This is a genomic window from Lentzea chajnantorensis (assembly GCF_054300775.1).
Window position 1 is genome coordinate 3,623,920 of the sequence record NZ_JBSDZT010000002.1, and the last position, 41,081, is coordinate 3,665,000.

Below are 41,081 nucleotides of genomic sequence, written 5' to 3' on the forward strand. Positions count from 1 at the left end.
CAGCCAGAACGTGAACGGCTCACCCGGCTCGTCACGCAGGCACCACGCGAAGTGCGTCGTCGTCTCCCGCGAGTGCGCGATCACCCACGTCGCCTGCTGCGGTGTGAGCCCGTCGATGTGCGCGCGCAGCTCCTTGCGCAGCTCCGGCCGTGCCGCCCACTCGCGGAACCACCCGCCGACCTCGGCCCAGTGCTCGACCACGGGAGGGTCGGCGCGCTTGACCCGAGCGGTGAGCTCGTCGAGCGCGGACACCCCGGTGAACTCGGCTAGCAAGATCGATCAGCTCCTCAACTGAGCGGAAGCGGAGAATTCGCGGCGAAATGCGTGGAACTTCTCTTCGAGCTCGGTGAACCCGTCGTCGCCGAGGGGTGTTCCGGTGATCTTCTCGAACAACGCCAGGAAGTCGGCGCGGGAGGTGCCCGGCGTGATGACGAAGTGGTATCCGGCCCTGGAGTTGCTGATCCGCAGGAACTCCGCGCGTTCCATTGCGTACAGGAACGAACTCTCCGTGAACCGCAGCGTCCGCGGATATGGCCTGAGCACTCCGGCCGTGTTGCTGTACAACGTGAGCCAGGCGCTGTCGTCGAACAGTTCGAGCCGGTCGAGCGGTGGATCGGAAACGATGGTGACGTCGATTCTGCTGCACCTGCTCCTGGCCGCGTACAGCCCGACGAGACCGATTCTGATCTGTTCCTTGAGCCGGCGCTGGATCTCCTCGTAGTCGCCGTCGGCGCCCTCGTTGCGCAACAGGTACCGCGCCCGCCCGCTGAGGGCGTTGTCGTCGCGCGGGTCCGCCAGCACCGCCCTGAGCTCGCACTCCGACTGCGACAGCAGCACCCGGCCCGCCGCGTACCGCCCCGCGAACCCGCGGAAGCAGTACAGCCGCGTCCGCTCCAGGTCCTGCATCATGAGCTGGTTGAACACCGGGTCCGGCGTGGCCGTCGGCTCGAACACGTGGCTGGGGAAGAACTCCCGGTCGAGCGCCCGGTACTCCTCGCTGAGCTCCTTCAGCGCTTTGCGGCTTTCCTCGACCACGGGTGTGAGCAGCGCCGTGTGCGCCGCCCTGGACGTGATCAGCGTCTGCGTGAAGCTCACGACCGCGGAAATGAGCGTTCCGGTGCCGACCGACGTCAAGAAGTTCCGCGCCGTCCCCACGTCCATTTGACTGGAAATGGCGAGCGACACCCCGGACGTGACGACGAGTACGAGGAGTAGCAACCCGGTCCGGGTCCAGAACAACTCCTGGATCAGGTTGCTGCGGATGCCTCCGGCCTCCGCGGACACAAGTCCCACCTCCTGGATCACCTCAATGGTCGCTACCCGATCGGACGAATGCTCTCAGTGTCCGATCAAGTGCGCGGAGTTACTGTACGCGTCGGTCAAAAGATAAGGAAGCTGCTGATCGTGCGATATTCCCGGCCGGAATAGTCATCTTCCGGCGCACCCGCTCGTTCGCACCCGTGCGCTCCGGTGACGCGGCGTCGCGAAGTTCCGCCCTCGTGTCGGATGAGGGTGACCCACCCACCCGAACGCACCCGTGGCCTGTGTTCGCCCGGATTGGACCCGCTCCAAGTGGCGGACTCCTTTCACCCGCTCGGCATGTAATTCCGAGTCAGGTGGAATCGGGGTGGCGGCGTCCCGCGACCGGCCTGCTACACCCCGCTCACACCGCCGCCCATAAGCTGCCCGGTCATGCGCACCGTCCTGCTCATCGCTTCTCTCGCCCTGGCCACCACCGCACTCGCGGCGTGCGGCACCGAGGAGAAGCCCGCCGCCGACGCCTCCGCCCCCTGCAAGGCGGAGGACTTCAAGGTCACCGGGGACTTCGGCAAGGCGCCGAAGGTCGAGATCCCGGCCTGCAAGCCCACCGGCGAGCTGATCGTCAAGGACCTCGTGACCGGCACCGGTGCCGAGGTGAAGCCGGGTACGACGGCGTCGGTGAACTACCAGCTCACGACGTTCAGCGACAAGAAGGTGCTGGACAGCTCGTTCGAGCGCGGCGAGCCGTTCGACGTGGAGAACGTCGGGCAGGCGCAGGTCATCGACGGCTGGAACGAGGGCATCGTCGGCCTGAAGGAGAAGGGGCGCCGGCTGCTGGTCGTGCCGCCCGCCAAGGGCTACGGGCAGGGTGGCGGCGGCATCAAGCCGAACGAGACGCTCGTCTTCGTGATCGACGGCGTGAAGGTCACCGCCGCGCAGTAGCCGTTGACCGCACGCGGGGACCTTCCGTGCACCACAAGTGCACGGAAGGTCCCCGCGTGCGCCACAAGTGCACGGAAGCTCCCCGCGTGCGCCGCAAGTGCACGTAAGGTCCCCGCGTGCACCTCGGTCAGGGTCAGGGCAGGAGCAGCAGCTTGCCGGTCGTGCGGCGCGACTGCAGGTCCGTGTGCGCCTGCGCGGCCTCGGCCAGCCGGTAGCGGCCACCGACGCGCACCGACAGCGTGCCCGAGGAGATCGCCGAGAACAGGTCCGCCGCGCGCCACTCGAACTCGGCGCGGTCCAGCAGGTACGCGCCGGTCGACGGCCGGGTCAGGAACACCGAGCCGGCGGCGTTGAGCCGCTGCGGGTCCACCGGCGGCACCGGGCCGGACGACGCGCCGAACAGGGCCAGCAGGCCCCGCGGCTTGAGCGAGGCCAGTGACTGGTCGAACGTGTCCGCGCCGACGCCGTCGTAGACCACGTCGACCTTGTCGATCTGCGCGGCGAAGTCCCCGTAGCGCAGCACCTCGTCCGCGCCGGCCTCGCGGGCCAGCGCCTCCTTCTCGTCGGTCGACACGGTGCCGATCACGTGCGCGCCGTACGACTTGGCCCACTGGGTCAGCAGCAGGCCGACACCCCCGGCCGCCGCGTGCACGAGCACCCGGTCACCGGCCTTCACCCGGTACGTCGAGTGCACGAGGTAGTGCGCGGTGATGCCCTGCAGCAGCGCGGCGGCCGCGAGCTCCACGTCCATCCCGTCGGGCACCTTCACGGCGGCCGCGGCCGGCACCACGACCTCGGTCGCGTAGCTGCCCAGCACCGACATCCACGCCACCCGGTCGCCCACCGCGAAGTCCGACGAGCGGGACTCGACGACCTCGCCCGCGCCCTCCAGGCCCAGTGCGGTCGGCAGCGGCACGGGGTAGAGCCCGCTGCGCTGGTAGGTGTCGATGTAGTTCACGCCCGCGGCGCTCACCCGCACCAGCAGCTCGCCGTCACCGGGTGTGCGCGCGTCCACGTCCGCGTGCTCCAGCACCTCCGGACCACCGGCCGCGCGCACCACCACTGCCTTGGGCATCTGTCCTCCTAGATCGGCTCACCCCGGACAACTGCGGCCCGCCACCCGATGTTCCCGGTCCCACCACGCGGGAGCACGGGGCGGTCCACCCCGTGGCCGCTACTCCTCGCCGAGCGCCACGCGCCGCGCGAGCCCCAGCGGCAGGGCACCCGACCCGGCGATGCGGTCGTGGAAGTCGCGCAGCGACCCCAGCCCCGCGGCCAGGTAGTCCTCGCGGATCAGGTCGATCTCCAGCGCACCGGTCAGGTAGGACGGTGCCTGCGTCGGCCACGAGCAGTACCGGCGCACCTCACCCGCCGCCGTGCCGGGCGTCAGCGCCGTGCGCTCCACCATGAACGACTCGGCCTCGTCCGGGGTCATGTCGCCGCAGTGCAACGCCGTGTCGACGACCATCCGCGCCGCGCGGAACAGCCGCGCCTCGACGTGGCCCATCACCGCGCCCGGTGTCGTGTAGTGGCCGACCGAGCGCAGCAGCTTCTCCGCGTACAGCGCCCAGCCCTCGGAGAAGTACGGCGTCCGGAACACCCAGCGCAGCGGGTGCGCGTCCCCCTGCGCCGCGACCCACGACGCGTGCCAGTGGTGGCCGGGGTAGGCCTCGTGCACGGAGATCGTCGGGAGCTGCGAACGGGCGTTGGTGCGCAGCCGCTGGGTGACGTCGACGTCGGAGGCGCCGTCCGGGGTGAACGGCACGAAGAAGTGCCCGAGCCGGCCCGCGGTCATCGGCGGCGGGCCGACGTAGCTCGCCACGGCCATCACCGCGCGGTGGAACGGCGGCGACGGCACGACCCGGCACTCCTCGCCCTCCGGCAGCGTCACCAGCCGGTGCTCGACCAGCGCCGCCCGCGCCCGCGCCGTCTCGGCCTCGTACTCCGCGCGCATCGCCGCCAGCGTCGGCGGGTGGTCGTCCTGCAGCGAGCTCATCACCGCGCGCCAGTCCGGTGTGCCCGCGAGCTCGACCAGCTCGGCCTCCAGCCCCGCGTACGCGTCCTGCCCGCGGCGGTGCAGCTCCGGCGCCCCGTACCCGAGCATCTCCTTGTCCTGCAAGAGGGTCGAGTACAGCTTCTCGCCCATCCGCCAGTCGCCGGTGGCGCGCAGGGCCAGGTCCTCCAGGAACACCGCGAACCGGTCGAACGCCTCCGCGGCGGGCAGCGCGGCCTCCACGAGCTCTGCGCGCAGCTCCGGTGCGGACACCTCCAGCGGCAGCGTGTCGAGGACGAACGACCGCCCGGTCCGCACCTGGCCGAGGGCGCGCCGCACGACCAGCGGCGCCGCGAGCGCCGGGTCGAGGTTGTGCTGGGCCGCCGCCAGCACCGACGGCACCTCCCGCAGCTTCGCGGCGATGGCGGTGACGAGCTCCGCCTCGGGCAGCAGGCGGTGCAGGAACGGTGCGAGCAGCCCGAAGAACAACATGCCCGTGTACGCGTGCGGGTCGCGCCGCCACGCGGGCCACGTCTCCGCGGCCAGCTCACCGCGCAGCACCGACAGCACGAGGTCGCGGTCCACCGACGCCGGCTCCGCCTCCAGCTTCGCGAGCCACGCCGCGTTCTCCCTCGCCCGGTTCTCGAAGGCAGAGGAGGAGAAGTCGCCGAACGTCGCGTAGTGCGGGAGGGAACCGACCTGCGCCGCGTGCGCGGGGTGCTGGTCGAAGTACCAGGCGAGGTAGGACGTGAGCGTGTCGGTGGTCACCCGTCCGAAGTTACCTGCTGGTTTTAGAGTGTGGGACGTGTCTGATCAAACCGCGCAGAAGCGCATCGCCGAGTTCGTGAAGGCCCACGGCAAGCCGGACCAGGCCGTTCGCGCGGTCGTCGAGCCGATCGGCCGGGCCGGTGCCCGGATCGTGCTCGTCGGTGCGGACGGTGCCATGGGCGACGTGATGACCGAGGACGTGGAGTCCGCGACCGCCGCCGTCGAGGCCGCCCCCGGCGTCGAGCCCGCCGAGTGGGACCGCGAGACCACCGCCGCGACCAAGATCGGTGCCGAGCACCGCCGCAAGATGGCCAAGATGCAGTCGTGAGGGTCGTCCTGGTCTCCTGCGCGGAGCTGCCCAAGGGCGACGGTGACGACGACGCGCTGTTCGACGCGCTGGCCCGCGACGGCGTGGACGTCACGTGGCAGGTGTGGGGCGGTCCGGTCGACGCCGACCTCGCGGTGCTGCGGGCGCCGTGGGACTACCCCGAGCGGTTCGACGAGTTCCTGGCGTGGTGCGACACGGTGCCGGTGCTCGCGAACCCGGCCGCGGTGGTCCGCTGGAACACCGACAAGTCCTACCTGGTCGAGCTGGCCGGCCGCGGGGTGCCGGTGGTGCCGACGTTCGTCGTGCGGCCCGATGAGACGCCCGAGTGGCCGTCCGGCGAGTTCGTGGTGAAGCCGGCGGTCGGCGCGGGCTCGCGCGGCGCGGGCCGGTTCACCGACCACGACCTGGCGCTGGCACACCTGCGCTCGCTGGGGAAGACGGCGCTCGTGCAGCCCTACCAGTCCAGTGTGGACGCCAACGGGGAGACGGCGCTGGTGTACTTCGCCGGCGAGTACTCGCACTCGTTCCACAAGGGACCGATGCTCGCCAGGGGCGGTGCCGGGTCCGACAACGGCCTGTACCTGGAGGAGAAGCTGGCGGGCGTCGAACCGTCGGCGACGCAGCGCGCACTCGGTGACGCGGTGCTGGACGCGACCGCGGACCTGCTCGCGGTGCCGCGCGAGGAGCTGCTGTACGCCCGCGTCGACGTCGTCGAGGACGCGGACGGGGCACCGCTGCTGCTGGAGCTGGAGCTGACCGAGCCGACGCTCGGGTTCCGGTACACCGGTGAGGAGGCGGCTGCCCGGATGAGCGCGGCGATCAGGGCGGCGGCCACCCGGTAGTCGTTCCACACCACCTCGGGGGGATTCGGTGAAGGCGGACGTCAACGGCATCACGATCGGCTACGACGACGAGGGCGTGAGCGACCACGTGCTCGTCCTGGTGCACGGCCACCCGTTCGACCGCACGATGTGGCGCCCGCAGGTCGAGCACTTCGGCCGGCGGGGCTGGCGGGTGGTCGCGGCCGACCTGCGCGGCTACGGCGAGACGACCGTCGTGCCCGGTGTCACGCCGCTGTCGGCGTTCGCCCAGGACGTCGCGGGCCTGCTCGACCACCTCGGCGTCGACCGGTTCGTGCTCGGCGGCCTGTCCATGGGCGGCCAGGTCGTCCTGGAGTGCCAGCGGCTGTTCGGCGAGCGCATCCGCGGTCTCGTGCTCGCGGACACCTTCGCCCAGGCCGAGACGCCGGAGGGCAAGGTCCACCGCAACGCCATGGCCGACCGGCTGCTGCGCGAGGGCATGTCCGGCTACGCCGGCGAGGTGCTCACGAAGATGGTGGCGCCGCACAACGCCGAGGCGCTGCCCGAGGTCGCCGCCCACGTCAGCCGGATGATGCACGACGCGCCGCCGGAGGGTGCCGCGGCGGCGTTGCGCGGCAGGGCCGAACGCCCCGACTACACCGACCTGCTGGGCACCATCGAGGTGCCGACCCTGGTGGTGGTCGGCAGCGACGACGAGTACACGCCGGTGCGCGACGCGGAGTACATGCACGAACGCGTCCCCGGCTCGACCCTCGTCGTCGTGCACGGGGCCGCGCACATGCCCAACCTCGAACGCCCCGAGGTCTTCAACGAGGCGCTCGGCTCCCTGCTAGCGGAGGTCTGACCCGATCCCGGTCAGCCCGCGGACCTCCATCTCCGCCTGCTTCTCCCGGTCGGCCGGCTCGCCGCCGAACACCGTGCCCAGGTACCCGGCCAGGAACGACAGCGGGATCGACACGATGCCGGGGTTGCTGAGCGGGAAGAAGGCGAAGTCGACGTCGGGGAACACCGACGACGGCGAACCGGAGATGGCGGGGGAGAACACGATGAGCAGCACGCACGACGTGAGGCCGCCGTACATGCTCCACAGCGTGCCGCGGGTGTTGAACCGCTTCCAGAACATGGAGTAGAGCAGCGTCGGCAGGTTCGCCGAGGCCGCCAGCGCGAACGCGAGCGCGACCAGGAAGGCGACGTTCTGGCCGTTCGCCGCGATGCCACCGGCGATCGCGAGCACGCCGACGCCGACCGCGGTGTAGCGGGCGACCCTGACCTCGTCGCGCGGGTCGGCCTCACCGCGCTTGATCACGTTGGCGTACACGTCGTGCGCGAAGGAGGCCGACGCGGTCAGCGTCAGACCGGCGACCACCGCGAGGATCGTCGCGAACGCCACCGCGCACACGACGCCGAGCAGCACCGCCCCGCCGATCTGGAACGCCAGCAGCGGGGCCGCCGAGTTCTCGCCGCCGGGAGCGCTGGTGATCTTGTCCGAGCCCACCAGCGCCATCGCGCCGAAGCCGATGACCAGGGTGCACGAGTAGAAGATCGCCATCATCCACGTCGCCCACACGACCGAACGACGCGCCTCGCGCGCGTTGGGCACCGTGTAGAAGCGCATCAGCACGTGGGGGAGTGCCGCCGTGCCGAGCACGAGGGCCAGCGCCAGCGACAGGAAGTCGATCTTGGACAGGTCGGTGGCGCCGTACTTCACGCCCGGCGACAGCACGGCCTCACCGCGCGGCGACCGCTGGGTGGCGCGGTCGAGCATCGAGGACAGGTCGAAGCCGAACTTGCCGATCAGGAAGATGGTCAGCAGCGACACGGTCAGCAGGAGCAGGACGGCCTTGATGATCTGCACCCACGTGGTGCCCTTCATGCCGCCGACCAGCACGTACAGCACCATGACGATGCCCACGACGGCGATGATGACGGCCTGGCCGACCTTGCTGTGCACGTCGAGCAGCAGCGCCATGAGACCGCCGGCGCCCGCCATCTGGGCGATCATGTAGAAGATCGAGATGACCAGCGTCGAGTTGGCGGCCGCGGCGCGCACCGGGCGCTGGCGCATCCGGAACGCCATGACGTCGCCCATGGTGTAGCGGCCGGTGTTGCGCAGGCGCTCGGCGATCAGCATCAGGCCGATCAGCCAGGCGACGACCCACCCGATCGAGTACAGGAACCCGTCGTAGCCGTTGACGGCGATGGCACCGGAGATGCCCAGGAACGACGCGGCGGACAGGAAGTCACCCGACAGTGCGATGCCGTTCTGCGTCCCGGTGAAGCTGCTGCCCGCGGCGTAGTAGTCCGACGCGCTCACGTTCCTGGTCGACGCCCGGTAGACGACGTAGAGCGTGAGCAGGACGAAGATGCCGAAGACGGACAGGTTGATCGCGGTGTTCGCCCCGGTCACGCGAGCTCCTCATCAGCGCCGGCGAGCGCACGGACCCGGTCGACCTGGGGGTCGAGCCGCTTCTTGGAGTAGCGCGCGTACGCCATTGTGATGACGACGGTCGTGACGATCTGGAGGAATCCGAGCGTCAGGCCGACGTTCACCGTTCCGAACAGCGGAGTGCGCATGAAATCGGCGGCGTAAGCCGAAAGCAACACGAACGTGACGTACCACGTGAGGAACAAACCGGTTGCGGGAAGAATGAAACGTGTCACCCGGCGCTTCAGGACGAGGAAATCCTCACTCGTTTGGATGGCACTGAAATCCGGCTCACCGTCACCGTCTATGAGCAATGAGTGACGGGAGTCGTCAAAGGTCGCGAAACCGGGCGTCGCCGGGCGTGACACGGAGGGCAGCGCCTTCGTCATCAACCGCTCGTTTCGTTACGGGGAGTACCCGGCGGGCGCGTGCGCGGACGCCGCTGCCGTGCCGGAGGTGGAGGGCGCCAGCGTAACCACGCGTGGCGGCGAGTCAATCCCTTGCGCGTGCAACACCACCCCAAGAGGTTGCTCGTGACAGCCGGTGATCAATCGTGCACGCCTGAGGTCGTTGTAGCCGCACGCTCTCTGGCCTACTATCCGCACACACCCGATGCGGCGGATCTCGATATCGAACCCCCGGGTGACTCAACTCGTGGGGATTCACCGGCCAGGAGGTAGCCGATAGTGGGGCACTTCGAGCGCGCCGTGGGGATCATTTCGTGAATGTCGAGTGGAGAAAGATCAGCGACTGGCGCAACTGGAGGCTGCCGGTCAAGCTCGGCGTCGTGCTGCTGGTCCCCGTGGCCGTGGCCGTCGGTGCGGGCGCACTGCAGATCAACGGGTACGTCGACCGGTCGAACTCGTACGTGCGGATGCAGGGACTGGTCAAGCTGAGGGCCGACCTCGCGCCGCTGATCTCCAGCGTCCAGCAGGAACGCACGCTCGCCGCGCAGAGCGCCACGAGCGGCTCCGGCGTGGGCGCCTACCAGAACCAGATCAGCGCCACGGACAACGCCGCCGCGACCGTGCGCCGCCGCGTCGAGCGCACCGCCGGCCTGAGCGACGTCGCCCGCAGCCGCTTCACGGAGATGGGCGACCAGATCGGTCAGCTCAAGACCTTCCGCGAGAAGGTGACCACCGGCAACGGCGACTCGGCGGAGGCCACGGCCGGCTACACCGGTGTCGTGAAGTCGTTGCTGGACTTCGAGCAGGCGCTGATCAGCCAGTTCGGCGACCAGGCCATCTCCGGCACCGCCATCGGCCTGCACAACATGGTCATCGCGCAGGAACAGGTCTCGCAGCAGCACGCGATCGTGCTCGCGGGCATCGGCCGCGGCAAGCTGCTCGGCACCGAGGTCCGCTCGCTGGAGCAGTCCGACATCCGCCTGCAGGACCGCCTCGGCGACTTCCAGGCCGTCGCCACCGGCGGCCAGCGCCGCGACTACGACCAGACCGTCACCGGCGCCGAGGTCGCCGCCCGCGGCAAGCTCGTCGAGCGCGCGCTCACCCAGCCCGACGGCACCCCGATCCCGGTCAGGCCCGGTCAGCCCCGGCCCGACCCCGCCTCGACGCTCGGCATCGCCGTCGACGAGTGGAACAAGGCCTCCGGCACCACCGCGCGGCTCATGGAGCAGGTCACCCGCGGCCTGCAGGACGAGCTGCGCGAGCTCGTCGGCCGCGCTGCAGGACGACACGTCCGACAAGGCCGGTGCCGCCGCGGTGGTCCTGCTGGCGATGCTGCTCGTCGCCGTGACGCTCGGCTTCGTCATCGGCCGCTACCTGCTGCGCTCGCTGTCGGAGCTGCGGCACTCCGCGCTCGACGTGGCGCACCACCACCTGCCCCAGGTCGTCGCCGCGATCCGCGCCGACCGCCAGCCGGACACCACGATCGAACCGGTGCCCGTGCACACCAGCGAGGAGTTCGGCCAGCTCGCCCGCGCGTTCGACGCGGTGCACGAGCAGGCCATCCGCTCCGCCGTCGAGCAGTCGTCGATGCGGTCGGGCATGAAGAACATCTTCGTCAACCTGTCGCGCCGCTCGCAGGGCCTCGTCGAACGCCAGCTCAAGCTCATGGAGGAGCTGGAGCGCCACGAGGAGAACCCCGAGCAGCTCGCGAACCTGTTCAAGCTCGACCACCTCGCGACGCGCATGCGCCGCAACAACGAGAACCTGATGGTCCTCTCCGGCACCGACGTCGCACGCCGCTTCCACCAGCCCGTCGCGCTGGCCGACGTGCTGCGCGCCGCCGCGTCGGAGATCGAGCACTACCAGCGCGTCGTCGTGAAGTCGACGCCGTCGGTCGAGATCGTCGGCTACGCGGCGAGCGACCTCGTCCGGCTCGTGGCCGAGCTGCTGGACAACGCCACCGCGTTCTCCGCGCCCAGCACCCAGGTCGTCATCGGCTCCCGGCTCGACCAGCAGGGAGCGGTCCTCATCGAGGTCGCCGACCAGGGCATCGGCATGGGCCCCGCCGAGCTGGCCGAGGCCAACGACCGGTTGTCCTCCGGCACCGAGGAGGACGTGCCGGTCTCCCGCCAGATGGGTCTCTTCGTCGTCGGCCGCCTCGCCGGACGGCACGGCATCACCGTGCGCCTGCGTTCGGCGGGAGAGGGCGGGGAGGGGCTGCGGGCGTTCGTGCTCGTGCCCGCCGAGCTCGTGCGCTCCCACCAGGAGGCCGAGGTCCCCGCCGCACCGCGCCACGCCGCGCTGCCCCAGCCCAAGCAGGTCCCCAAGCAGGCCCAGAAGCCACCGCACGTGGTCGTGAAGACGCCGAACCTGGCCCCGGCCCCGGTCGCCCCCGCGATCGAGGAGCAGCGCCAGTCACCGGAGTGGACCTCGTTCCGCGGCGCGGCGATCGACGAGACGCCGCTGCCGAGCCGGCCGACCGCCAACGGCACCTCCAACGGCGCCCACAACGGCAACGGCGGCTCGAACGGGCACGGCACCGGCGCCCGCCCGGCGGTCCCGCCGGCCGAGACGACGTCCTCGTGGTTCGCCGGGAGCGGCGGCCCGGCCGGCGACGACAGCTCCCCGCAGGTACCCGGCCCGGCTTCGTCACCGTCCGTGACGGGTTCGTGGTTCGGCAAGAAGGCCCCCGGCACGGTGTGGGAGCAGCCGGGCGACCCCGCGGCCGACGCGGGGGAGACGAATGCCGGGTTGCCGAAACGCGCGCCGCGTAAGAACCTGCTCCCCGACCTCGTGGAACGTCCCGAGAACGGGGTGCGGCCGGCCGGTGGGCCCAAGCGCGATCCGGAACGCGCGCGGGGCTTCCTGGCCAGCTACCAGACAGGCCTTCGCCAGGCCCCGCTGGGGGACAAGGGCAACGGGAACGGCCAGTGGAACGGGCAGGAGAAGGCATGAGCACGCCTCAGTCGCGGCAGGTGGACCAGTTCGGTTGGCTGATCACGAACTTCACCGACCGCGTGCCCGGTGTCGCGCACGCGATCGTCATCTCGGTGGACGGGCTGCTCCTGACGAAGTCGTCAGGTCTGCCGCCGGACCGCGGGGAGCAGCTGGCCGCGATCGCGTCGGGCGTGACGGCGCTGACGATGAGCGCCTCCCGCTGTTTCGAGGGCGGCGGAGTGTTGCGCACCGTGATCGAGATGGACTACGGGATCATGCTCCTCATGTCCATTCGAGACGGGTCCTGTCTGGCGGTGCTCGCCGCGCCCGACAGCGACGTCGGCCAGGTCGCCTACGAGATGACCGTGGTCGTCGACCAGGTGGGCCAGATCCTCACCCCCGAACTGCGAGCTCAGCTGCACAGCGTGAGGTGATCATGAGTTCGGCCGCTGACGCGCCCCGGCGGCGCAGGCGGGCGGAGACGCCCGCGGAGCAGACCTTCGCCGACCTGATGAACGGGTTCACGCTGAACTCGTCGCGGCGGCGGTCGCGCTCGGCCTCCGACGGGCCCGAGCGGGAGGCCCCCGCGTCCGGCGCCGCTGTTCCCCTTGCGCCACAGGAGGAACAGCCCGCCTTCGAGGTGCCCGCGGTGGAGCCGCAGGACGCCTCGATCGTGCGCGCGTACGCCTGGACGGGCGGGCGCACCCGGTCCGCCGTGCACCTCGAGATCGAGACACTCGTCTCCGCGAATGATCAGAGCCGGCAGTCTGCGGGTATCTTGCAGGCTGAGCACCAACACGTCGTCGAGCTGTGCCGCTCACCGCGATCCGTCGCGGAGGTGGCCGCACTGATGCGGCTCCCGCTGGGAGTCGCGAAGGTGTTGCTCGGCGACCTGGCGGAACGAGGTCTGGTGGACGTGCACCAGACTGTTTCCGCGGGCGGTGACACGCCGGACCTCGGGTTGATGGAGAGAGTGCTGAGTGGACTACGTCGGCTCTAGATTTCCCGACCTCGGGCCCCCTGGGCCTCCCGGTCGGGAGCTGACTTCGGCCAAGGTTGTGGTCGCCGGTGGCTTCGGCGTCGGCAAGAGCACCTTCATCCGGTCGATCCTCGAACACGACCTGCTGACGATGACCGCGCTGCCGCCGGAGCGGGGCCTGGTCACGGAGCTGGTGCGCATCCAGTTCGGCAAGGTGTGGCTCGACCCCGGGCTGGCGCTGCACCTGTTCGTGGCCCCGCAGTGGCAGAACCCGCGCGCGGGCTGGTCCGACGTGGTGCGCGGTGCCGTCGGCGCGGTCGTGCTCTTCGACGTGATGCGCCCGGCCGACTCGGTCGACGCCATGCGCTACTTCGAGGACCACAAGATCCCGTACGTGATCGCGTTGAACAACGTGCACGTGTCCGTCCGCTCGGACGTGCAGGCCGTCATCCGCGGCATGGGCATCGCGCCCCAGGTGCCGGTGGTGGACTGCGACCCGCGCCTGCGCGTCTCGGTGCGCGAGACGCTGATCTCGCTGGCCGAGCACGCGAAGCTGGACCGGTGGCGCCGCCGTCCCGGCCCGGACGAGACGACGCCGCTCGCGCCCGTCTGCTGACGAACCACGCGGGGGCCTTCGCACGACACGTGCGAAGGCCCCCGCGTGGCGTTTCACCGGCCGGAAGGCGGGCTCAGGCGGCGCCGGCGGCCACCACGTACGGCGAGCCCCACACGGCCTTGCCGGAGCGGCACTGCGCCTTGTCGACCGTGGCGACGGACGACCTCAGGGTCAGCGCGAACACGTTCGGCGGCAGGTCGGCCTTGAGCGGCTTCGCCTCACCGGGGTTGACCACGACCTCGGCGACCGGCTTGACCAGGTCGCTGTTGACGAACACCTGGAACTTCACCACCAGCTGCGGGTCGGACGTCGCGTCGGTGCCGACCGCCGCGACCTCCAGCCGCGTGAAGTTCTTCAGCCTGACCTGCTGGTCGCTGCTGGTCGTGTAGCACGAGTCGAGGCTCGTGAACGCGGAGTTCTGGTGCTGCGTCAGCTGCACGTCGTGGTCGCCGCGGGTGAAGGACCAGCTGTTGCCCGGCACCGGCAGCTCGACGAGCCACACCGGCGCGTCCGCGGACAGCGAGCTGCCGTCACCGGGCACCGCCGAGGCCGGCAGCGACCCGGTCGGCAGCGCGTTCGACGAGGACGGCCTGGCCGTGGTGGTGCTCGTCGTCGCGGTCGTGGTGGTCACCGCTGGGGTCGTCGTGGCCGGCAGTGCCGTCGGCGGGGCGGGCTGACCGGACGAGAACGCCTTCGCGGCGATGAACCCGAGCAGCAGCAGCACGACCGCCGCCGCCGCACCCGCCGCGATCTTCCACCGCCCGCGCTTCGGTGCCGTCACGACCCTGCCTCCCAGGTCTGCGTAGAGCCGGCGGCCGAAGCCGGGGTCCTGGCGCAGCTCGCGCGCCAGGTGCAGGCGCAGCGTCTCCACCTCGACCGGGTCGGCCGGGTTCGCGAGGAAGCGCGCCAGGATCTCCTGCGGGTACGGGCCGGACAGCTTCGCCTCCAGGTGCCCGAGCAGGCCCTCCAGCCGCGCGTCGTACGCGGCCGGGCCCACCTCGTTCTTGCGGATGACGTACTGCGACAAGGCGTGTACGGCGGAGCTGGCGAGAACGTCGTCATCCATCCTGCTGGTCCCCCTTCTCCCGCTGCTGTGCTGTGTAGAGGTCGCGCAGCACCCCCATCACCTGCGGCGGCAGGAGCGGTTTGCCGTCCGGACCCCGCGGGGCGCGGCCGGACCCCGGGTCGACGAACGACACCGCGAAGTCCTCCGCGAGCTTCGTGAGGCCGGTGAGGATGCGGCCGAGCGGTTCCGGCGGTGGCGCGACGGGCGTTCCGCTGTGCGACCGAATCTGGTCGGTGAACCCGTTCCACGCCTTGAGCAGCGCCTCCATCGCGGCGCCGCGCAACGGGTCGTGCGCGGTGCCGCCGGTGGACACGTTCTGCAGCAACGACATGACGTCCTGCATCGACCAGTCGAGCTTGCCCATCTCGTTCGCGATGGCGCGGGCGAACGGCTCCGGCTCGTCGAGCCGGGTGAGCGCGACGCTCACCAGCGGTTCGAGCCGGCGCGGTGCGGCGTGGAACAGCGCCGTGACCGCGTCCAGCAGCCCGGGGTGCCGCGGCAGCGCCCGGCCGAGGACGGTGAGCGCCGTGGTCAGCCACTCGTCCGGGAACGCCACGGCCACGGTCGTGACCAGTGCCGGGTGCTCGGCCAGGGTCGCGGCGACGAGGTGCTCGCCGAGCGCGTCCGGGCGCAGCGCGGTGAGCGGGTAGGGGCCGGGGTGCAGGCGCGACCACGCCGCCACCTGCGTGCGCACGGCGTCCGGGGCCTGGCCGAGGAAGTCGGGCAGGCGGACGACCAGCGCCTCGGCCTCCTCCGCCGACGCCGGGGCGCACAGCGTCGCCAGGGTCCCGATGATCGCGAGCGAGGGGGAACCGGCGCGCAGCGCGACGTCGTGGCGATGCAGCGCCGCGAGGGGGTCGGGGCCGGTCTCGCCGAGCACGGCGGTGAGCGCGCGGGCCTGGAGGTCCAGGACCGTTCCCGGCGGGGCGGCGACGGCGACCGGCTCCACGCCGAGGACACCGGCGAACGCGGTCACGGCGGTGGTGATCGACAGACCGGGCGGGCAGGGCTGCAACGTCACCGTGCCGGACCGGCCCGCGGTGCGGAACAACGCGGCCACCCGGTCGTCGCGGTGCTCCCGCAGCGCGGTCAGCCAGCTGCCGTCGGACCGGCCGAGCAGCAGCAGGCGGGTCGGGGCGTCGTGCACCGCCGACCGCGCCGCGACCGCCTCCGCCAGCGCCACCAGCTGCTCGGAGCGCTGCTCGGCGTCGTCCACGACGGCGAGCAGCGGCCGGTCGACCGCGCTGGTGCGCCGGATCTGAGCGGCGGGCGCCTGCCCGGCGAGCAGACCGGCGAGCCACCCGTCGGCCGTCATCCGCCGGCACAGCTCGACCGCGAGCCGGGTCCGGCCGCAGCCGGCCGGGCCGACGACCAGCCTGGCCGCGTTGGGAGCGGAGGCGTGCGCCCACGCGACCAGGTCGGCCAGCTCGCGGTCCCGGCCGTGGAACGGCACCACGGCGCGCTCGGGCAGCAACAGGGTGCTGGGAGCGGCCCCGGGCTCGAACGGCTGCGGCGGCTGGGCGAACAGGCTCGGCACCACGAGCGACGGGACCAGGCCGACCAGCCTCGCCACGAGCTCGGCCATGTCCTGGTGGAACCGCCGGTGGCTGAGCGCCTGCGCCTGGATGCTCGCGAACCCGCGGATGCCCGCCGGGAGGTCCCCGTGCTTCGGTCGCGGCGCGTCCTCCAGCAGGACGGGCACGATCGGGATGCCGTTCGCCAGCGCGTGGGCGATCTCGTCGTGCACCCAGTCGCCCGGTGACTCGAGGCGCGGGCGACCGGTGCCGGGGTCGGGCACGAGCCAGTGCGGCCCGACGACGGCGACCAGGACGTCGGCCTCGTGCAACGCCCTGCGGATCTCGCTGGGGTAGTGGGTGCCCGGCTCCATCGACACGGCGTCGCGGAAGACCAGGTCGGCGCCGAAGTGGTCGCGCAGCACCTGCGTGATCGACGCCGCGCCGTAGGGGTTGTCCTTCACGCGGTAGTTGACGAACACACCGGCCATGCGACGAGAAAAGCACGCGGCACCGCCGAACGGAGCACCCCGCCGCGCATTGACCTTGAAGTGTCCAGCGGATGTCCAGTTCGCGGGGCCCACCTGTGTCCACAATGGTCCATGGGTGTCGTCTTCATCAACTTCCGCGGTGGTGACGGCCAGGTCAGCGCCGTCCTGATCGACCGGAAGCTCAGCCGGGTGCTCGGCCGCGACCGGGTGTTCCGCTCCAGCGCGAGCATCGAGCCGGGTGTCCCGTTCGACCCGGAGCTCGTCCGCGCGGCCTCCTCGTGCGCGGTGCTGCTGGCGGTGATCGGCCCGCGCTGGCTCACCGTCGCCGACGGGGGCGTGCCGCGGATCGCCGCGCCGGGCGACTGGGTGCGCTTCGAGATCGAGCTGGCGCTGCGGGCGGGCGCGCGGGTCGTACCGGTCCTGGTGGGGGACACGGCGATGCCGTCGGCCGCGGACCTGCCGCCGACGATCGCGGCGATCGCAGGGCACCAGTACCTGCGCCTGCACCACCGGTCCGCCGACTACGACCTGATGCAGATCCTCGACGCCGTGCGGCCGTTCGCGGGCTCCGACGGCAGCGTTCCGCCCCCTCCGCCGGCCGACACCACCCGCCTCACGTCGTTGCCGGTGGCCAGCCGTTCGCCGGACGTGGTGCTGGGCGGCGCGAACCTCAACGGCCGGCACTACGGCGAGAGCGTCGTCTACCGCTGCTCGGGCTTCTGCCACGAGCCGAAGGGGCAGGTCGAGTTCAACCTGGGCCGCCGGTTCCGCCGCTTCGAGGCCACGGTCGGCGTCCTCGACGACGCCGTGGACGCGGGCCAGACCGGTGTGTTCGAGGTGGTCGTCGACGGGGTGCCGCGCGAGCAGCGCTCGGCGGGACAGGGCGGGCCGCGCCTGCTGAGCCTCGACGTCACCGACGCGCTGCGGCTGCGGCTGGTCGCCTACCGGCCGGGCACGACGGTGCACCCGCTGCTGGCCGGCGCGAACATCGCCGGCGGGCGGTCGAACCACCTGCCCGAGCTCGCCTGGGGCAACCCCACCCTGTACGCCTGAACCGCACCACCACCCCCAGGTCGTTGACAAGATCGCTACGATGATTTCAGTGTCGACCGAAGGGGAACATCGATGAGCGTCGGCAGGGAAACCCGCCTGTCCGCCTGGATCGAGCGGTTCGCGGCCCACTTCGCCGAGGAGGGCATCCCGCTGATCGGCGGGCGCATCCTCGGCTACCTGCTGGTCTGCCAGCCCGTGGAGCGCACCGCCGCCGAGCTGTCGCAGGAGCTGGAGGCGAGCAGCGGCTCGATCAGCACGAACCTCAAGTTCCTGGTCAACTCGGGGCTCGTGACCAAGCGGACCCGGCGGGGCCGGCAGGCCGCGGAGTACCGGATCAACGAGAAGGCCTGGTCGGACTTCGTGCAGCGCAAGCTCCACGCCATCGCGAGCGTGCAGACGCTGACCGACGACGGCATGCGGCTGCTCAGCGGCGATCCGGAGCGGGCGATGCGGCTGAAGACCGTCGACCACCTCTACGGTTGGCTCTCAGCGGAAATCCCGGCCCTGTGGGAGCGCAGGCCCGCGTCGCCCAAGTAGCTTGGGTGCATGTGGCACCCGTTCCGCGACGACATCGAGTACTACGAGGAACGGGCGCGCGGACTGCTCGCCTCCGCGTGGGACGGCGTGCCGGGTGCGCTGGAGGTCTTCGACGGTGTGCCGCTGACGGACGAGGGCGCGCACATCGTGCTCGCGCAGGCACACGGGTGCGAGGACTGGAAGACGCTCAAGGCGCACATCCGCAACCCGCGCCCGTTCGCCCGCGCCTACCAGGCGGTCGAGCTGCAGCACCCGGCCGAGCTGGCGGCGCTGCTCGCGCGTGACCCGTGGCTGGTGAAGGCCAGCGGCACCAACGGGAACGACCTGCTCGGCATGGCCACCGCCAAACACGACGAACGCCTCGTGCGGGTGCTGCTCGACGACGGCGCCGACGTGAACCACCGCAACGTCCACGGCTGGACCGCGTTGCACCAGGCGGCGTACGCGAACCAGCCGCACCTGGCCGAGGTGCTGCTCGCCGCGGGCGCCCGCACCGACCTCGAAGCGCGCGGGGCGGGCGGCACCCCGTTGACGGTCGCGTTGTTCTGGGGCCACCGGGAGACCGCGGAACTGCTGGCACGGCACGGGGTCCACCCGCCGAACCTGCGCACCGCCGCCGGACTGGGCGACCTGGACCTGGCGGTGGAACCCGAGGCGGGCCGCGGCTACTACCGGCCGCACAGCGGTTTCCCGCGCTGGTGGCCGACGGCCGACCCGCAGGAGGTGCTGGACGAGGCGCTCGCGTGGGCGGCGCGCAACGACCGCACCGAGGTGTTCGGCGAGCTGCTCCAGCGCGGTGCCCGCGTCGACGCGGACGTCTACCGCGGCACGGCGCTGGCGTGGGCGGCGTGGTGCGGTCTGGAGAACGCCACCCGCACGTTGCTCGACCTGGGCGCGAACCCGGACCAGCGCACCGGTTTCGGCGGTCCGATGCACGGCGAGGGCGTCACCGCGCTGCACCTGGCGGCCGAACGCGGGCACCTCGGCGTCATCCGGGTCCTGCTCGGCGCGGGCGCCGACCGGACCGCCACCGACGCGAACTTCGAGGCGACCCCCGCCCACTGGGCGAGGCACAACGGGCAGACCGAGGCTCAGGCCTTGCTGAGCGCCTGACCGGTGGCCGCGGGCACCTCGACCTCGACGGTGCGTTCACGTGAGGACGTCCACAGCATCGCCGTGGCGACGACGACGGCACCGGCGCCCAGGACGTGGATCGACACGAGCACCTCGGGCACCCCGGTCCAGTACTGGACCATGCCCAGCGCACCCTGGGCGAGCACGACGCCCACCAGGACCCAGTAGGAGCGGTTGCGGACGAAGAAGCCCATCGCGATCAGCATGCCCAGGAACAGGAACAGCAGGTCGGCGTGGATCTGCGCGAGCGTCGGCACCGGCACGTCCAGGCGCGGCGTCTTCGAGTCGCCCGCGTGCGGGCCGGCGGCGGTGACGAAGGTGCCCGCGATCAGCAGCAGGTACATCACGACGGCCATCACGACCTGCAGCCCGCGCGCGCCGGCGGGGACCAGCCAGCGGGCGGGTCCGTCGCCCTCGCTCAGCGACCGCAGGAGCAGCACGGCGAACCACACCAGCACCATCGAGACCATGAAGTGGACGGAGACGCTCCACCACACCAGTCCGAGCCGGACGGTCAGGCCGCCGATCACGGCCTGGGCGAGCACGCCACCGACCTGGACCGCGGCGAGCACGATCACGCGGCGGCGGCGCGGCTTGTTCAGCACCGCGGCGACCAGGCACAGGCCCGTGATGATGCCGATGACGCCGAACAGGGTGCGGTTGCCGAACTCGACCCACTGGTGCAGGGCGGCGACGTCGGGGTGCTCGACCGGGACGATGCTGCCGGGCACGCACTCCGGCCACGTCGGGCAGCCGAGCCCGGAGCCGGTGACGCGCACGATCGACCCGGTGACCGCGATGCCGCCCTGCGCGATGATGGCGGCGATCGCGAGGGCGCGTTGCAACGGAACGATGAAAGCGGTCAATCGAGACACGGACCGATGGTATGCCGGGTCAGGTGAGCCGCGTCGTCCGGGTCGCCAGTGCCCCGGCGGCAACGCCCCAGGCCACGAGCACCGCGACGGGGCCCGCACCCGGTGCCGTGCCGTGCACCACAGCGGCTTCGAGCGCCTCGGCGAGCGCGGCGGACGGCAGCAGGTGCACGAACCCGACCGGCACCGACAGCGCGACGCCGCCGGCCATCAGCAGCACGAACCAGATGATGTTCGCGAGCGCCAGCACGACCTCCGCGCGCAGCGACCCGCCGAGCAGGACGCCCAGCGCGCCGAACGTCAGCGTGCCCAGGACGACCATCAGCACCAGCCACGGCAGCCCGGCGGGCTGCACGTCCCAGCCGAGGAACAGCGCCGTCACGGCGAGCAGCGCGATCTGCAGCGCCACCACGACGAGCGCGCCGCAGACCCGTCCGGCGACGAGCAGCCAGCGGGGCAGTGCGGAGGCCGACAGCCGCTTCAGCACGCCGTAGCGGCGGTCGAAGCCGAGCGCGATGGCCTGGCCGGTGAACGCCGACGAGATGATCGCCAGCGCGAAGATCCGGGCGGTGGCCGACCCGACGCGCGGCTCGGGCATCGGGATGACCGACATCAGGCTGAGGGCGACGAGCAGCGCCAGCGGGATGAGCACCGTGAGCAGGATCTGCTCGCCGTTGCGCAACGTCAGCATCGCCTCGGTGCGGGCGTGCGCGAACAGCATGCGGCCGAGCGAGCCGCGGCCGGGCTTGGGCGTGAAGGTGCCGGGAGCGAAGGTGGTCATGAGCGCAGCTCCCTGCCGGTCAGCTCCAGGAACACGTCTTCGAGGCTGCGCCTGGCCACGGTCAGCTCCTCGGCCAGCACGCCCTGCTGGGCGCACCACGACGTGACCGTGGACACGACCTGCGGGTCGATCAGGCCTTCGACGACGTAGCCGCCGCGGGTGGCCTCGCGCACCTTCAGGCCCTCGGGCAGTGCGGCCGTCAGCAGCGACGTGTCGAGGCCGGGCCGTGCGCGGAACCGCAGCCGCTGGTCGTCGGCCCGGTTCGCGGTCAGCTCGGCGGGCGTGCCCTGCGCGACGACACGGCCCTGGTCGATGATGACGACCTGGTCGGCCAACGCCTCGGCCTCGTCCATGAGGTGCGTCGTCAGCAGCACGGACACGCCGTCGTCGCGGAGGGCCCCCACGAGGTCCCACACCAGACGGCGGGCCTGCGGGTCCATGCCTGCGGTCGGTTCGTCGAGGAACACCAGCTCGGGGCGCCCGATCAACGCGCACGCGAGCGACAGCCGTTGCTGCTGGCCGCCCGACAGCCTCTTGTAGGGGGTCTTCACCGCGCCGGACAGTCCGAGCACCTCGATCAGCCACCGGGGGTCGAGCGGGTGCGCCGCGCAGGCCGCCACGAGGTTCAGCATCTCCTCGGCGCGGATGCCGGGGTAACCGCCGCCGCCCTGCGGCATCACGCCGATGCGCGGGCGCAGCGCCTCACTGCCGGGCTCCAGCCCGAGAACGCGCACGGACCCGCCGTCCGCGGAACGGAAGCCCTCGCAGACCTCGACGGTCGTCGTCTTGCCGGCGCCGTTGGGCCCGAGCAGGGCGAGAACGGTGCCGGTCGGCTGCACGAGGTCCAGGCCGTCGACGGCGGTCTTCGAGCCGTACCTCTTGACCAGCCCCGACACTTCCACCGCAGGCTGGGGATTCGGGCTCACGAGCGCCCACCCTATTCGGTCGCCCCCGCTCCTGGTGCACGCGGGGCGCCCGCGTGCACCAGGAGCGCACGAAAGCTCCCCGCGTGCACTCCGCACACGTGCACGCGGGGGCCCCGCGTGCCGCTGAGGGGAACGCGGGGCCCCCGCGTGACCTCCGCAGGGGTGGCGCAAACGTTCGCGGGGCGCCCTTGACGAAGGCGGACGGGAAAGGGTGGGGCTGGCCCTACCCCGGGAAGTCAGGGACACCTCAGGGTCCGCTCGGGGGAGTTCCCCATTGGTTGATCACCGCCGTCACAAGAGACTTTTCACGTGATCGAGGTGGGGGACAGAAGACGGGGACTGGTGCTCGGGGGACTGGTGTTCTCACTGGTTCCGATTTTTTACCTGCACGTGGTGTCGGCGGGGCAGCTCGACCCGGTCAGCGACGTCGTCAGCGACTACGTGTTCGTCCGCAACGGCACCGAATGGCTGGCGGCGACGTCCCTCAGCCTCGCGGCCGTGTCGGCGTTGCTGGCCATCAGCCTGCGGGGTGCGGGCAGGTCAGCGCAGTGGCTGATCGGTGTCTGGTCGGCCGGTCTGACCGTCTCGACGATCTTCCCGACCGATCCGACGGGGGCACCGACGTCGCTGTCGGGCTACGTCCACCGCTACGCCGGCGCCGTCATGTTCGCCGCGTTGCCGGTCGCCGGACTGCTCATCGCGCGCAAATTTCCGGCTCTGCTCGGTATCGCAATAACGGCCACGGTGTCGAGTGCGGCATTCATGGTCAGCCACGTTTCCTTCGCCGGTTTCGAGGCGCGCGGGCTCACCGAACGCGTTTTGTTCGCCGCCCTTTACGGACTTCTCTTCGCAATCGCGGCCACCCAGCTCAGGCGGACGACATGACCCTGCTCGCCATCACCCTCGCCGTGCTCGGCGCCGTGTGCTTCGCCCTCGCGGCACGCCTGCAGCACGACGCGGTCGCCGAGACCGGTGCCCGCGCGAGCGTGCTGCGGCAACCCCGCTGGCTGGGCGGGCTCGCCCTGCTCGTCGCCGGTGCCGGGGTGCACGCGGCGGCGCTCGGCATGGCGCCGCTCACGGTCGTGCAGCCGATCGGCGTGGTCGCGATCGGCCTGACCGCGCTGCTGGACCGGCGGCTGAGCGAGCTGCCCGCGATCCTGCTCACCACGGTGGGCGTGGGCGCGTTCGTGTTCCTCGCGTCCGGCAGCGCGACCGCCACCGAGGTCGTGCCCGACGCCGAGCTCACGGCCGGACTGGTGTGCCTCGGCCTGATCGCCATCCCCGGTGTGACAGCCGCGCTCACGACGAACGCGCGCGTTCGCGCCGTGGCGTTCGCATCAGCCGGTGGTGTCGCCTACGGCTACGTGTCAGTGCTCATGCGCGCCGTCTCCCAGTCGGTGCAGCAGGGCGGTTTCGGCCTTTCGCACGTGGCGTCCGTGCTCGGCATCGCCCTTTCGCTCGCGGTCGGCGGCTGGCTCGTCCAGCACGCCTACGCGGGAGGACCCCCTCATCTCGCCGTCGCCTGCCTGACCGTGGTGGACCCGCTGGTCGCCGTGGGCATCGGCGCCTTCCTCCTCGGCGAAGCCGCGCACCTGTCCGCGTGGATCGGTGCCCTGCTGCTCGCCTGCGCGCTCGCCGCAGCCAGTGGTGTTTTCGCCCTCGCCCGTCACCCTCGTGTCCCTCTTCGAACGGAGCTTCCCGTGAACACCTCCAGCGCGCTGCGCGTCGTCATCGCCGCCGACACGTTCCCGCCGGACGTCAACGGAGCCGCGCGGTTCGCCCAGCGCCTCGCCGTCGGTCTCGCCTCCCGCGGGCACGACGTCCACGTCATCGCACCCGACTCGCCCAAGGCCACCGAGATCGAGGGCGTGACCGTGCACCGCCTGCGTTCGCACCGGCTGCCGTTCTACCCGGACTTCCGCTTCTGCCTGCCGTGGCAGGCGAAGGAGGAGGCCGACGTGCTCGTCCAGGCGCTCAAGCCGGACGTCGTGCACGTCCAGGCGCACTTCGTGGTCGGCCGGTACGTCCTCGGCTCCGCCGCCGCGCGGGGCATCCCGACCCTCGCCACCAACCACTTCATGCCGGAGAACCTGTTCAGCCACGCGCACGTGCCGGCGTTCCTGCAGGGCCTGTCCCGCAGATGGGCCTACCGCGACCTCGCACGGGTCTTCGGCCGTGCCGACATCGTCACCGCACCGACACCGCGCGCCGTGCAGCTGCTGCACGACAGCGGGTTCCCCGAACGCGCCATGCCCGTGTCGTGCGGCATCGACATCGCCCGCTACCAGCGCGAGGTCACCCGCAACGACCGGCCCACCGCGTTGTTCGTCGGCCGGCTCGACGAGGAGAAGCGCGTCGACGAGTTCCTGCGCGCCCTCGCACGCGTGCCCGGCACGCTCGGTGAGGTCGTCGGCGACGGCACGTGCCGCGCGGAGTGGGAGCTGCTGGCCCGCGACCTCGGCATCACCGACCGGGTGCGGTTCCACGGGTTCGTGTCCGAGGACGAGCTGCTCGACGCCTACGCCCGCGCCGACCTGTTCGTGATGCCCGGTGTCGCCGAGCTGCAGAGCCTCGCCACCATGGAGGCGATGGCCGCGGGCAAGCCGGTGATCGCCGCGAACGCCATGGCGCTGCCGCACCTCGTGCATCCCGGCCGCAACGGCTGGCTGTTCGAACCCGGTGACGTGACCGCACTGGCCCAGCGCCTGCACGCGCTCGTGCACGACGCGCCCACGCGGGCCCGCATGGGCGCCGCCAGCAGCGAGATCATCTCGCACCACGCGCTGGCGGCGACCCTGGAGCGGTTCGAAGGTCTCTACGCACGGGCGATGGGCCGCCCTGCGCCGGTCATCGCGCTGGCGGCCTGAGCTTCCGCTCGATCCGCTGCGCGACGACCTGCCCGGTGCGGGAGAGGGTGAGCCCTGCGGGGTGCTCACCCTCCCCGTCGATCAGGAACCGGTACAGCGAGGCGTGGCCCTCCAGCCGCTCCCGCAGCACCGCCGCGACGTCGCAGCCGCCGGGGTAGATCGCCGGGATCGCCTCGGTGACCAGCTGCTCGCGGATGCGCCGCCGTTCCGCCCTCGGCACGTACCAGGACGTGATCAGCAGCAGCGTCAGCCCGAACACCAGCGCCGTGCCGATCACCGCCCGCCAGCCCCAGCCGCCCGGCCGCACCAGCAGCAGCACGTCCGCGGCCGCGAGGTAGGCGATGCCGTAGACGACCGCCCAGCCCGCGGTCGCCGCGGCGGGCGGTTCGGCGCGTTCGGTGCCCCACACGCCCTCCACCCGGCGCCACCGCTGCAACGACTTGCCGCCCGACAGCGCCATCCACACCCCGAACGCTCCACACAGGACGGACGTCGGGATCACCAGCCACGGCCGGGTGTGCAGCTCGAACTGCCACACCGACCACACCAGCCCGGCCGCCACGGCCACGACGGCGGCCTGCTTCCAGCGCCGCCGCAGCACCTCCAGCGGCCGGAAGTCGGCGAGCACCGCCAGCGGGGTGCGGATCGGCGCCGGCAGCGACCCCAGCAACAGCAGCGCCGCCACCACCACGACCACACCGCCGACGGTGACCGTGCCGGTGGTGAGCTGCGAGCGGTCGTCCGGCACCCGGTCGACCGCGACCGCCGCCAGTGGGATCACCGGCGACAGCAGCACCAGCCCGTGCAGCAGCGTGCCGGACCGCAGCGCGGCGTACCCGAACGCGGCCAGCAGCGACGCGGCACCGACCGCCGCGCCGGGCCCGGCCGCCCACGACGGCAGCAACCCGAACAACGCCATCACGACCAGCGCCCCGCCGACCGCGAGCCCGAGCAGACCGAGGAACTGCGCGAGGTTCCCGCCCCTGGTCAGCCCGGTGATCGTCCAGTACGGCAACAGCGCGCCGCCGCGCATGACCCTGGTGACCGGCCGCACCGCCCTGAGTCCGGCGCGTTCCGAGTCGGCCACCGTGACCGCCACCGCCGCCGCGGTCGCCGCCGTGCGGATCATCTGGTCCGACGCCGCCTCCTGGGTGAGCGGCTCGCGGCCGATGCCCGCGCGGTCGAACGCCGTCAGCGCCGCCATGCCCAGGGTGACCGTGTGCTCCTGCGGGAACTCCAGGCGCCGCAACAGGTCCGCGTGCTCCTCCAGGAACAGCTCGCCACGCGACCGCGCGTCCGCCCCGTCTCCGCGGTCGGCGATGATCGCCGCCCGCAGCCGGGGCAGCTCCTCGCAGATGATCCGCCAGTGCAGGCCCCACGCGGCCAGCTCGGCGAGCTTCAGCGACGACGGCGACAGCTCACCCTCCGCCTCGTAGATGCCCTGCAGCTCCTTCGCGGCCTCGTTCGCGCACGCTGCGACCCGCACCGGCAGCTCGGGACCGAACATGTGCCCGATCACGTTCTGCACCACCGCTTCCGCACGTTGCGCGGCGGTGCGGGTGTCACCCTCGGGACGGCCGAGGAGGTCCATCCGCCGCAGCCGGCGCGGGTCGAACAGCACCCGGCACAGCATCGTGGCACCGTCGAGCCGCCCCCAGATCCAGTCGTTGACCCGCCAGGACCTCTTGAGGAACCCGGAGAACCGCGACAGCGACGCCCCGCCCGCCTTGTCGTCGGCGGTGAGCGACTGCTGCGCGAACGCGTTGCGCGTCTGCAGCGACACCTGCACCAGCTCGACCGGCGTGTCCAGCCCCGTCGACGCGTCGTCGGACAGGCACGTGCCCGCGACCTCCAGCGCCAGCAACCGGCTCAGCCACCGCTCCGCCTCCGACAGCCCCGCCTCCTGCGCGGTGGCCGCCGTGCCGAGCAACGCGTGCCACGCGCTCAGCCCACCCAGCTTGAGCCGGTGCTCGTCGAGGTCGCGCACGACCTCCTGCGCCGCCCCGACGACCCGCCCGATCTCGGCGACCTGCGCCTTGACCTCCAGCCCGAGGTGCCCGTCGACCATCAGCTCGTGGTAGCTCGCCAGCCGCCCGGTCCAGTACTCCTCGCCCAGCGAGTCCGACGGCTGCCAGGCGAACAGCTCCTCGCGCAGCCGCCGCAGCTCCGCCCTCACCTGGTGCAGCTCCCCGCGGGCCCGCGCGATCCGCTCCGCCTGCCCGTCCGGCGCCACCCACACGAGCCGCTTGAGCAGGTCGAGCGCCGAGGCCCCGAGCCGCTCGGCCATCGTGATGCCCCACTCCCAGCCCAGGTCCGCGCGGCACACCGTGCTCGGCAACCGCACCCCCGGCACGTACGGCAGCACACCGTGCTTCCTCTTCCACGCCCGCTGCGCGTTCTCCGCGGCCCGCCGCGCCCGTTCGAACGACCAGTTCGCCGGGTTCCCCTTGGGCAACGCGAACTGCTGCGCGGCCACCTGCCGTGCCGCGAGCCGGATCTCCACGTCCTCGTAGTGCCCGAACAGCTTGTCCGCCAGCGAGTACACCTCGCCGACCACGTCCTGCCCCCCGGCGTGCAACCGTTCGAGCAACGCCATCCGCCCGCCCCTGCTGCCCGCCGCGCGCCGGTTGTGCTCCTCGATCTTCTCGACGTAGGTCCGGTTCGCCTGGCTCGACATGGCGCTCAGCAACCGCGCCCCGGCCGCCACCGTCGTCGGCCCCGCCCCTGCCACGTCCGCCCGCGGCTCCGACCCGAGCGGCTCGGCGTGCGGGAACACCAGCAACATCACCCGCCGCACCGGCCCGTCCGCCGGCATCCGGTCGATCGCCTCCAGCGCCTCCCTGGTCGGCGTGTTGACCAGCACCCCGCCGTCCACGGCGAACCGGCTCCGGTCCCCGCCGTTCGCCCAGCTCGCCACGTCCGCCATGTCCGGCCGGCCCGGCGAGGGCTGCCCGCCGACGGGGATGAAGCTCGGCTCGAACGCGAACGGAAAACTCGCACTGCTGCGCGCGGCCAACGCCAACTGCAGCACCCGCTCGTCGATCCCCCCGGCCGCGAAGTCGTCCCTGGTGACCTCGCTGACCCACGAGTAGGGATCACGCCGGAACGAGAAGCTGCCCTGGTGCACCGACTGCGTCAACGGCTGCCCGAGGTCGTCGTAGCTCGTGGTCGGCACACCCCCGAGCAGCGTGGTCGTGATCCGCAGGTCGATCGGCCGCTCGTCCGGCGCGGTGGGCTCGAAGTCGCTGGTGAGCCGCGCCAACGCCTCCTGCAACCTCGGCAGGAAGAACTCGTCCCCCTGCAACAGCGACGCCGGCGCCCCCTTGAACGGCGTCCTGAGCAGCTGCTCCATCCGCCCCTGCTCCGCCCACAGGTCCCGCAGCCTGCTCAGGTCCGCGTTCTTGTTGACCTGCGACAACGCGAGCGCGGCCCCGTTGATCCCCCCGGCGGACGTGCCGGCGATGACATCGGCCCTGGCCGTGCACCCCACCAGGTCGAGCAGCGGCTGGTAGACCGACCCCGGCCTGGTCAGCCGGTCCAGTTCGAGCACCGTGCCGCCCATCCAGACGGCGAGGCTGACGCCGCCGTTGAGGACGACGGCGAAGCGGACCTCCTCGCGGGACATGGGCTGTCCGGCGTGGGCGGGCTTTTCCGGCTGCTCCGGCTTTTTCGGTTGTTCGGGCTGTTCCGGCTTTCCGGCTGACGCGGCTTGCGTTGGCTGCGCGGCTTGCTCGGTCTGTTCGGCTCGTGCGGTCTCCTCGGACATGCCGCACCACCCCCTCCAGCTTCGATCTTCCCCTCTGCCGGGTAGTCGTCCGCTGGAGTTGTGTGGTTACTGCTGCTTTCGCCGCAGCCGACAGTCCACGGCGCCACCCGGACGGGTGAATCGTGTCCGGATCCACGCCCGGCTGCGTCTTGTGGATGTCCGGAAACACCCCCTTGCCGCGCCCCGGCTGGTCAGGCTCCGGCCCCCGGTCAGGCCCGCCGTTGAGCCGCACTGGTCCGCCGCCCGCAAACCCGCTCGCACGCCCGCCCGCGCCGCCCTCACACCCGCGCCGCCCTCACACCCGCGCCGCCCTCACACCCGCGCCGCCCTCACACCCGCGCCGCCCTCACCCCCGAGCTAGCCGCACCCCCACCTCACACCGCATCGGACTTCAAAAACGGCCCAACCCGCTTCCGCGCGATCAACACACAAACCGCGAACGTGATCACCGCCCCCGCCACCGCCTGCGGCACCGTGTACGCCCGCCCGTCGAACGCCGACCCGGTCGGCGGCAGGATCACCGCGATCACCGCGCTCGTCACCATCGCGAACCCGCGGAACCGCGGCCCGATCACGGCCGTCGCCATCGGCAGCACCGCCCACAGCACGTACCAGGGTTGCAGCACCGGCCCGAGCACCAGGATCGCTCCCAGGGCCGCTCCCAGGGCGTTCATCGCCTTCAGCCGGCCCTTGAACGTCCGCCACAGCAGCACCACGGTGATCACGATCGAGATGCCCTGGCTGAGCAGGCGGGCGAGCGCGATCATCGAGTCGGTGTGGTTGCCGAGGCTCAGCAGGATGCCCAGGCCGCCGCCCATGAAGCCGAGCGCGGTCGGCGGTGACATCCACGACTTCACGACCGAGGCGACGTTCAGCGTCTCGATCCACCCGAACCCGAAGCCGGTGCCGAGGCAGATCGCGACCACCCCCACGCCGGCTATCGCGGCCATGACCGCGGCCACCACCAGCAGGTGTTTGAAGCTGCCGCCGAGCTTGCGCGCCACCAGCACGCCCACGAAACCAAGGGCGGCCATCGCGGGGATCTTCACCATGGCCGCGCACACGATCGTGGCCGCGCCGAACGTGATCCACCACCACCGCAGCGGTTCCAGACCGCGCAGCGCGAACTCGATGCCGACCAGCATCATGCCCAGTGCCAGGCCGTCGTTGTGCACGCCGATGACGATGTGGAACAGCACCAGCGGGTTCAGCGCGCCCAGCCACAGCGCCCCGACCGGCGACACGCCGAAGCGGGCGGCCAGCCGCGGCAGCGCCCACACGATCATCACCAGGCCGCACAGCACGAGCAGCCGGTGCACGAACACGCCCGACACGACGTGGTCGCCGGTGACCATCGCCAGCAGCCGGCCGACCGCGAGGAACAGCGGCCCGTACGGCGCCGGGGTCTCCCGCCAGATGTTCGGCACACCGCGGGTCAGCACGTGGTCCACGCCCAGCGCCGAGGCCGGGCCGAGCTCGTACGGGTCCAGGCCGCGGGCCGCGATCTCGCTCTGCGCCAGGTAGGAGTACACGTCGCGGGAGAACATCGGCACGCAGAACACCAGCGGCACGGTCCACATCAGCAGCGTGCGGTCCATCTGGCTGCGCGACACGATCCGCACCCGCCCCGGCCGCACGAACCGGCCCAGCGCGAGCCACGCCGACACGATCATGAAGATGCCGGTCCAGACGACCCCCATCGCGACCGAGGGCATCCTCGAGAAGAGCCCGAGGACGGGCACGCCGTACAGCGGCGAGTAGATGGGGGCGGCGCCACCGCCCAGGGACCCGACGGTGAGCAGCAGCGCGCCGATGGTCCCCCAACGGCGGACGATGTCCAGCTGACGACGCTCTCGACCGTTCAAGAGGTCGCTCTCCGGAGTCACGGCTCCGCCGGAAGTGGGCATGCCAGCAGCGTATCCAGCCCCGCTCAGCCGTGAGTCAGGTCACCCTGTGACCGCGATCTTTGCGACCTCCGGCGAAATACGCAACACTGGTGTTGTGAAAAACGCCGAGACCCACCTTGACGCCGTGTCGCAGCACGACGGCAAGACTCGGCGCGCTGTCGCCAGGCTCCTGCTGGAGCAGGGTCCGGTCACCGCGGCCGCTGTTGCCGAGGAACTGGGCATCAGCCCCACGGCCGTGCGCCGTCACATCGACGCACTGCTCGCGGACGGCGAGGCGACGACGAGGGACGCCCCCCGCCAGACCCAGCGGGGCCGGGGCCGTCCGGCGAAGCTCTTCCTGCTGACCGACACCGGGCGCGCCCGGTTCGGCCACGCCTACGACGACCTCGCGGTCGCCGCGATCCGGTTCCTCGCCCAAACGGGTGGCGAAGAGGCGGTCAGGGCGTTCGCGCAAAGTCGGGTCGACGCGCTCGTGGACCGGCACCGGACGGCGATCGTGGCGCAGGCCACACCCGCCGAACGGGCGAAGGCCCTCGCTGCCGCGTTGACCAGGGAGGGTTACGCTGCGGCGACCCGCACCGCGGGGGCGGGTGAGCAGTTGTGCCAGCACCACTGCCCGGTCGCCCACGTGGCTGCCGAGTTCCCCCAGCTGTGCGAGACCGAGACGGAGACGTTCGCGAACCTCCTCGGAACCCACGTGCAGCGCCTCGCGACGATCGCCCGCGGCCACGCCGTGTGCACGACGCACATCCCGAACATTTCACGGATCCCAGATGATGGAGGGGAGCCCGCATGACTGCCGCTGCCGAGCAGCGCACGCCCACCACGGTGCAGTCTCCGCTCACGCAGGAAGAGACCATCGCGTCTCTCGGCAACTACGAGTTCGGCTGGGCCGACTCGGACGTTGCCGGCGCGAGCGCCCGCCGAGGCCTCAGCGAGGACGTCGTCCGCGACATCTCGGCCAAGAAGGACGAGCCCGAGTGGATGCTCGAGTACCGGTTGAAGGCGCTCAAGCTCTTCGACCTCAAGCCGATGCCGAACTGGGGCGCTGACCTCTCTGGGATCGACTTCGACTCGATCAAGTACTTCGTGCGGTCCACGGAGAAGCAGGCCACCTCCTGGGAGGACCTGCCCGAGGAGATCAAGAACACCTACGACCGCCTGGGCATCCCCGAGGCCGAGAAGCAGCGCCTCGTCGCCGGCGTCGCGGCCCAGTACGAGTCCGAGGTCGTGTACCACCAGATCCGCGAGGACCTGGAGCAGCAGGGTGTCCTCTTCCTCGACACCGACACCGCCCTCAAGGAGCAGCCGGAAGCTCTTCAAGGAGTACTTCGGCTCCGTCATCCCCGCGGGTGACAACAAGTTCTCGGCGCTCAACGCCGCGACGTGGTCCGGCGGCTCGTTCATCTACGTGCCGAAGGGTGTCCACGTGGACATCCCGCTGCAGGCCTACTTCCGGATCAACACCGAGAACATGGGCCAGTTCGAGCGCACGCTGATCATCGTCGACGAGGGTGCGTACGTGCACTACGTCGAGGGCTGCACGGCGCCGATCTACTCCTCGGACTCGCTGCACTCGGCCGTCGTCGAGATCATCGTGAAGAAGGGCGGCCGCTGCCGCTACACGACGATCCAGAACTGGTCGAACAACGTCTACAACCTGGTCACCAAGCGCGCCAAGGCCGAAGAGGGCGCGACCATGGAGTGGGTCGACGGCAACATCGGCTCCAAGGTGACCATGAAGTACCCGGCCGTCTTCCTGATGGGCGAGCACGCCAAGGGCGAGGTCCTCTCGATCGCGTTCGCGGGCGAGGGCCAGCACCAGGACGCCGGCGCCAAGATGGTCCACATGGCCCCGCACACCTCCTCGACCATCGTGTCGAAGTCGGTGGCGCGCGGCGGTGGCCGCACGTCCTACCGCGGCCTGGTCCAGGTCAACAAGCGGGCGCACCACTCGAAGTCCACGGTGAAGTGCGACGCGCTGCTGGTCGACACCATCAGCCGCTCGGACACCTACCCGTACGTCGACGTCCGCGAGGACGACGTCGCGATGGGCCACGAGGCCACGGTCTCGAAGGTCTCCGAGGACCAGCTGTTCTACCTGATGTCGCGCGGCCTCAACGAGGACGAGGCCATGGCCATGATCGTGCGCGGGTTCGTCGAGCCCATCGCGCGCGAGCTGCCCATGGAGTACGCCCTCGAACTGAACCGCCTGATCGAACTGCAGATGGAAGGGGCCGTCGGCTGACATGGCCGCCCTGTCGACTCAACCTCACTCCCACGGCGCTGTCGTCCCGGTCGCCTCGCGCGCGGAGCACTTCACGTCCTACGACGTGGACGCGTTCGAGGTCCCGGGCGGCCGTGAGGAGATCTGGCGCTTCACGCCTCTCAAGCGTCTTGCCGGTCTGCACTCCGGCGCTGCGGCAACGGGTTCCGCTGCCGTCGAGGTGAACGCCGCCGCCGGTGTCACCGTCGAGACGGTCGGTCGTGACGACGACCGCCTCGGCGGGGCCGGTGTCCCCGGTGACCGCATCGCGGCCCAGGCGTACACGTCCTTCGAGAACGCCACCGTCGTGACGCTGCCCGGCGACGCGAAGTCCGAGCCCACGACCGTCACCGTCACCGGTGCCGGCGAAGGCCAGGTCGCCTACGGCCACCTGCTGGTCAAGGCGTCGCAGTTCGCCGAGGGCACCGTCGTCCTCGACTACCGGGGTTCCGGCGCGTACGCCGAGAACGTCGAGCTCCTCGTCGCGGACGGCGCGCACCTCCAGGTGATCGCGATCCACGACTGGGCCGACGACGCGGTGCACGTCTCGCAGCACCACGTGAAGCTCGGCCGCGACGCGTCGATCAAGCACACCGTGGTGACGCTGGGCGGCGACGCCGTCCGCATCACGCCGGTCGTGCAGTACGCGGGCAAGGGCGGCGACGCGGACCTGGCCGGTCTGTACTTCGCCGACGCGGGCCAGCACCAGGAGCACCGCCCGTTCATCGACCACTCGCAGCCCAACTGCCGCAGCAACGTCGTCTACAAGGGCGCGCTGCAGGGCGAGGGCGCGCACACCGTGTGGATCGGCGACGTGCTGATCCGCGCGGCGGCCGAGGGCACCGAGACCTACGAGCTCAACCGCAACCTGGTGCTCACCGACGGCGCACGCGCCGACTCGGTGCCGAACCTGGAGATCGAGACCGGTGAGATCGAGGGTGCGGGCCACGCCAGCGCCACCGGCCGGTTCGACGACGAGCAGCTGTTCTACCTGCAGGCGCGCGGCATCCCGGAGCACCAGGCGCGGCGGCTCGTCGTGCGCGGCTTCTTCCAGGAGCTGATCGCGAAGATCTCGGTCCCCGAGGTGCGCGAGCGCCTCGAGGCCGCCATCGAGGCAGAGCTCGAGGCGGTCGGGGCGTGATCAAGGTGTGTGCACTGTCCGACCTGGACGACCGCAAGCCCTTCGCCGCCACCGTGGACGACGTCGACGTCGTCCTGGTGCGCGAGGGCGAGCGGGTGCACGCCCTCGCGGACCTGTGCTCGCACGCCGCGGTGTCGCTGAGCGAGGGCGAGGTCTCCCGCAAGGGGATCGAGTGCTGGCTGCACGGGTCGTGCTTCGACCTGCAGACCGGCAAGCCCTCGTCACCGCCCGCCAGCGAACCGGTCGACGTCTACGCCGTCGACATCCGTGACGGCGACGTCTTCGTCGACGTCACCGCCACCACGAACTGACTTCTAGCTACACCACCAGGAGAACGGCAAGTCATGGCCACCCTTGAGATCAAGGACCTGCACGTCTCGGTCGTCAGCGAGGACGCTCCCAAGGAGATCCTCAAGGGCGTCGACCTGACGATCAAGGCCGGCGAGACGCACGCCATCATGGGCCCCAACGGCTCCGGCAAGTCCACGCTGTCCTACGCGATCGCCGGGCACCCGAAGTACACGATCACCTCGGGCACCGTCACGCTCGACGGTGAGGACGTCCTGGAGATGTCCGTCGACGAGCGCGCCCGCGCGGGCCTCTTCCTCGCCATGCAGTACCCGGTCGAGGTCCCCGGCGTCTCGATGTCGAACTTCCTGCGCACCGCCGCCACCGCCGTCCGCGGCGAGGCCCCGAACCTCCGCCACTGGGTCAAGGAGGTCAAGGGCGCGATGGCCGACCTCGACATCGACCCGGCGTTCGCCGAGCGCTCGGTGAACGAGGGCTTCTCCGGCGGTGAGAAGAAGCGCCACGAGATCCTGCAGCTGGGCCTGCTCCAGCCGAAGGTCGCGATCCTCGACGAGACCGACTCCGGCCTCGACGTCGACGCGCTGCGCGTCGTGTCCGAGGGCGTCAACCGGTACAAGGCCTCCGGTGAGGTCGGCGTCATGCTGATCACGCACTACACCCGGATCCTCAAGTACATCCAGCCCGACTTCGTGCACGTCTTCGCGAACGGCCGCATCGTCGAGTCCGGTGGCCGCGAGCTGGCCGACGTCCTCGAGTCCGAGGGTTACGTGAAGTACACCGGGAAGACGGAAGCAGCAGCCCTTTCCTGACGTTGTAGCGGTTGAGAGGAGGCGCTGTGACCACCACCGCAGCACCACTGGACGTCACCGCCCTCAGGGCGGACTTCCCGATCCTGTCTCGCACCGTTCGTGACGGGAAGCGCCTGGTCTACCTGGACTCCGGCGCCACCTCGCAACGCCCGACGCAGGTTCTGGACGCGGAACGCGCGTTCCTGGAGCGGCACAACGCCGCCGTGCACAGGGGCGCGCACCAGCTGGCCGAGGAAGCGACCGATGAGTACGAGGGTGCGCGTCAGCGCATCGCGGACTTCGTCGGCGCCGACTTCGGCGAGCTGGTGTTCACCAAGAACGCCACCGAGGGCTTCAACCTCGTGGCGTACGCGATGGGCAACGCCGTGACCTCGGGTCCCGAGGCCGCGCGGTTCCGCATCGGCCCCGGCGACGAGATCGTCGTGACCGAGATGGAGCACCACGCGAACCTCGTCCCGTGGCAGCAGCTCGCTGCCCGGACCGGCGCCACGCTCAAGTGGTTCGGACTCGACGCGGACGGCAGGCTCGACCTGTCCGACGTGGACAGCGTGATCACGCCCAGGGCGAAGGTCGTGGCGTTCACGCACCAGTCCAACGTCACCGGCGTGATCAACCCGGTCGACGTGCTCGTCGCGGCCGCGCGGAAGGCCGGCGCGCTGACCGTGCTGGACGCGTGCCAGTCCGTGCCGCACGGACCGGTGAACTTCCACGAGCTCGGCGTCGACTTCGCGTCGTTCTCCGGCCACAAGATGCTCGGCCCGTCCGGCATCGGTGTCCTCTACGGACGCCGTGAGCTGCTGGAGGCACTGCCCCCCTTCATCACCGGCGGCTCGATGATCGAGCTGGTGAAGATGGAGGGCTCGACGTTCGCCCCGCCGCCGCAGCGCTTCGAGGCGGGCTCGCCGATGACGTCCCAGGCCGTCGGTCTGGGTGCCGCCGTCGACTACCTGAGCGTCGTGGGCGTGGAACGCGTCCACGCGCACGAGCACCTGCTGACCGTGGCGGCGCTGGAAGGCCTGTCGGCCGTCAAGGGCGTCCGCCTAATCGGCCCGCGCGACGCGGTCAACCGCGGCGGTGCCGTGCCGTTCGAGATCGAGGGCGTCCACCCGCACGACGCCGGCCAGGTGCTCGACAGCCTGGGCATCGCCGTGCGCGTCGGGCACCACTGCGCGTGGCCGCTGCACCGCTGCCTGAACGCGCAGTCCTCGGTGCGGGCGACGTTCTACCTGTACAACACGCTGGACGAGGTCGACGCGCTCGTCGACGGCGTCCGCGAGGCGCAGAAGTTCTTCGGGGTGGCCTGAGATGCAGCTCCAGCAGATGTACCAGGAGATCATCCTGGACCACTACAAGAACCCGCACGGCCGCGGCCTGCGCGACCCCTACGACGCCGAGTCGTTCCAGGTCAACCCGACCTGCGGCGACGAGGTGACGTTGCGCGTGCACGTCGTGGACGACGTGGTGAAGGACGTGTCCTACGACGGCCAGGGCTGCTCGATCAGCCAGGCCTCGACGTCGGTGCTGACCGACCTCGTCGTGGGCAAGCCGGTGAGCGAGGCGTTCGGGAAGATGGACGCGTTCGTCGAGCTGATGCAGGGCCGCGGCCAGGTCGAGCCCGACGAGGACGTCCTGGAGGACGGCATCGCCTTCGCCGGCGTCGCGAAGTACCCGGCGCGCGTGAAGTGCGCGCTGCTGGGCTGGATGGCGTTCAAGGACGCAGTCGCACGAAGCCAGGGAGCAGCATGAGCACCGAAGAAGTGGTCCGGGGAGCCGAAGGCATGCCGGTCTTCGAGCCCAAGGCTGACGTCGCCGCCCTCGACGACGTGGAAGAGGCCATGCGCGACGTCGTCGACCCGGAGCTCGGCATCAACGTCGTCGACCTCGGTCTCGTCTACGACATCCACGTCGACGACAAGAACGTGGCCACCATCGACATGACGCTCACGTCCGCGGCCTGCCCGCTGACCGACGTCATCGAGGACCAGACCCGCGCCGCCCTCACCGGCGGCGGCCTCGTGTCGGACTTCCGCATCAACTGGGTGTGGATGCCGCCGTGGGGCCCGGAGAAGATCACCGACGACGGCCGCGAACAGCTGCGCGCGCTGGGCTTCACCGTCTGACCTCACCAGCAGTGGAACGGCGCGCACCCACCCGGTGCGCGCCGTTTTCCGTTGGTTCAACAAATGCGTTGCACGGCTTCACCACCGTCGCTTAACTTGGTCCCGACAACGAACAAGAGATCAACCGGAGGAAGACATGATTGCCAGCTTCGAGCTCGCGGGGTGGCGGATTCTCGCTGCGATCGCCGGGGGTCTCCTGGCGCTGGCGTGGGGCTCCACGCCATGACCTGACACACCAGGTCATGACCTCGGAGCCGCCCACGGGAAACCATGGGCGGTTTTCTTTTCGCTAATTCCCGCCGGCGAGCTTCGGAAGCGGAACGGATTCCAAACCCGTTTCCCGGGGGTTCGACTCCTTCCGCCGGTGCTGCCCGGAAGAACAACCGCACGACAACCGAACAACGGGGGACGCGCCGGCGCGCAGGTGATCCTTGCACGATCGCCCCGGTGGGTTCGACACCCACGTCTTCCACCCGTCCCGTAGCTCAGTCCGGTGAGAGCGTCCGTCTGATACGCGGTAGGTCCCAGGTTCAAGTCCTGGCGGGACGACCAACCCACCCCGAGCGGCCCGCCGGATACCCGGCGGGCCGCTCACCCGCACCCGGCGCCCGTGCTCCGAACGGCCTAGTGTTGCGCTCCCGGGGTGCCGCGACGGCGCCGCTGACCCGATGGTGGCCACGTGACGGCGTTGACGCACCTGCACCGCCTCGACACCCCGTCCGGGGTCCTCGCCGCGTGCTGCGCCGCCTGGGGTGCCTGCTACGCGACCGGGCCGGACCTCGGTGTCGTGGTCGCGGTCCTCGCGAACTTCACGGCGACCCTCTCCGGCACCCTGCTCGACTCCTCCCGCACGCAACCGGTCGCGGTGCGCGAGGTGGGGGCCGGCCAGGTCCGTGCCCTGGTGGTCGCCGAGATGGTCGTCGCACTGGCACTGGCGACCGCCGTGTCGTGGCGGGTCGCCGCCGGCGTCGCACTGGCCCTGCTGCTCCACCTGGCCCGGACCCGGTTGCCACGCCACGGGTTCGCTGGTCCGGTGGCGCTGGCGACGGCCACGGTCCTGCTGCCCGCCGTCACCGCCTACTCCGCCGCCGGGGGACAGGCCGACCCCGCCGTGTGGCTCGTGTTCTCCGGCGCCACCGCGCTCGCGACCGGCCGTGCGCTGCGGTGGCCGGCCGACGACCAGCCGCGTGACACGACCGTGCGCACCCGGTCCGCGGTCGGCGCCGCCCTCCAGCTGACCGCGGGTGGCCTGCTGATGACCGGCGCCGGCCTGTGGTTCCGCTTCGGCTGGTCCTGGGCGGTCGCCGGGGTCGTCGCGTGCTCGGCGTTCCTGCTCGCGGCCCGCGACAGGCCGGACCACGGCGAGTCCGCGGCAGCCGCGTCGACCGTCGTGCTGGCCGTGATCCCGTTGCTGGCCAAGATCCCGCCATCGGTCTGAGGGTCAGGCCGGCGCGGTCTGGTCCACGAGGAACCCCACCACGTCGTCGAGCCGCCCCCTCCGCGCGAACGCCCGCCGCTGCCGCACCGCACCCGTCCCGTCGAGCAGCACCCGGTCGATGCCGTCGCTCACCAGCTCGTAGTCGCCCGTGAGCTCCAGCGCCGGGCGCACCCAGCGCACCAGCGACGCCACGAGCGTGGCCGCCGGCGTCAGCGCCCCCGTCACGGGGTCGATCCCGAACCCCTCCAGCCCGTCCCTGGCCGCACGCCACAACGCCACCCTCAACAGGTGCGGCGGAACCGGCGCCGGCGCCGCACCCGACGTCAGCGCGGTCGCGGCGATCCCGCGCACCAGGGCCGCCATCAGCACGGCCTCCTCGACCGTCGGCGCCACGTCGCTCACCCGCAGCTCCAGCGTCGGGTGCCGGGCCGACAGCCGCACGTCCCAGTAGAGCATCCCCGCGTCCAGCGCCGCCCCGCTCGCGACGATGTCCTCCCGTGCCGCGAAGTACTGCGCCGCCGACTCGAAGTGCGGCGGCGCACCCGAGGTGGGCCACCGGTTCCACACCACGTACCGCCAGCTCGCGTAACCGGTGTCGTCGTCCAGCCAGTACGGCGAGTTCGCGCCCAGCGCCAGCAACGTCGGCAGCCACGGCCGCAGGTGGTTGCTCACGGACACCTTCGACTCGTCGTCGGGCAGCCCGACGTGCACGTGCAGGCCGCAGATCGCGAGGTCGTTGGTCAGCGCGCCCATCTCCTGCGCCATCCGGTGGTAGCGCGGGGCGTTCGTCAACGGCGTCGGCATCGTCAGCCCCAGCACCGGCGTCCCGGTCGCGGCCAGCCGGGCGTCGTGGCGCGCGGCCCGCTCCATCAACGCACGGCGCGCCACGGCCAGCTCCTCGCGCAGCACGGCCATGTCCGTGCAGATGCCCGTGGCCGACTCGACCTGGTACTGCGCGATCTCCGGCTGGAGGTCCACCTCGTAGCGGTCGGCACCGGCCAGCACCTCGGCGGCGCGGTTGGCCAGATGCCCCGTCGACGCCTCGACGAGCACGAACTCCTCTTCCACCCCAACGGTGAGGAGACCGTCCACGGCCGTGCGCTGCGCTGGTACAGATTGCGTTCCGCTGCCGACCTGCACGACGAACCTCCGATGCGCTGAGTAGCGACCTCGATGCTATGAGTGATCAGGTCGTCGCACAGGAGGCGTTCGGTTGTACTTGTCAACTCACCGCGCGTTGCCCGACACCACGCAGCACATCGCGCCGTTCGGTACCCGGCCGGCCCATGACCCAGCTCGACCCGGCGAGCGACTTCGCGTGCTCCTTGACCGGTGCCAGCAACCGCGACACCTCGCGATACGACCCCACTGACCCCGCGGCACAGATAAGGGTCGCAAGAGAGACGGTGACGTGTCGTCCTTCTGCCGTGTACGCCTTGTCCAGCAAACGGGCGGACAACGGCACCGTTTCGTCGAGACCGGCCATGATGAGGAAGTCGTCGCCGCCCACGTGCCCCACCTGCACACCGGGGAACGTCGTCGCGAGGTCCGCCAGGTCGTGCCCGATCTCGCGGATCAGGTCGTCCCCCGCCGCGAACCCGACCGTGTCGTTGACCAGCTTGAAACCGTCGACGTCCAGCCACGACACCGCGAAGATCTCCCCGCCCCCGATCCGCCGGTCGACCTCCCGCGCGATCGCGTCGCTGCCCGGCAGCCGGGTCAGCGGGCTCAGCGCGGCCGCCTGCTCCACCTTGAGCTCGGCGACACCGCGGACCACGTCCGCGACCCGCACCACGCCCATGCACCTTTCGTTGTGGTCGACCACGATCAGGTCGTCGTTCGTGCGCTCACGGTTGGCATGCGCCACCACGTCCAGCAGGTCGAGCGCCGACGCATCAGTACCGATGACGTGCGGCCTGTCCGCCAGCCGAGCCGCCTCCCGCTTCGCGTGCAGCGCGTGCCCGTACGGACCGGTCACCGCCAGCAGGAACCGGTTGCGGTCCACCGACCACCGCGGCCGGCCCTCGACGTCGACCAGCACCACACCGGTGACCGTCGGCTGCGTTGCCAGCACCTCGCGCACCTCCTCCGAGGTCGCGCTCTCCGGCAACGTCGTGGCCGGGTGCAGGAAGTCGGTCACCCGCGGACCACTGCTGCGCCGGATCTCCCCGGTCTGCGTCACGGCCTCGGGCGCAATGCGCGCGTTGACCACCGGTCGGCGCTGAGGGGGAGCAAGGAAATGCCCTTGTGCGTGCGCCACACCGAGCTTGCGCACGACCGCGAGCTGTTCCTCGGTCTCGATACCCTCCGCCACGACCTGACCACCGGTGTACTCACCGAGGTGCACCAACGACCGCACGAGCGAACAACGCGCCGCATCGTCCGGAAGGGTGCGCACGATCTCACGGTCGAGCTTGATGTAGTCCGGCGCCGAGCTCGTCAACAGCCCCAGCGGGACGTCACCCTCGCCCACGCAGTCCAGCGCGATGCGGAAACCGTGGTCCCGCAACGTCTGCAACCCGCGCGCCAGCCGCACGCGGTTCGCTCGCGAGTACGGCTCGCCCACCTCGATGACGACACCGTCCGGACTCCGCCCGGTCTCCCGCAA

Annotated in this window: 36 protein-coding genes, 1 tRNA gene and 2 pseudogenes (2 of these 39 only partly in view); 24 read left to right on the forward strand and 15 right to left on the reverse strand. The window is 71.2% G+C overall.

What is annotated here, in order from left to right:
* On the reverse strand, positions 1 to 273 hold the start of the coding sequence (locus tag ACVDFE_RS18545; RefSeq protein ID WP_360400225.1) for a hypothetical protein. The gene continues 375 nt to the left of window position 1, outside the view; 273 of the gene's 648 nt are visible here — the first part of the coding sequence; its start codon is at positions 271 to 273; its stop codon lies off the left edge, out of view.
* Between the two features lie 6 nt (positions 274 to 279).
* Entirely contained in the window at positions 280 to 1,284 is a 1,005-nt protein-coding gene (locus ACVDFE_RS18550) for a hypothetical protein (protein ID WP_458434356.1), read from the reverse strand.
* 408 nt (positions 1,285 to 1,692) lie between these two features.
* Between ACVDFE_RS18550 and ACVDFE_RS18555 the strand changes: the two genes are divergently transcribed.
* A complete protein-coding gene (locus ACVDFE_RS18555) occupies positions 1,693 to 2,202 on the forward strand; it encodes an FKBP-type peptidyl-prolyl cis-trans isomerase (protein WP_360400228.1) in 510 nt (169 codons plus the stop codon).
* A gap of 133 nt (positions 2,203 to 2,335) precedes the next feature.
* Here ACVDFE_RS18555 and ACVDFE_RS18560 read toward each other — a convergent pair whose 3' ends face one another.
* The gene (locus ACVDFE_RS18560) at positions 2,336 to 3,277 is read right to left on the reverse strand and encodes a quinone oxidoreductase family protein (RefSeq protein WP_458431208.1); all 942 of its coding nucleotides are present in this window, start codon (positions 3,275 to 3,277) and stop codon (positions 2,336 to 2,338) included.
* Between the two features lie 99 nt (positions 3,278 to 3,376).
* Entirely contained in the window at positions 3,377 to 4,963 is a 1,587-nt protein-coding gene (locus ACVDFE_RS18565) for a DUF885 domain-containing protein (RefSeq protein ID WP_360400234.1), read from the reverse strand.
* Positions 4,964 to 5,000: 37 nt separating this feature from the next.
* Here ACVDFE_RS18565 and ACVDFE_RS18570 point away from each other — a divergent pair, with 37 nt between their 5' ends.
* The 3 genes from ACVDFE_RS18570 to ACVDFE_RS18580 are packed head-to-tail and all read left to right on the forward strand — an operon-like array spanning position 5,001 to position 6,956.
* The gene (locus ACVDFE_RS18570; protein WP_360400237.1) at positions 5,001 to 5,291 is read left to right on the forward strand and encodes a hypothetical protein; all 291 of its coding nucleotides are present in this window, start codon (positions 5,001 to 5,003) and stop codon (positions 5,289 to 5,291) included.
* Positions 5,288 to 6,133, forward strand: a complete 846-nt coding sequence (locus tag ACVDFE_RS18575) for an ATP-grasp domain-containing protein (RefSeq protein ID WP_458431209.1) — start codon at positions 5,288 to 5,290, stop codon at positions 6,131 to 6,133. The genes ACVDFE_RS18570 and ACVDFE_RS18575 overlap by 4 nt, the downstream gene beginning before the upstream one ends.
* A gap of 28 nt (positions 6,134 to 6,161) precedes the next feature.
* The gene (locus ACVDFE_RS18580; protein WP_360400243.1) at positions 6,162 to 6,956 is read left to right on the forward strand and encodes an alpha/beta fold hydrolase; all 795 of its coding nucleotides are present in this window, start codon (positions 6,162 to 6,164) and stop codon (positions 6,954 to 6,956) included.
* On the opposite strand, the gene ACVDFE_RS18585 is transcribed toward ACVDFE_RS18580, so the two are convergent.
* Together ACVDFE_RS18585 and ACVDFE_RS18590 are read right to left on the reverse strand one after the other, a co-directional pair.
* Entirely contained in the window at positions 6,942 to 8,519 is a 1,578-nt protein-coding gene (locus ACVDFE_RS18585; RefSeq protein ID WP_360400246.1) for a solute symporter family protein, read from the reverse strand. The genes ACVDFE_RS18580 and ACVDFE_RS18585 overlap by 15 nt on opposite strands.
* Entirely contained in the window at positions 8,516 to 8,926 is a 411-nt protein-coding gene (locus ACVDFE_RS18590) for a DUF485 domain-containing protein (RefSeq protein WP_360400249.1), read from the reverse strand. Before ACVDFE_RS18590 ends, ACVDFE_RS18585 begins: the two co-directional genes overlap by 4 nt.
* Positions 8,927 to 9,411: 485 nt before the next feature.
* Here ACVDFE_RS18590 and ACVDFE_RS18595 point away from each other — a divergent pair.
* The 5 genes and pseudogenes from ACVDFE_RS18595 to ACVDFE_RS18615 form a co-directional block, all read left to right on the forward strand.
* A pseudogene (locus ACVDFE_RS18595) lies at positions 9,412 to 10,140 on the forward strand (nitrate- and nitrite sensing domain-containing protein); the annotation flags it as partial.
* A 133-nt stretch (positions 10,141 to 10,273) separates the two neighbouring features.
* Positions 10,274 to 11,899, forward strand: coding sequence for an ATP-binding protein (locus ACVDFE_RS18600; RefSeq protein ID WP_458431210.1), 1,626 nt, complete (start codon positions 10,274 to 10,276; stop codon positions 11,897 to 11,899).
* Positions 11,896 to 12,315, forward strand: coding sequence for a roadblock/LC7 domain-containing protein (locus tag ACVDFE_RS18605; RefSeq protein WP_053738309.1), 420 nt, complete (start codon positions 11,896 to 11,898; stop codon positions 12,313 to 12,315). Before ACVDFE_RS18600 ends, ACVDFE_RS18605 begins: the two co-directional genes overlap by 4 nt.
* A 2-nt stretch (positions 12,316 to 12,317) precedes the next feature.
* Positions 12,318 to 12,881 (forward strand): DUF742 domain-containing protein, encoded by a 564-nt coding sequence (locus tag ACVDFE_RS18610; protein WP_458431211.1) that lies wholly within the window; start codon positions 12,318 to 12,320, stop codon positions 12,879 to 12,881.
* Positions 12,882 to 12,939: 58 nt separating this feature from the next.
* Positions 12,940 to 13,476 carry a GTP-binding protein gene (locus tag ACVDFE_RS18615; RefSeq protein WP_360400258.1) on the forward strand — a complete coding sequence of 179 codons (537 nt, stop codon included), beginning with the start codon at positions 12,940 to 12,942 and terminating at the stop codon, positions 13,474 to 13,476.
* Positions 13,477 to 13,549: 73 nt separating this feature from the next.
* On the opposite strand, the gene ACVDFE_RS18620 is transcribed toward ACVDFE_RS18615, so the two are convergent.
* Positions 13,550 to 14,542, reverse strand: a complete 993-nt coding sequence (locus ACVDFE_RS18620; protein WP_458431212.1) for a hypothetical protein — start codon at positions 14,540 to 14,542, stop codon at positions 13,550 to 13,552.
* The gene (locus tag ACVDFE_RS18625) at positions 14,535 to 16,547 is read right to left on the reverse strand and encodes a toll/interleukin-1 receptor domain-containing protein (protein WP_458431213.1); all 2,013 of its coding nucleotides are present in this window, start codon (positions 16,545 to 16,547) and stop codon (positions 14,535 to 14,537) included. Before ACVDFE_RS18625 ends, ACVDFE_RS18620 begins: the two co-directional genes overlap by 8 nt.
* A 111-nt stretch (positions 16,548 to 16,658) precedes the next feature.
* Between ACVDFE_RS18625 and ACVDFE_RS18630 the strand changes: the two genes are divergently transcribed.
* The 3 genes from ACVDFE_RS18630 to ACVDFE_RS18640 all read left to right on the forward strand — a co-directional run bounded on the left by ACVDFE_RS18630 (position 16,659) and on the right by ACVDFE_RS18640 (position 19,250).
* On the forward strand, positions 16,659 to 17,600 hold the full coding sequence (locus ACVDFE_RS18630; protein WP_458431214.1) for an NPCBM/NEW2 domain-containing protein: 942 nt from the start codon (positions 16,659 to 16,661) through the stop codon (positions 17,598 to 17,600).
* A 72-nt stretch (positions 17,601 to 17,672) separates the two neighbouring features.
* Positions 17,673 to 18,137, forward strand: coding sequence for a GbsR/MarR family transcriptional regulator (locus ACVDFE_RS18635; protein WP_360400270.1), 465 nt, complete (start codon positions 17,673 to 17,675; stop codon positions 18,135 to 18,137).
* A gap of 9 nt (positions 18,138 to 18,146) precedes the next feature.
* Positions 18,147 to 19,250 (forward strand): ankyrin repeat domain-containing protein, encoded by a 1,104-nt coding sequence (locus tag ACVDFE_RS18640; protein ID WP_458431217.1) that lies wholly within the window; start codon positions 18,147 to 18,149, stop codon positions 19,248 to 19,250.
* Here the strand turns inward: ACVDFE_RS18640 and ACVDFE_RS18645 are convergent.
* Genes ACVDFE_RS18645 through ACVDFE_RS18655 form a run of 3 tightly spaced genes read right to left on the reverse strand, consistent with a single transcriptional unit; the run spans position 19,229 to position 21,850 of the window.
* Positions 19,229 to 20,146, reverse strand: a complete 918-nt coding sequence (locus tag ACVDFE_RS18645) for a COX15/CtaA family protein (protein WP_458431219.1) — start codon at positions 20,144 to 20,146, stop codon at positions 19,229 to 19,231. The two genes, ACVDFE_RS18640 and ACVDFE_RS18645, sit on opposite strands and share 22 nt — an antisense overlap.
* Positions 20,147 to 20,165: 19 nt before the next feature.
* Positions 20,166 to 20,924 carry an ABC transporter permease gene (locus tag ACVDFE_RS18650; RefSeq protein WP_360400279.1) on the reverse strand — a complete coding sequence of 253 codons (759 nt, stop codon included), beginning with the start codon at positions 20,922 to 20,924 and terminating at the stop codon, positions 20,166 to 20,168.
* Positions 20,921 to 21,850 (reverse strand): ABC transporter ATP-binding protein, encoded by a 930-nt coding sequence (locus tag ACVDFE_RS18655; protein WP_458431221.1) that lies wholly within the window; start codon positions 21,848 to 21,850, stop codon positions 20,921 to 20,923. Before ACVDFE_RS18655 ends, ACVDFE_RS18650 begins: the two co-directional genes overlap by 4 nt.
* Positions 21,851 to 22,159: 309 nt before the next feature.
* Here ACVDFE_RS18655 and ACVDFE_RS18660 point away from each other — a divergent pair, with 309 nt between their 5' ends.
* Entirely contained in the window at positions 22,160 to 22,735 is a 576-nt protein-coding gene (locus ACVDFE_RS18660; RefSeq protein ID WP_458431222.1) for a DUF998 domain-containing protein, read from the forward strand.
* Complete coding sequence (locus tag ACVDFE_RS18665) at positions 22,732 to 24,717, forward strand: glycosyltransferase (RefSeq protein ID WP_458431224.1); 1,986 nt, start codon at positions 22,732 to 22,734, stop codon at positions 24,715 to 24,717. Before ACVDFE_RS18660 ends, ACVDFE_RS18665 begins: the two co-directional genes overlap by 4 nt.
* Here ACVDFE_RS18665 and ACVDFE_RS18670 read toward each other — a convergent pair.
* Both ACVDFE_RS18670 and mptB read right to left on the reverse strand, forming a co-directional pair.
* Positions 24,698 to 28,342: a patatin-like protein gene (locus ACVDFE_RS18670; RefSeq protein WP_458431225.1), complete on the reverse strand. Its 3,645-nt coding sequence runs from the start codon at positions 28,340 to 28,342 to the stop codon at positions 24,698 to 24,700. The two genes, ACVDFE_RS18665 and ACVDFE_RS18670, sit on opposite strands and share 20 nt — an antisense overlap.
* A 515-nt stretch (positions 28,343 to 28,857) precedes the next feature.
* Positions 28,858 to 30,390: a polyprenol phosphomannose-dependent alpha 1,6 mannosyltransferase MptB gene (gene mptB, locus ACVDFE_RS18675; protein WP_360400294.1), complete on the reverse strand. Its 1,533-nt coding sequence runs from the start codon at positions 30,388 to 30,390 to the stop codon at positions 28,858 to 28,860.
* A 124-nt stretch (positions 30,391 to 30,514) separates the two neighbouring features.
* Between mptB and ACVDFE_RS18680 the strand changes: the two genes are divergently transcribed.
* From ACVDFE_RS18680 to ACVDFE_RS18725, 10 genes and pseudogenes are all read left to right on the forward strand, one after another.
* Complete coding sequence (locus ACVDFE_RS18680) at positions 30,515 to 31,186, forward strand: helix-turn-helix transcriptional regulator (protein ID WP_458431226.1); 672 nt, start codon at positions 30,515 to 30,517, stop codon at positions 31,184 to 31,186.
* A pseudogene (gene sufB / locus ACVDFE_RS18685) lies at positions 31,183 to 32,638 on the forward strand (Fe-S cluster assembly protein SufB). The gene ACVDFE_RS18680 and the pseudogene sufB overlap by 4 nt, the downstream one beginning before the upstream one ends.
* Position 32,639: 1 nt before the next feature.
* Positions 32,640 to 33,797: a Fe-S cluster assembly protein SufD gene (sufD, locus tag ACVDFE_RS18690; protein WP_458431227.1), complete on the forward strand. Its 1,158-nt coding sequence runs from the start codon at positions 32,640 to 32,642 to the stop codon at positions 33,795 to 33,797.
* Positions 33,794 to 34,108, forward strand: a complete 315-nt coding sequence (locus ACVDFE_RS18695; protein WP_360400305.1) for a non-heme iron oxygenase ferredoxin subunit — start codon at positions 33,794 to 33,796, stop codon at positions 34,106 to 34,108. The genes sufD and ACVDFE_RS18695 overlap by 4 nt, the downstream gene beginning before the upstream one ends.
* 33 nt (positions 34,109 to 34,141) lie before the next feature.
* A complete protein-coding gene (sufC, locus tag ACVDFE_RS18700) occupies positions 34,142 to 34,915 on the forward strand; it encodes a Fe-S cluster assembly ATPase SufC (RefSeq protein WP_266041288.1) in 774 nt (257 codons plus the stop codon).
* 26 nt (positions 34,916 to 34,941) lie between these two features.
* Positions 34,942 to 36,219, forward strand: a complete 1,278-nt coding sequence (locus ACVDFE_RS18705) for a cysteine desulfurase (RefSeq protein WP_360400308.1) — start codon at positions 34,942 to 34,944, stop codon at positions 36,217 to 36,219.
* A gap of 1 nt (position 36,220) precedes the next feature.
* The gene (gene sufU, locus ACVDFE_RS18710; protein WP_360400311.1) at positions 36,221 to 36,661 is read left to right on the forward strand and encodes a Fe-S cluster assembly sulfur transfer protein SufU; all 441 of its coding nucleotides are present in this window, start codon (positions 36,221 to 36,223) and stop codon (positions 36,659 to 36,661) included.
* Positions 36,658 to 37,035: a metal-sulfur cluster assembly factor gene (locus ACVDFE_RS18715; RefSeq protein ID WP_360400314.1), complete on the forward strand. Its 378-nt coding sequence runs from the start codon at positions 36,658 to 36,660 to the stop codon at positions 37,033 to 37,035. Before sufU ends, ACVDFE_RS18715 begins: the two co-directional genes overlap by 4 nt.
* A gap of 474 nt (positions 37,036 to 37,509) precedes the next feature.
* A tRNA-Ile gene (locus ACVDFE_RS18720) sits at positions 37,510 to 37,587 on the forward strand.
* A 127-nt stretch (positions 37,588 to 37,714) separates the two neighbouring features.
* Positions 37,715 to 38,473: a hypothetical protein gene (locus tag ACVDFE_RS18725; protein WP_458431228.1), complete on the forward strand. Its 759-nt coding sequence runs from the start codon at positions 37,715 to 37,717 to the stop codon at positions 38,471 to 38,473.
* A 3-nt stretch (positions 38,474 to 38,476) separates the two neighbouring features.
* Here the strand turns inward: ACVDFE_RS18725 and ACVDFE_RS18730 are convergent, their stop codons facing one another.
* Together ACVDFE_RS18730 and ACVDFE_RS18735 are read right to left on the reverse strand one after the other, a co-directional pair.
* Positions 38,477 to 39,565 carry a carboxylate-amine ligase gene (locus tag ACVDFE_RS18730; protein WP_458431229.1) on the reverse strand — a complete coding sequence of 363 codons (1,089 nt, stop codon included), beginning with the start codon at positions 39,563 to 39,565 and terminating at the stop codon, positions 38,477 to 38,479.
* Positions 39,566 to 39,695: 130 nt separating this feature from the next.
* Positions 39,696 to 41,081 carry the 3' portion of a GGDEF domain-containing protein gene (locus tag ACVDFE_RS18735; RefSeq protein WP_360400323.1) on the reverse strand. It continues 288 nt past the right edge of the window, so the window shows 1,386 of its 1,674 coding nt (coding positions 289–1,674); the start codon falls outside the window, past its right edge; its stop codon occupies positions 39,696 to 39,698.

Coding starts and splice junctions, on each gene's coding strand:
- ACVDFE_RS18555 (WP_360400228.1), top strand. CDS start 1,693: ATGCGCACCGTCCTGCTCATCGCTTCTCTCGCCCTGGCCACCACCGCA.
- ACVDFE_RS18560 (WP_458431208.1), bottom strand. CDS start 3,277: ATGCCCAAGGCAGTGGTGGTGCGCGCGGCCGGTGGTCCGGAGGTGCTG.
- ACVDFE_RS18590 (WP_360400249.1), bottom strand. CDS start 8,926: ATGACGAAGGCGCTGCCCTCCGTGTCACGCCCGGCGACGCCCGGTTTC.
- ACVDFE_RS18600 (WP_458431210.1), top strand. CDS start 10,274: ATGCTGCTCGTCGCCGTGACGCTCGGCTTCGTCATCGGCCGCTACCTG.
- ACVDFE_RS18605 (WP_053738309.1), top strand. CDS start 11,896: ATGAGCACGCCTCAGTCGCGGCAGGTGGACCAGTTCGGTTGGCTGATC.
- ACVDFE_RS18610 (WP_458431211.1), top strand. CDS start 12,318: ATGAGTTCGGCCGCTGACGCGCCCCGGCGGCGCAGGCGGGCGGAGACG.
- ACVDFE_RS18620 (WP_458431212.1), bottom strand. CDS start 14,542: ATGGATGACGACGTTCTCGCCAGCTCCGCCGTACACGCCTTGTCGCAG.
- ACVDFE_RS18625 (WP_458431213.1), bottom strand. CDS start 16,547: ATGGCCGGTGTGTTCGTCAACTACCGCGTGAAGGACAACCCCTACGGC.
- ACVDFE_RS18630 (WP_458431214.1), top strand. CDS start 16,659: ATGGGTGTCGTCTTCATCAACTTCCGCGGTGGTGACGGCCAGGTCAGC.
- ACVDFE_RS18635 (WP_360400270.1), top strand. CDS start 17,673: ATGAGCGTCGGCAGGGAAACCCGCCTGTCCGCCTGGATCGAGCGGTTC.
- ACVDFE_RS18640 (WP_458431217.1), top strand. CDS start 18,147: ATGTGGCACCCGTTCCGCGACGACATCGAGTACTACGAGGAACGGGCG.
- ACVDFE_RS18650 (WP_360400279.1), bottom strand. CDS start 20,924: ATGACCACCTTCGCTCCCGGCACCTTCACGCCCAAGCCCGGCCGCGGC.
- ACVDFE_RS18665 (WP_458431224.1), top strand. CDS start 22,732: ATGACCCTGCTCGCCATCACCCTCGCCGTGCTCGGCGCCGTGTGCTTC.
- ACVDFE_RS18670 (WP_458431225.1), bottom strand. CDS start 28,342: ATGTCCCGCGAGGAGGTCCGCTTCGCCGTCGTCCTCAACGGCGGCGTC.
- mptB (WP_360400294.1), bottom strand. CDS start 30,390: ATGCCCACTTCCGGCGGAGCCGTGACTCCGGAGAGCGACCTCTTGAAC.
- sufD (WP_458431227.1), top strand. CDS start 32,640: ATGGCCGCCCTGTCGACTCAACCTCACTCCCACGGCGCTGTCGTCCCG.
- sufC (WP_266041288.1), top strand. CDS start 34,142: ATGGCCACCCTTGAGATCAAGGACCTGCACGTCTCGGTCGTCAGCGAG.
- sufU (WP_360400311.1), top strand. CDS start 36,221: ATGCAGCTCCAGCAGATGTACCAGGAGATCATCCTGGACCACTACAAG.
- ACVDFE_RS18715 (WP_360400314.1), top strand. CDS start 36,658: ATGAGCACCGAAGAAGTGGTCCGGGGAGCCGAAGGCATGCCGGTCTTC.